Origin of the sequence: Mesorhizobium sp. M6A.T.Ce.TU.016.01.1.1 (assembly GCF_003997065.1) — a bacterium.
Taxonomy (GTDB): domain Bacteria; phylum Pseudomonadota; class Alphaproteobacteria; order Rhizobiales; family Rhizobiaceae; genus Mesorhizobium; species Mesorhizobium mediterraneum.
This window is the reverse complement of record NZ_RZTJ01000009.1, coordinates 167541-225195: the sequence shown is the minus strand read 5'-3', so window position 1 is coordinate 225195 and position 57655 is coordinate 167541. Positions and strand designations below refer to the sequence as shown.

The window sequence follows — 57655 nt, the reverse complement described above, 5'->3', positions numbered from 1 at the left end:
CCACCGGTGTGCCGAAGAACTCCGCGACGATGGCGCCGATCATGGTCATGTGGTTCGGCTTCGACTGGCAGTCGAAGGCCGCCGTCGTCATCATCATGACCTTCTTCCCGATGCTGGTGAATACGGTCGCCGGCCTTGCCGCCTCCGGCCATATGGAGCGCGACCTGATGCGCACCTATGCGTCGAGCTATTGGCAGACGCTGTTCAAGCTGCGGTTGCCGGCGGCGGCCCCCTTCATCTTCAACGCACTGAAGATCAATTCGACGCTGGCGTTGATCGGCGCCATCGTCGCGGAGTTCTTCGGCACACCGGTGGTCGGCATGGGATTCCGGATTTCGACCGAGGTCGGACGGATGAACATCGACATGGTCTGGGCCGAAATCGCAGTTGCAGCACTTGCGGGTTCGGTCTTTTATGGCGTGGTCGCTCTTTTCGAGAGAGCAGTCACGTTTTGGCATCCCTCCGTCCGTGGTGGATAGGGCGGTGGCGGGTTTGGAATCAGGAGCGCATTGAAGGTCCTGATCCTAAAGGGTGAACACTTAACTTCAGAGGGTAAAAACATGAAAAGACTTGTTATTTCGATGCTGGCCGGCGCGATGTCGCTTGCCGCGTTCCAGGCGATGGCTGCAGACAAGGTGACGCTGCAGCTGAAATGGGTCACGCAGGCCCAGTTCGCCGGCTACTACGTCGCCAAGGACAAGGGGTTCTATGAGGCCGAAGGCCTCGACGTCGAGATCAAGCCGGGCGGCCCCGATATCGCGCCCGAGCAGGTGATCGCCGGCGGCGGCGCCGATGTCATCGTCGACTGGATGGGCGGCGCGCTGGCCGCACGCGAAAAGGGCGTGCCGCTGGTCAATATCGCCCAGCCGTTCAAGAAGGCCGGCATGCAGCTGGTCTGCCCGAAGGATGGCCCGATCAAGACCGAAGCCGACTTCAAGGGCCATACGCTCGGCGTCTGGTTCTTCGGCAACGAATACCCGTTCTACGCCTGGATGAACAAGCTCGGCCTGAAGACCGACGGCGGCCCGGACGGCGTCACCGTGCTGAAGCAGAGTTTCGACGTGCAACCGCTGATCCAGAAGCAGGCGGATTGCATTTCGGTCATGACCTACAACGAATACTGGCAGCTCATCGACGCCGGCTACAAGCCGGAAGAGCTGATCGTGTTCAACTACTCGGCGATGGGCAACGACCTGCTTGAGGACGGGCTCTATGCGTCCGAGGACAAGCTCAAGGATCCGGCCTTCGAGGACAAGATGGTGCGTTTCGTGCGCGCCTCGATGAAAGGCTGGAAATACGCCGTCGACAATTCCGACGAGGCGGCCGGCATCGTCATGGACAATGGCGGCCAGGACGAGAACCACCAGAAGCGCATGATGGGCGAAGTCGCCAAGCTGATCGACAATGCCGACGGCAAGCTCGACCCGGCGACCTACGCACGCACCGCCAAGGCGCTGCTTGACCAGAAGATCATCACCAAGGAGCCGACCGGCGCCTACACGACAGCCATCACTGACAAGGCGATCAAGTAGGGCGATCAACTGGGCTTCTGAAGCCTGCATTCGAAAAGGGGGCGGGCGACCGCCCCTTTTTGTTGGGACGTAAAATAGCCGTTACCGGTGGAAACATCTGCTCGCACAACCGTTGTTGCCGGTGCATCCAGCTTCAGCGGATGTCATCGCCACAACGGAGATTTCCATGCGCATGCAATCCTTCTCGCCGATGCTTTCGGCGCTGGCCGTTTCGGCTTCCTTCCTGAGCGCTTCAACAGCTTTGGCCGACATGATGAAGATGAAGGCGACGCTCGATGGCGCTCAGCAGAATCCGCCCATCACCACCGAGGGCAAGGGTACCGCCGCTCTCGTCTTCGACACCGCCACGAAACAGCTCACCTGGAACGTGACGTATTCAGGTCTCAGTGGGCCGGCGACGGCCGGACATATTCACGGTCCGGCAGCAAAGGGTGAAAATGCCGGCGTCGCCGTCCCGTTCAAGGGCGCTCCGAAAAGCCCGTTCAAGGGGGCGGCGATTCTGACCGACGCGCAGGCTGCCGACCTGATGGCCGGCAAATATTACATCAACATCCATACGGCGGCCCACGAGGATGGCGAGATCCGCGGGCAGATCGAGAAGGCGGCAACGATGTAGCCAAGTCTTGCGCCGACGGAAGGGGCACCCCTTCCTGCCGGATCAGGACTTGTCGCGGATCTGGGTCATCGTCCGGGTCGGCGTGATGGCCTCGGGGTCGAGCCTGATCTCGACGATCGACGGCTTGCCGCTGGCGCGGGCGCGTTCGAAGGCCGGCGCGAAGTCGGCCGTCTTCTCGACCGTTTCGCCATGGCCGCCATAGGCGCGGGCCAAAGCCGCGAAGTCGGGATTCCGCAGATCGGTGGCGACGACACGGCCCGGATACTCGCGCTCCTGATGCATGCGGATGGTGCCGTAGATGCCGTTGTTGACGACGATGACGATGATCGGCAGATCGTATTGCACGGCGGTGGCGAATTCTTGCCCGTTCATCAGGAAGCAGCCGTCGCCGGCAAAGGCGATCACGTCGCGATCGGGGAAGAGCTCCTTGGCGGCGACAGCCGCTGGCGTGCCGTAGCCCATCGAGCCGGAGGTCGGTGCTGCCTGCGTGGCAAAGCGGCGGGAACGGTGGAAGCGGTGTACCCAGGTGGCGTAGTTGCCGGCGCCGTTGGTGAGGATCGCATCGTCGGGCAGCACCGTTTCGAGATAGTTCATGATCGGCCCCATCTGGACGGAGCCGGGACCGCTTTCCGGCGGTGTAGACCAGTCGAGATAGGCGGCGTGAAGTTTTGGCGTTTCATCCGCCCAGACCGGCGTGGCGGCCGGCTTGCGCCCGGCGAAGGCTTCGACGAAAGCGGACGGCGAGGCGTTGATCGCCAGCGTCGGCCGATAGACGCGGCCGAGCTCGCTGGCGTCGGCATGGACATGGACCAGCGTCTGGTCGGGGTAGGGGCTCTTCAGGAGCGTGTAGTCGGAGGACGGCATCTCGCCCATGCGGCCGCCGACGAGCAGCACGAGGTCGGCCTGCTTGATGGCGGTGGCCAGCTTCGGGTTGATGCCGATGCCGACATCGCCGGCATAGTTCGGGTGGAGATGGTCGAACAGCATCTGGCGGCGAAAGGAGCAGCCGACCGGCAGCGACCAAGCTTCGGCGATCGTCCGCATCCGCGCGACGGCCTCCGCATCCCAGCGCGTGCCGCCGAGGATAACGAAGGGGCGCCTCGCCTTGTTGAGGAGCTTTTCGAGAGCATCGAGCTCGGCCTCGCCCGGCCGCGTTTCGACCGGCGTGTGGGGCAGGGCTGCTGGCGCCTCGGCAAGGCTGGTCAGCATGTCTTCCGGCAGCGAGACGACGACCGGGCCGGGGCGGCCGGACGTCGCCACCGCGAAGGCGCGAGTGACGAATTCGGGGATGCGCGCGGCATCGTCGATCTCGACCACCCATTTGGCGATGTCACCGAAGAACCTGACATAGTCGACCTCCTGGAAGGCCTCGCGCTCCTTGGCGTGGCTGGCGACCTGGCCGATGAACAGGATGACGGGAACCGAATCCTGCATCGCGATGTGGATGCCGGCGGAGGCGTTGGTGGCGCCGGGGCCGCGGGTGACGAAGCAGATGCCGGGCTTGCCGGTCAGCCGACCATGACAGTCGGCCATCATCGCAGCTCCGCCTTCCTGGCGGCAGACGATGGTGCGGATCGTCGAATCGTGCAGCGCGTCGAGCACCGCAAGATAGGATTCTCCGGGCACGCAATAGATGCGGTCGGTGCCATTGGCTTCGAGCGCATCGACGATCAGTTGTCCGCCGGTCTTCATTTTCCTGACCTCTCCAGTTCGGCTAGGATTTCTTCTGTGTGCTCGCCGAGACGCGGCGAGGGCCGCTCATAGACCAGCGGTGTGCCCGACATGACCATCGGCGCGCGCACCGAGGGCAAGAGATTGCCATGGCCATCGTCGAGGTCGAGCCGCATGCCGCGCGCGATGGTCTGCGGGTCGGCGAACATCTCGCCGATCGTGTTGATCGGGCTGGCAGGCACGTTTGCCGCCTCCAGCTTGGTCAGCAGCGGATCGCGATCGAAGGTTTTTAGCGCATCGATCATGTGTTCGCGCAGTTTCGCCCGGTTGGCGACCCGGGCGGGATTGGTAGCGAAATCGGGGTTCGATGGCAGGTCGACCAATCCGACAGCCGCGCAGAATTTGGCGAACTGGCCGTCATTGCCGATGGCCAGGATGAGGTGGCCGTCCTTCACCGGCACCACTTCGTACGGCGCGATGTTCATATGCGCATTGCCCATCTGCACAGGCGATTTGCCGGAGACCAGATAATTGAGGTTCTGGTTGCCGAGCGCCGAGATCTGGGTGTCGTAGAGCGCCATGTCGATATGCTGGCCTTCGCCGGTCTTCTCGGCGTGACGAAGTGCGGCCTGGATGGCGATCACCGAATAGAGGCCGGTGAAAATATCGGAGATGGCGACGCCGGCCTTTTGCGGCTCACGGCCAGCCTCGCCGGTGATCGACATCATGCCGGCCATGCCCTGGATGATGAAATCATAGCCGGCGCGTGGCGCATAGGGTCCGTCCTGGCCGAAGCCGGTGATCGAGCAATAGATCAGCCGCGGGTTGATCTTGCGCAAGCTGTCATAGTCGAGCCCGTATTTCTTCAGACCACCGAGCTTGAAGTTCTCGATCAGCACGTCTGATGCCGCGACCAGCCGGCGGACTGTCTCGGCGCCTTCGGGCGTCGAGAAATCGATGGCGATAGAGCGCTTGCCGCGATTGCAGGAATGGTAATAGGCGGCCGAAAGGTTTTCGCCGTCATGGCTCATGACGAAGGGCGGGCCCCATTTGCGGGTGTCGTCGCCGCCATCCGGGCTCTCGACCTTGATGACATCGGCGCCGAGATCGGCAAGCAGCTGCCCGGCCCATGGCCCGGCCAGGATGCGGGCGAGTTCGATTACGCGGATGCCTTTCAGCGGAGGCTCAGTCATAGATCACCGTGATTGGTCGGAAGCGCAGCCTTGGATTTCTTTTTTGTGCATGTCGTTGTCCCAAAACTGCTGCGCACTTTTGGGCAACATGCACTATCAATCCCGCGTGCTGCTGTCACGGCTCTTGCAATGGGCCAATCCGATTGTGCCGATGTCGACCATACCTATCTCGATCAGGCTTGTTTCAGCATGCTGTCGGCCCATGCGGCGAAATCATCCATGATGATATCTCGATTCACTTCGTTCAGGCTTTCGTGGCGGGTCTCGGCGTAAACCGTTGAAACGAGATTCGAAAAGCCCATCCTGTGCAGGCGTCCAGCGAGGTGGTTGACCGCCTTGCCGCCGGCGGTGGCGGGGTCCTTTTCGCCGCCGACCAGACAGATCGGCAGGGTCTTGCGGACGCCGGAAAAATTAGCGTCGTCGGCACCGTCAAAGACAAAGCCAAACAGGTCGCGCCACATCGACACCGAGGCATCCCAGCCGCACAGCGGGTCGGCGATGTACTTTTCGACTTCGGCTGGATCGCGCGACAGCCAGTCGAACGGCGTCCGGTGATCGGGCACGGCTTTGCCCCAAGCCTGGAAGGTCAGTCTCGGCAGCATGCGCGACGGCATGTCGGAGCCGAGCCGGAACTTTTCCCAGGCAAGAATGGCTTGCGCGGCACGACCGGCGAGCCCAGCTGAAAAATTCGCGTTCCATATGGCGGCGGCGTGCAGTCGGTTCGAATGATGAAGCATGAAAGTAAGGGCGACGAGGCCGCCCATGGAATGGCCGAAGACGATGACGGGCAGGCCGGGGTGGTCGTCGGCGATCAGATCGTGCACGGCGGCGACATCGGCGATGACCTTGGCGCCGCCATCTGATTGAGCGAACTGGCCGAGCGGCGCGTCTGGCGCCTTGGTTGCGCCATGGCCGCGATGGTCATGGGCGTAGACATGGAAGCCGCGCTCACCCAGAAAGGTAGCGAAGCGGACATAGCGCGCGGCGTGTTCGGCCAGTCCGTGATTAATCTGGACGACCGCGCGCGGGCGGCCCTCGGCGCGTTTCAAATAAAGGTTGAGCTCGGCGCCGGTTGGCGATCGGAGCACGCGCTGTTGGCTGAATGACATTGTCGCTTCGTCTCCAACGCGTTTTTCGCGGCTCCGGCGTTTGTGTGCGCCGACGCCGGCTTTGCGTCAATCCGTGTTTTCGCAGCGCTGTTCTTGCGTCGCAACGCGCGGTATCGCAATTCTGACATGGAGAATTTGATACCGAGAGAGGGCGGCAGTCTGTTGCCGCAGCACTTTTCAAACGGGGGTTCTTTTATGCGCATGCGGACAGGTCTGGTTTTCGGATTGGCGCTTGTCGCCGCGTTGCTGACGGGTGCTGCGCGGGCCGAGGTCAAGATGAGCGACTCTTTCGTGGCCGACGCCAGCTGTCCAGCGACGCAGGCCATCAAGAGCGGCAAGAACCCTGGCAATATCTCGACCGATGCGGGACAGAGCTACGAGCTTCTGGCCGGCAACAAGGATGCCCCCACGCACTATCTGATCCGCGTGCCGGGGGCCGATCCGGAGCGCCGCTGGGTGAAGGTCGATTGCGGCCATGTTTCGGGTGGCAGCGCATCCACGGAAGCGGCAGCACCTGCGCCGGTTGACCGGGAGAAGCCTGCTGCGCCGGCTTCGGGAAAGCCCGAATATGTCCTCGCGCTGAGCTGGCAGCCGGCCTTTTGTGAAACCAGGCCCGGCAAGACTGAATGCAAGGCGCAGACCGCGGCCGGTTTCGACGCCACGCACTTCACTTTGCACGGGCTGTGGCCGCAGCCGAACGGAAATTTCTATTGCCAGGTGGCAGCGGCCGACAAGGCGAACGACAATCCGGCGCACTGGCAGGACCTGCCGCCGGTCGAACTCGACCCGAACACGCGTTCGGAGCTCGATCGGGTGATGCCCGGCACCGCATCCGACTTGGAAAGACATGAGTGGATCAAGCATGGCACCTGTTACGGCAAGGGCCAGCAAGCGTATTTCTCCGATGCGCTGAACCTGATGCGCGCGGTAAATGCTTCGCCGGTGCGTGATCTGTTCGCAAAGAACATCGGCAAGCAACTGACGTCGGATCGGATCCGCAGTACCTTCGATAGCGCGTTTGGCGCCGGGGCAGGTGAGCGGGTCCGGGTATCCTGCCTGGTCGATTCGACGAGTGGTAGGCGGCTGATCGGTGAGCTGACGCTTGGCCTCACCGGCCCAATCGGTCCGAGCAGTCGGCTCGGCGACCTGATGCAGGCTGCCGCGCCGACAAGCAAAGCCGGCTGCCCGAAAGGCGTTGTCGATTCCACAGGATTCCAATGACAGGCAAGCCAGCAGGCAGGCCGGAAATTATGCTTCGGCGCTGCGCCCTGACCTGGTCCACGCGGTGAGGCTCTCGGCCTCGTGGCCGCCCGGTTCGCCGACGACGCGGTCGCGTCCGGTCGATTTGGCCTTGTAGAGGCGCTGGTCGGCCAGCGCAAAAAGATCGGCAAGGCAGCGGGTAGTCTCGCTGACGGTGGAGATGCCGGCGCTGACGGTGATGTCGAACCGGCTGGTGTTTGCGGATGTCTTGACCGCGTGCCTGATGCTTTCGCCAAGCAGCCTGGCGACCGAATGCGGACGTGAGCAGAGGATGGCGAATTCCTCTCCGCCGATCCTGAACACCTGATCCTCGGGACCGACAATCTCGCCGAGCAGGGCGGCGACGGATTTCAGCACCTTGTCGCCCTCGGCGTGGCCGAAGCGGTCGTTGATCGATTTGAAGTGGTCGACGTCGATGATCAGCAGGCTGAGCGGCTTGGCCGTTCGCAGGCCGGCGGCAACGGCCGCTTCGCCGTCGCTGTCGAAGCGTCCTCTGTGCAGCAGGCCGGTGAGGCCGTCGCGGCCGACATGCTCGATCAGCGCCTCATAGCGCTCGCGGTAGGTCAGCGTGTCGAATATGTCGGACAGCCCGCGCGGGGCCGGGATCTGCCGCGCCTCGAACCATCTGATGTAAGCGACAAGCATGATGCTGTAGGCAAGCGCCGCGCCCATCTTGGCGAACCAGCCGCCGAAGAAAACCGCGATCGGTGCGCCGGTGACGAAGTGCAGCGCGGTGAAAAACCCAGCCTGGTCGAATGTCAGCACGCAGGCGACGGAGACCAGGATGCGGGTAAAAAGCGCCTTGCGAAGATAACGCCCAAGCTTTTCGTAGAGCAGGATGATCAGGATGGCGTCAACGAAGAGCAGCATCGTGCCCCACACCATCAGCCAGCCCATCTGGTCGATGAAGCCGATGTCGGGAAGCTTGCCACTGGGAAGCGGTGCGATCTCATGCAGGCGCAGGACGAGCACAAGCCCGATCATCAGGGCATTGCCGAGCAACAGGCCGTAGATCGGCTGCCGGACGGTTGCCGCATCCTCCTTGATGTAAAGCAGCAGGAGCATCACCAGCTTGCCGGAAAACAGCACGGCGGAACCGGGCGAAACCATGCCGAACGGTAGCGCGACGTAAAAGACGCTGGCGAGGTAGGTTTCGAGGAAATGCATGACGCCGAGGGCGCAGACAAACACGCCGAGGCCGATGCGGTGCCTGAACCGGAAAAGCGTGACCATGACACCGAAATAGAGAACCGCTTCGGCAAGGAGCAGGCAACTGTTCAACAACGCCGTCGATCCGATCTCTCTGCAGAAATCGCGGCTTGCCGGCGATTCCCCATCCGACACCTTTTTGACGCGGAATGGTTAACCGGAGCTTGCGCCGGGCTATGCAGCGAACCGAAAGCGGCGACAGTTCGATGAGCGTCTTCGGCCCGAAGATGAGCCACAAATGCCAAAACAGTTTGCCGTTCGGCGCGGCATCGCCTACATAGCGCGCAACTTCCATTCAATCCGACATTCCAGTCGACTTTTCAGGGAAAGCGCGCGTGGCACGCCAGTTCATCTATCACATGGCCGGCCTCAACAAGGCCTATGGCACCAAGAAGGTGCTCGAGAATATCCATCTCTCCTTCTACCCGGACGCCAAGATCGGCATCCTCGGCCCGAACGGCGCCGGCAAGTCGACGATCCTCAAGATCATGGCCGGCATCGACAAGGAGTGGAGCGGTGAGGCGTGGCTGGCCGAAGGCGCGACCGTCGGCTACTTGGCGCAGGAGCCGGCACTCGATGCGAGCAAGACCGTGTTCGAGAACGTCATGGAAGGCGTCGCCGCCAAGACCGCCATCATCGAGCGCTACAACGAATTGATGATGAACTATTCCGACGAGACGGCCGACGAGTCGGCCAAGCTCCAGGACGAGATGGACCGGCTCAACCTGTGGGATCTCGAACAGCAGGTCGAGATGGCGATGGAAGCGCTGGGCTGTCCGCCCAAGGAAGCCGACGTCACCAAGCTGTCGGGTGGCGAGCGCCGCCGCGTTGCGCTTTGCCAGCTGCTGCTGCGCCAGCCTGACCTTCTGCTGCTTGACGAGCCGACCAACCATCTCGATGCCGAGACCACGGCGTGGCTGGAAAAGCATCTGCGTGCCTATCCGGGCGCCGTGATGATCATCACCCACGATCGCTACTTCCTCGACAATGTCACCGGCTGGATCCTCGAGCTCGACCGTGGCCGCGGCATTCCCTATGAGGGCAACTACACCAAATATCTCGAAGCCAAGGCCAAGCGGCTCAAGCAGGAAGGCCGCGAGGACGATGCGCGCCAGCGGGCGATCGGCCGCGAGCGCGAGTGGATCCAGTCCAGCCCGAAGGCCCGGCAGACCAAGTCGAAAGCGCGCATCCAGGCGTTCCAGGACCTGCTGGATGCAGCCGACAAGCGGCGTCCGAGCGACACACAGATCGTCATTCCGCATGGCGAGCGGCTCGGCAATGTGGTGATCGAGGTCGACGATCTGTCGAAGGGCTTTGGCGACACGCTGCTGATCGACGATCTCGAATTCAAGCTGCCGCCGGGCGGCATCGTCGGCGTCATCGGCCCGAACGGCGCCGGCAAGACGACTTTGTTCCGCATGATCACCGGCCAGGAAAAGCCGGATGCCGGCACGATCCGCGTCGGCGAGACGGTCAAGCTCGGTTACGTCGACCAGAGCCGCGACGCACTCGACCCAACCAAGACCGTGTGGGAAGAAATTTCGGGCGGCGCCGAAGTGGTCAAGCTTGGCAAGTTCGAGGCCAACACCCGCGCCTATTGCGCGTCGTTCAATTTCCGTGGCGGCGATCAGCAGCAGAAGGTCGGCAACCTTTCCGGCGGCCAGCGCAACCGCGTGCATCTGGCCAAGATGCTGAAGACCGGCGGCAACGTGCTGCTGCTCGACGAACCGACCAACGATCTCGATACGGAAACGCTGGCAGCACTCGAAGACGCGCTGGAAAACTTCGCCGGCTGCGCCGTCATCATCTCGCACGATCGCATGTTCCTCGACCGTCTGGCGACGCACATTCTTGCCTTTGAGGGCGATAGCCATGTCGAATGGTTCGAGGGCAATTTCGAGGATTACGAGCAGGACAAGATCCGCCGGCTCGGCCCCGATGCCGTCAACCCGCACCGCATGACGTATAAGCGGCTGACGAGGTAGAGTGCGCATCGGGCGGCGAATTCTCGAATGATCTGAGGAGCTGAATTGGCCGACTGGTCCGCTGCCCAATATCTCAAATTCGAGGACGAGCGCACGCGGCCGTCGCGCGATCTTGTCGCGCAGGTGTCGGTGGAGATGCCGCGCCGGGTAGTCGACATTGGCTGCGGGCCGGGCAATTCGACCGAATTGCTGGTCGAGCGCTGGCCGAGCGCGCAGGTCAGCGGCTTCGACACCTCGCCTGATATGATCGAGAAGGCGAAGGCGCGTTTGCCTGACGTAACCTTCGAGTTGGCCGATGCGGCGGCGTGGCAGCCCGAAAAACCTGTCGACGTGATCTTTGCTAATGCTGTTTTCCAGTGGCTGCCGGAGCATCCGGCGATCTTCCAGCGGCTGATGGGATTTCTGGCGCCCGGCGGCGCGCTTGCCGTGCAGATGCCCGACAATATGGGTGAACCGTCGCACCGGCTGATGCGGGAGACGGCGGCCGAAATGCCGTTTGCCGACAAGCTCAAGGGTGCTGCGCGCGGGCAACTGCCGCCGGTGTCGTTCTACTACGATCTTTTGTCGCCGTTCTCCGACCGGCTCGACATCTGGCACACGGCCTACAATCACCCGCTGGCCGATGCCGAAGCCATCGTCGAGTGGCTGAAGTCGACTGGGCTGAAGCCGTTCCTCGATCCGCTCGACGAGGACGAGCGGCGGCTTTTCCTCAACCGCTACACGGCAGCGATCGCGCAAGCCTATCCGAAGACGGCGAACGGCAAGGTGCTGCTGCGCTTTCCCCGCCTCTTCATCGTCGCGCGGCGCGCCGCTTTGCTCAGGCACTTGATTTAAGCCCGCATAAACTTGCTTGATGCGAAAGATGTTGCGCCGAGCTCTCGCGGCGCCCACATCAAGCCGCAACGCCTGCGCATGGGGACGAACTGGAAATGCATCGCGTCATCATCAGCGGCATCGGCGTTGAAATCCCCGAGCCTTCGATCACCAATGAAGAACTGGTCGGCAGCTTCAATGCCTGGGTCGACATGGAGAATGTCCGCCGCCAGGCTTTGGGCGAGACGCTGCTGCAAAAGTCGGACAGCGCCTTCATCGTTCATGCTTCGGGCGTGCAGACCCGCCATGTGATCGAGCGAGAAGGCATTCTCGACCCAACCCGCATGGCGCCGCGCATACCGGCGCGGCCGGACGATGCGCTGTCGCTGGAAGCCGAGTTCGGCATCGCGTCGGCCAGGAAAGCGCTCGACCATGCCGGCCTGGAGCCTGGAGATATCGACCTGGTGATCTGTTCGGCGTCGCATCACCAGCGGCCCTATCCGGCGATCGCCATCGAGATGCAGCAGGCGATGGGCACGAAGGGCGCCGGCTTCGACATGGGGCTTGGCTGCTCGTCGGCGGCGGCGGCATTGCACATTGCGGTCAATCTGGTGCGGGCCGGCGCGCACAGGCGCGTGCTGGTGACGACGCCCGAGATCATCACCGGTCATCTCAATTTCCGCGACCGGCAGACGCATTTCATCTTCGGCGATGCTTCGGTTTCGATGGTCGTCGAGGGACTTGCCCAGGGCGAGAAGCGGCCCGGACGTTTTGAAGTGCTCGACACGCGCACCTGGACGCAGATGTCCAACAATATCCGCACCAATCTCGGCTACCACACGCGCACCGCCCAGGACGATCCATACATGATCAATCTGGAAGGTAATTTGATCAAGCAGGTCGGCAACAAGGTGTTCAAGGAAGTCACCGTCGCCGGGCACAAGTTCATCGTCGAGTTCCTGGCCGAGCACGGGCTGACGCCGCAAGCAATCCGGCGCTTCTGGCTGCATCAGGCCAATGCCCGGATGAACGCCATGATCCTAAAATTGTCGTTCGGTCACGAGGTCGATCATGACCGCGCACCGATGGTGCTGGAGCGCCTCGGCAACACCGCCGGCGCCGGCGCGATCGTCGCCCTGTCGGAGAACCACGCCGACATGAAGGCCGGAGACTACGGCCTGCTCTGCGCCTTCGGTGCCGGCTATTCGATTGGCGGGGCGCTATTGCGCATGCTCTGATCTATTTTGGCGCGAACGGCACCAGTATTAGAGGGCGCCGGTACAATCGCATCAGTCTCCTTGATCGGAGCATCAGCGCTTTAGACTGGACCTGATGAGCTGACTGCGGCTAATTGCGCGGCATCACGCAAGGAGCGAAGCCTATGCTGGATCTCTTCCCCGAGGCCGAAAGTCCGGTCGAAATCATCCCGGCGCGGAAGCTTGCCGCGCAGGTGGCAGCGCTTTACGTCGCGCCATCGGGTCACTTCGAGACCCGCGCGGTGGATGAATTGCGGCTTGGCTTTGATGGCATCGACGGCGATTTCCACGCCGGCGCGACGCGGCGCTCCGGCGGGCGCGAACCCTGGTATCCACGCGGGACCGAAATGCGCAACGAGCGGCAATTGTCTGTTGTGGCAGCGGACGAGCTTGCTGTCGTTGCGGAGCGGATGAGGCTGGCGGAGATCAAGCCGGAGTGGATCGGCGCCAACCTGTTGATCGAAGGCTTGCCGCATCTCTCCATGCTGCCGTCCGGCACGCTGCTGTTCTTCAAAGGCGGCGTCACCATCAAGGTCGACGCGCAGAACGGGCCTTGCCGCATCGCCGGACGCTCGGTCGCCGAAAATGCCGGAATGGCCGATCATGAGGCCGGCGCGCTGATGTTTCCGAAGGCGGCAAAGCGGTTGCGCGGCCTCGTCGCCTGGGTCGAAAAGCCAGGCCGCATCACGGCCGGCGAGGAGATTTCGGTGCGCGTGCCGGAGCAGTGGATTTACCGAGCTTAGGGCAGGTGAGACTGGGGCTACGCCGCCATGGCGGCGTAGCGATTTCCGGATCGCCTCTAGGCGGCCTTGCGGTTCTTGTTCTCGCCCTGCGCCATGACGGACACGTGATCCCATTTTTCCCACAGCGCGATGCGGTTGGCGTATTCTTGGCGGATCATCGGCAGGCCGCCATCGCCGAAGAATGCCCGCAGCGGCGGCTCGGCGGCGTCGACAATCGCCAGCATCGCCGGGCCAGTGGCCTCGGGATCGCCGGCTACTGAGTTGGCTCGGCGCTCGGCCATCTTGGCGCGGGCGGGCGCGTAGGCCTCGATCGCTGTGGAAATCTTGGCGGACGGGCCGGCCCAGTCGGTGGAGAACCCGCCCGGCTCGACAAGCGTCACATGGATGCCGAACTCCGCGACCTCGATACTGAGCGACTGGCTAAACGCTTCCAGCGCCCATTTCGACGCATGATAGAGGCCGAGCGACGCAAAGGCGTTGACGCCGCCGATCGACGAGATCTGGATGATGTGGCCGGAACGCTGCTCTCGCATGATCGGCAGGGCAGCCTGGGTCACCCAAAGGGCGCCGAACACATTGGTCTCGATCTGATCGCGGGCTTCCTGTTCGCTGACTTCCTCGATGGCACCGAAATGGCCATAGCCGGCATTGTTGATGACGACGTCGAGCCGGCCGAAGCGGCTATGCGCTTCGGCAATGGCGGCATCAACGGCCGTCTTGTCGGTGACGTCGAGCTTAATTGCGGCGATACGGTCGCCATATTTGTCGACGAGGTCGGTAAGCGTGCCGACATTGCGGGCCGTTGCCGCGACGCGGTCGCCGCGGGCGAGTGCTGCTTCTGCCCAGACGCGACCGAAACCCTTCGACGACCCGGTAATAAACCAAACCTTGTGTGTCATGATCCACCAGTTCCTGCCCTTGCGGGTCTTTGTTGTCAGGTAAACGGAGGCTTCTCCGTTTCCGGCATATACGAAGCATTCCCGGCCTATCCAAGGTAGAGCACATTTTGTTGATGAGAGCCGATGCACGAGAGCCGGCCAGGCTTGGTCAGGGATAGCGCACCGGGCTCGACCAGGCGGGGTCCTCGTGCTTCTGCCAATAGATCGCCATAAGGCGGCTGGTAATCGCGCCGACCTTGCCGTCCGCAACTGGAACACCGTCGATCATCGTCACCGGCATGATGCCGCCGGCAGTCGAGGTGATGAAGACCTCGTCGGACTGACGCAGCACAGCGACGCTGACATCGGCCGCTGTCACGGCAAGCCCTGCCTCCGCGCAGAGATCGAAGACGGTGCGGCGGGTGATGCCGGGCAGCACGCCGACGGCCGGCGTCGACAGTTTGCCATCGTCCACGCAAAAGACGTTGAAGCCGGGGCCTTCCGCGACATTGCCGTTGAAATCGAGGACCAGTGCCGTCTCCGCGCCGCGGTCATAGGCGTCGTAGAGGCCTCGCACCAGGTCGAGCCAATGATAGTTCTTGATCGCCGGGTCGATCGAGGCCGGTGGGATGCGCACCTTGTCGCTGATCGCCACATGAAGGCCGCGCTGCAATTGCTCGGCATTGGCGACCGAGCCGAAGGGAACGGCGAAAGCCATGAAGCGGTTGACGGCGTCGCGCGGGTCGCGGCTGAAGGTCGGCGAGGCGCCGCGCGTGCACAGCATCTCGACATAAGCGGCGCGATGACCCGACAGCGCCACGCAATTGTGGAGGATTTCGGCCACGCCTTGGCGGTCGAACGGGATCGTCATGCGCAACTTTTCCAGCCCACCGAAGAAGCGATCGAGATGCAGGTCGAGGCGGAAGAAGCGACCATCCCAGACATGCACCGTGTCATAAGTCGCGTCGGAATGCAGGAAGCCCCAATCCAGCACCGAGATCTTGGCTTGCGACATCGGCAGATATTGCCCGTCCAGGAAGGCAACGCCATCCGGATAGGAGTGCGGGTCTGTATGATGGGCGGAGAGCTCAGGCAGTGGTTTGGCATGCGGATCGATCGACTTGCTCATCACGTCCTCCGTCAGGTCGTTTTTCGCCGACCAGATGGCGGGATAGAGCGGCACGGTGGGTGGCACAAGACACAGGCTGGGCTTGCCACTGGACCATTGGCTGCTGGGCCATCGAAGAACCAGCTATTCTTCCTCGTTGTCATCGAGCAGACGCGTGGCGCGCCAGCGGGTCAGCACAATGTTGGTCTGTTCAATGACGAAGAAACGCGCCGCGTCGCGGTCGTAGCCTTCGGCCAGAAGCTTTTCGTAGTCGGTGTGCACATGACGGATATGGGCTGTCGTCGCCAGCCACACGGCGATCGTCGGCGGCAAGGTCTTCATGTGCACCGCGCCGGCGTCAGCGCGGATCTTTTCCATATCGGCATAGGGCGCCAGCGGCAGAAGGGCTGTCAGCGCCTTGGCGATGGCCCGGCGTCGGCCGGTCGGCGCGCTCATTGCCCGTCTCGTCCGGCAAACGTCGCCTCGGCAAAGGCGTCGGTCGAAGCGAAATAAGGCTTGATGTCGATGACCGGCGTGCCGTCGAGCACGTCGATGGCGTCGAGATCGATGCGGCCGGTGTCGATGTCGAGTGCGATGAGCTTGGCGATATGCAGCCCGACCGGGTTCGGCCGGGCAGGGGAGCGCAGCGAAAAAACGCCTTTCGGTTCAGCCGCATGGCGGGGTTTCTGGACAATCAGGACCCGCGGCGCGTGGTGGAGCCAGGACAGGATGATGACGTGGCTGGCACGCTCCAGCCCGAGCAGTCCGTCACGATAGGGCTGGTCGATCATGAGAACCGCCGGCTGTCCCGTCTCCCGCGCGGCTTTCATGTTCTTGGGGCAAGTTTCCCGCGCGGTCCAGGGCGAGGCGATACGGCCGATGAAGACGATATGGCCGTCCGGCGGCATATCAGCCGGATCGGTGTCCAGAAGCTTTTCGCCGTTGCGCGTCTCGAACATAGTTTTCGCCTCGATCATGCTTCCAGCTTTGCGCAATCCACCACGCATGCGTCATTTTCTTGTCCGGAAGCGACATAGCGCTTGCAAGGCCATCAAAATCGACATAAACATATGTTTATATCTTTTTCAAAGAGAATGCTCGCATGCATGTCGCTCTCGACACTATGGTAGATACCTTGAAGGCGGCGGCCGAATCCAGCCGGCTGCGCATCCTGGCGCTGCTGTCGCGCGGCGACCTGACCGTTTCCGATCTCACCGAAATTCTCGGCCAGTCACAGCCGCGCGTCTCGCGCCACCTGAAGCTTTTGCTGGAGGCCGGACTGATCGGCCGCTACCAGGAGGGCTCGTGGGCTTTCTTCCGGCTGTCGGATTCGGATGCGGCGCGCGATTTCGTGCTCAGGCTGGTTTCCGGCATCCGTGGCGCCGACCCGCAGGTCGAGCGTGACCTCGAGCGGCTGGCAGCGGTCAAGCGCAAGCGGCAGGATCGCGCTGCCGAGTATTTCTCCGTAAACGCCGCAAGCTGGGATCATATCCGCTCGCTGCATGTGCCGGACCGCGCCGTGGAGGCAGCGCTGCTCAAGCTCGTCGGCAAGCGGCCGTTCCAGTCGATGCTCGATCTCGGCACCGGCACCGGGCGGCTGCTCGAAATCTTTTCGCCGCTCTACCGGCGCGGCATCGGCATCGACATGTCGCGCGAGATGCTGACCGTGGCGCGCGCCAACCTCGACAAAGCCGGCATTTCGAATGCGCAGGTGCGCCAGGGCGACATTTTCGCGCCGCCGGTCGAGCGCGATGCCTTCGATCTCGTCACCATCCACCAGGTGCTGCACTATCTCGACGATCCCGCCCGCGCCATCCGCGAGGCAGCACGGCTGTTGCGCCCGGCAGGCCGGCTAGTGATCGTCGATTTCGCTCCGCATGCGCTGGAATTCCTGCGCGATGCACACGCGCATGTGCGGCTCGGCTTTTCCGACCGGCAGATCACTGAGTGGTTTTCCGAGGCCGGGCTCGACCTCGAGGACAGCCAGGAATTCGAGCCGCGCGGCGGCAACGAGGCCAGGCTCACCGTAAAGCTGTGGCTCGGCCGTGACCAGCGCATGCTGATCGCCGATCCTTCCAGCCACGCACAACCGGCCAATGCCTATCCGATAGGGGAAACCGCCTGATGAACCAGTTCCGCTTCTCCCGCCGCCCTGACATTGGCGACAAGATCCGGGTTTCATTCGAGTTCTTCCCACCGAAGAGCGACGAGATGGAAGCAAGGCTGTGGGACACAGTCACCCGGCTGGAGCCGCTCAAGCCGAAATTCGTCTCCGTCACCTATGGCGCCGGCGGCTCGACGCGAGAGCGCACGGCGCGCACGGTCAAGCGCATCCTCAACGAAACGGCGCTGACGCCGGCGGCGCACATGACCTGCGTCAACGCGGCGCGTCACGAGGTCGATGAGGTCATTCAGGAATTCGCCGAGATGGGTGTCACCCGCTTCGTCGCCTTGCGCGGCGATCCGGCCGAGGGCGTCGGCGCCGCCTACCGTCCGCATCCGGACGGCTACGCCAACGGTGCCGAACTGGTGGGGGCGCTGAAAGGTGTCGGCGATTTCGACATCTCGGTCTCCGCCTATCCGGAAAAGCATCCGGAGAGCCCGGATTTCGCCACCGACATCGACATGCTGAAGCGCAAGGTCGACAATGGCGCGACGCGGGCGATCACCCAGTTCTTCTTCGACAATGATCTTTATGAGCGCTATGTCGAGCGGGCGCGGCGGGCCGGCATCTACATACCGATCGTGCCGGGCATATTGCCGGTCCACAATTTCACCCAGGTGGCCAATTTCTCGTCGCGCGCCGGCGCGCTGGTGCCGGCATGGCTGGCCGAGCGCTTCGACGGGCTGCAGAAGGACCCGCAGACGCACGCGCTGGTGGCATCGGCCGTCGCGGCCGAGCAGGTGCTCGACCTTGTCGAGCGCGGGGTCGGCGATTTCCACTTCTACACCATGAACCGCGCCGATCTGGTGTTCGCCATCTGCCACATGATCGGCATCCGCTCGCATGAGGCGGAAGCTGCGGGGTCTGCCGCGGCGTAATCTCTATCGCCGTTTTGAAAACCAAAAAGGCCGGGTAAAAACCCGGCCTTTTCAATGAGTTGGACTATTCGGTGCTGGCCTTCCGTCGCTTGGCGGGTCTTACGGAAGAAAGCCCATAATCAGGGCTCCGATAAATGCAAATGCAGCACAAATCATCAATGCGTTGATTGGCCTCGTGAGTCCCATGTCATAGCCTCCTCTTAAAGAGCTATGGCCAGAGTCTAGGGTCATTTGTGCCACAGGCAAGCGGAAAATATGTTGCAATGCGACGACATTGTGGAATTTGCGACCGGCTCTTTGCCGTTAGGCATTGAAACTCTTCGGCAAAAGCCGGCTTCGGACCTGTGAATAAATTGTGGCGACGCCTGGGCAATATCGAGGCTGGCAGCGCTACCGCGTCGGCCCAAAAGCCGGATTCGTCTTTTGCGCGGACTTTCGGTTCTGAAATCAGGATTGCCGACAGTCGGCATATGACGACTGTCCCGATGCGCGGCTTGCTTTATCTTGACCCAGCGTAAAGCAATGTAACACGAGGCGTTTAGCCAACGTCCGGTCTGCAAGGGCGCGTTTGGAACCATGACAGCAACCATTCCAGCTCCGCCGATCGCCGGCCCCGTCCTCGTCGAAAATCCCGCGGGTGCCAACTGATGAGCAGGTTCTACGAAGGGTCGCGGGTGCTACGGATCGACGACGTCTTTCCCGATGACATCATACAGGTGGAGCAGGGGGGCGTGCTCGCTCAAGGCCAGGCTGTGCCGCTCGCCGGCATCATGAACCGACCTATCGGGACGCAGCTTCATCTGAGCCAACCCGTCGTTCCCGAAACCGATGTCGCAGGAATGACGCTACCGTCGGCTGAACACGCGGCCGTCGATGGTGACGAGGCCGAGCGCGATCAGCGCCATGCCGCCAAGCTCGAACAGTTCGAGCCGTTCGCCCAGGAACAGGAAACCGAGCAGGATGGCGCTGGCCGGCACGATGAGCGTGACCAGCGAGGCGTTGGTGGCGCCGGCCGAAGCGACGAGGTTGAAATAGAGAATGTAGGCGAAGGCAGTGGACAGCAACGCCAGCGCTAACACCGCCGCCCAGACCGGCGGCGAGGCCGAAAACAGGTTGGCAGGGCCATAGCCGAGCAGCACGACCGGGATCATGATGATGGTCGAGGCGGTCAATTGTCCGGTGGCGATGATCGGTGACGGCACGCCTTTGAAGCGGCGGGCCACCATCAGGGCGACGGCATAGGACAGCGACGCGCCGATCAGCGCGAATTTTGCCCAGACCGGTCCGCCGAGCCCGGCAAGCAGGCCGGGACCGATCATCACCGCTGTGCCGAGGATGCCGAGCGCGATGCCGGCAAGCTTGTTCCAGGAGAGTTTTTCGTCTGATGTCAGCGCGTTGGCGAGGATCAACGTCCAGAACGGCGTCGTCGAATTGAGCACCGAGGCGACACCGGCGCCAAGCTCGGTCTGCCCGGCGAAGATCAGCGAGAAGGGAATGACGTTGTTGACGAGCGCCAGCAGGAAGAACAGGCCGGCATGCGGCAAGGCGAGGCGGAAGGACGGGCCGCGCAGGCCAAGATAGAGGTGCAGCGCCAGCGCTGCGATGGCGACGCGAAACAGCACCAGCACCAGCGGGGGGAACTCAGCAACGGCAATGCGGGCAAAGAAGAACGAGCCGCCCCAGATCGCACCGAGCAGCAGAAGCTGCCCCCAGTCTTTCAGGGCCATTGGGCCGCGCATTACAGTCGTGGTTGTGATCGCCATGGATCGTCCTCCCAGATGGCCCTGAATGCCACGCCAATCAGGCGTCTGTTCAGGCCATATCCTGTTCGATGGCAAGGGCCACCCGAAACCAGATCGGTGGGCTAGCTTTCCTGTCATCCGGCGTAGCGCCGCAGCGTCAGCGGCGCGAGACACAGAATTGTTTTCATTAACGCATAGGTTGGATTAATTGTGCGCAGTCTAGGTCAAGGGATTCGTCCATGCAGCGATTCGAAAATGCCCGCGAGGCGGCGCTGGCGCTTCGCCCGGACGATCCGATCTATTGCTTCCGCCCGCAGGTGCTGAAGGCTGACGCCAGGCAGTTCATGGGCATGTTTCCCGGCAAGACCGCCTATGCGGTCAAGACCAATGGCGAGCAGATCGTGCTGAAGGCGCTGGTCGAGGCCGGCGTCAATGCCTTCGACGTGGCCTCGCCCGGTGAGTTCGCCGCCGTGCGCGCGGTCTCGCCCGACGCCGAGATGCTCTACATGCATCCGGTCAAGGCGCAGTCGGACATCAAGCTGGCGCTGGAGAAATATGGCATCCGCGTTATCTCGCTCGACCATGAGGACGAGATCACCAAGCTGACCCGCGTGGTTCGGGCGCTCGATATCGATCCGGGTGCGATCACGGTGTTCGTGCGCATCCAGACGAAAGGATCGGCGGCTTACGAGTTGTCGAAGAAATTCGGCGCCGGGCCGGCCAATGCGGTCGATCTGGCCGAAAGGCTGAACCGGACGGGCTACAAGGTCGGGCTGTGCTTTCATGTCGGCAGCCAGATCGAGGATCCCGACACTTATGAGCGGGCGCTGGCCTCGGCCGACTGGGTGCGCAACCGCGTCAGCTTCGACATTGCCGGGCTCGACGTCGGTGGCGGTTTTCCCGCCGAGTACGGCCATGATCCCAACCGCAAGCTGATCGAGATGCCGTCGCTCGGCCAGATCATGTCGCGGCTGTCGGGCGATTTGAAGGAATACCAGTTCGACCAGATGCCGCTGGTGGCGGAGCCGGGCAGGGTGATCGTGGCGCGCTGCCTGTCGCTGATCGTGCGCGTGCTGCTGCGCAAGGGCAAGCGGCTCTACATCAATGACGGCATCTGGGCGTCGCTGTCGGATTCATGGACCGGCAAGATCACGCTGCCGGCGCGCTTCATTCCAGACCCGGCGATCCGCTCGCGCAATGGCGTGGAGAAGACCATCGTGCCGTTCAAGGTGTGCGGTGCGACCTGCGATTCCGTCGACATCCTGTCGCGGCCGTTCTGGCTGCCGGAAACGGTCGATACCGGTGACTGGATCGAGATCGGCCATATCGGCGCCTATTCGTTGTCGCTCAGGACACGGTTCAACGGCTTCTATCCCGACACATTCGTCGAGGTGACAACGCCGTTCGACGAAGGCGACGCGCCGCAGGGGTTTGCCAGCCTGGAGACGATGGCGGATTAGGCCATACGCAGGTCAGGCTACGCCGCCGCCGGCCTGGATGTTCTCGCCGGTCAGCCAGCGCGCCTCGTCGGAGGCGAGGAAAACCGCGACATCGGCAACATCCCGCGGCGCTCCGATCCTGCCGAAAGGCGACATGTCGGCGGCCACGGCCCGGTCCCGCTCCGGAAGCAGGTCGGTGTCGGTAAAGCCTGGCGAAAGCGTATTCACGGTGACGCCGCGCGGTCCGAGCTCGCGCGAGAGGACGCGGACGAACTGCTCGACGGCCCCTTTGCTGCCGAGATAAAGGGCCGTCTGCGTGAAGAACATTTTGGTTCCACCGGTGGAGACGGCGATGATGCGGCCACCGTCGCGCACGCGGCGCGCTGCTTCCTGAAGCGTGAAGAAGGTGCCTTTGGCATTGGCGCCGAAGACATGGTCGAAATCGGCTTCGGTGGCCTCGACGAACGGCTTTATGACGGCGACGCCGACATTGGCGACAACGATGTCGATTGGCCCCATCTGCTTTTCGGTCTCATCGAAAAGCCGGCTTATGTAGGAAATATTGGAGATATCGGCCCGAATGGCGACGGCCTTTCCGCCATTCTCGCGGATGGCAGCAACGGCTTCCTGAGCGGCTTTTTCGTTACCGACATAGTTGACGACCACGGCCGCGCCGTTTGCCGCGAGCCCCTCGGCGATGGCGCGTCCGATGCCGCGCGAACTGCCCGTCACGAGCGCGGTTTTGCCTTCAAGCGAACGATACATAGCTGTCCCTTTGTTCGTCTGGGTGTGCGGCCGCACCAAATCGGGCGGCAGTGCCATGTCGAAGTTAGGGGCATGCTATTGCTCAGATAATAGCCTATTATCGAATAGGCTTGTTAAGTTTGGGGTACATAATGCGAGGAACCGAGTTCTCCGAGCTGAACGCGTTTGCGGCGATCGTCGAGGAAGGCAGCTTCGTCCGCGCCGCGGCCAGGCTCAGGGTTTCCCCATCCGCACTTAGCCAGACGATACGCGGGCTGGAGGGGCGTGTCGGTGTCCGGCTGCTCAACCGCACGACCCGCAGCGTGTCGCCGACCGCAACAGGCGAAACGCTGTTTGCCCGCCTCGCTCCGGCATTCAGCGAGCTCGAAGGGGCTGTCGCCGACGCGCATGCTTCACGCGATCGACCGGCAGGCTCGCTGCGCATCAATGTTCCACGCATTGCCGCGATGCGTTTCATCGCGCCCATCCTCGGCGATTTCCGCCGCACCTATCCCGATATTGCCCTCACCATAATCATCGATGACATGCTGACCGACATTGTGGAGGGACGATTCGATGCCGGTATCAGGCTTGGTGAGCGGCTGCATAAGGACATGGTGGCGGTGAAGCTCAGCGAGGAGCTGGAGATGGCCGCGGTAGCGGCGCCCAGCTATCTGGAGCATCACCCCATACCCCGCCATCCCGCTGACCTGCATCATCACGAATGTATCAATTTCCAATGGCCCGGTGGCGGCAACATCTATCGATGGGAGTTTGCGCGAGGCCAGCGCGCTTTGGAAATAGCCGTGAACGGCGGTCTGACGGTCAACGACACGGAACTGATGATCGGGGCGGCCCTGGACGGGGTCGGCGTGGCTTACATGCTGGAATACCAGGTTCGGCCGTGGATCGAGGCCGGCAAGCTTATCCGTTTTCTCGAAGCCTGGTCGCCCCGATTTCCCGGCTTCTACCTATATCATACGAGCTCCCGGCAGGTTCCGCCGGCCTTGCGCGTCTTCATCGACTTCCTGCTTGCCAGGCGATGATGCCGTTCGATGAAGGTGACGCGCCGCAGGGATTTGCCAGCCTTGGAGACAATGGCAGGGTGAGTTCTTCCCTTCTCCCCTTGTGGGAGAAGGTGGCCGAGCGCAGCTCGGTCGGATGAGGGGTGCTGGACGGATCGCGGCGCTGGCGTTTCTTCCAACACCCCTCATCCGTCTCGGCGCTGCGCGCCGATCCACCTTCTCCCACAGGGGAGAAGGAAGAGGAGCTACAGCTTCCCCAAAAGCTCCGGTGTCGGCCAGCCGTCGACCGGTAAGCCTAGCCGCTTCTGCTCCTTGCGGATCGCCTCGCGGGTGTTGGTGCCCAGGATGCCGTCGACCGTGCCCACGTCATAGCCTTTGGCCTCGAGCTTCGTCTGCAAGGCCCTCATCTGGTCGCCGTTGAGGCCGGGTTCGGGATTGCGCGGATCGAATTGCGGCGCGCCCGCCAGCCGCGTGGCGAGATTTGCCGCGGTCAGCGCATAGGTGAAGGATTGGTTCCATTCGAGATAGACGTCGAAATTGTCGTAGACGAGGAAGGCCGGTCCCTTGCGACCCATGGGCAGCGCGAGACCTGCCTTTAGGCCGTTGTCGACAAGCGGCGTGCCATTCGGGTTGGTGACACCCCACTGAGCCCACTGCGTCAGCGGCAGCTTGTTGGTGCGGCCGGTCTGGTCCCATGGCATGTCGTCTGGCACGCGGACTTCCTCGATCCAGGGCTGGTCGCGTTTCCAGCCGCGCGACATGATCTTGTTGGCCGTGGTCATGATCACGTCCGGCGCGCTGCTGCGCAGGTCGACCAGACCGTCGCCGTCGCCATCGACGCCGCGGCCGAGATAGTCGGACGGCAGCATCTGCGTCTGGCCGATTTCGCCCGCCCAAGCGCCGGTGACATCGGCCGGCACGACGCCGCGATCGATGAGGGTCAGCAGCGGCGTGATCTGCGGCCGGAAGAGTTGCGGGCGGCGGCAGTCATGCGAGAGCGTGACCAGTGCGTTCAGCGTGTGGAAATCGCCCTGCACAGCGCCGAAATCGGTTTCTAGCGCCCAGAAAGCGGCGATGATCGGTGGCTGGACGCCAAATTCCCGGTCGGCGCGGGCAAAAACATCCGCGTATTTCTTCAGATTGGCCGCGCCCTGCTTCAGCCTATGGGACGAGATCATACGGTTCGAGAACTCAACGAAGGTCTGGGTAAAGACGCCTTGGGAGCGGTCGCGTGCTAGCACCTTTTCATCGGCGGTGGCGTTTTCCAGCGCCTCAAGGCCGGCAGTGCCGACGCCGGCGCTCTTGGCCTCAGCCGCCACGCCCTGCTTCCACGCCTCGAAATCGCCGCCGCATTGCTGTGCCACCGCTGGCGCCGTGGCGGCCAGAAGCAGCGCCGCGAGAATTTCCAAGCGCAATCGCATCGCCATCCTTCCAAGAAGATTACCGGCGGTTGCAGGCGTCTTCACTGGCTGTGTCGAAAAGCAGGCGGCAGGCCCGGTGTCAACGGGTGTTCTGCCGCAGCCACTTGTTCCAGGCTGCTTCCGAGCCGTTGAAGACATTGATGTCGGCATTGCCCCTCATGCCCGGCACAACGCCGGTTCCGGTGTACTGCCAGAAAGTGAAGGGGTGGCTACCGTATTTCTCGCGCGGGTGCCCGGCCACCGAGCGCAGCCAATAGGGGTAGCCGCGGAAAGCCGACAGGCCGTTGTCGTCGAAGAAATCGATCGAGGTGTAGATGATCGGCTTCTTGCCATAGTGTCTTTCGACGATTTCGAGGAATATGCTCATCTCGCTACGCACCGTGGCCGCATCGGGCCGCAGCCTGCAGGTCGGCGACTTGGCGTTCCATTCCATGTCGAGAACCGGCGGCATCGCCGAGCGGTCTTTGGGCACGTTCTTGATGAACCAGCGCGCCTGCGTGGCGGCCGGCGTGCAAAAATAGTAGAAATGATAGGCCGCGCGCGGAATTCCCGAAGCTTTCGTGCGGCTCCAATGCTCGTCGAAATATTCGTCGAAGCGATCGCCGCCTTCAGTCGCCTTGATGAAAACGAAGGAAATGCCGCTGGCCCTGGCCGCCGGCCAATCGACCGAGGTCTGGTATTTGGAGACGTCGGTGCCGTGAACGGCATAGCTCCACGGCGCGCCGCTTTCCCACTCATGCGGGTCGGAGTCGTCAAAACGGGGTGCACGCACCGCAACGGTCGGGGCGCTCGGCAGCGACGGGGCAAGATCGTCGACCGTCGAGCAGGCACCCAGCAACGTCAGCATGATGAAAGCCGCGAAACGGCGCATCGCTACTCCTGAACCGGTTTCAGCCGGCCGCTGATGGGTTGTTGCTGCAGGTGGCCCCCTCGACCGTACCCCCAAAGCGATCACCCCACAGGACCGCTCCTATCCCTGGTCATCGCCGATCATGGTTGATATTCCGTTCACGGCGCTCGACAGGAGCCGCGATTTTGCCGAAGCAATGGCGGCAAATCAATGACATAGATGAGCGTCCGGGGGAGTCGGAAAATGCGGACTGTTCTAAGGCTGGTGAAATGGCTGGTCGGGCTGGTCGTGCTGGCGGTCGCAGCACTCGCCGCCTGGCTGTATTTGGCGCCGCCGGAACTGATCCGCGTCGGCTCGGGTTATTCGGCCAAGATCGTCTGCTCGAATGTCTTTATCGCCGGACGCGATGCCAATGAGGTGCTCGCCGTCGACGTGCAGGCGCCAGGCCATCCATTGCTGAGGCTGATGAGGATCTCTGTCGACAAGAAGCAGGGCACGGTTTCGGCGGGGCTGTTCGGCGTGTTCGGCAAGAGCGTCGCGGTCGTTCGTGACGGGCTCGGCTGCACGTCGGTTCCGGACGGCAATGTCACCGCTGCCAAGGCGGTCATCGGGGCGGCGCTGACGCTGGCACCGCCGCTCGACGCGCTCTGGCCGGACGGCGGCAAGGTCGACGCCTCGCAGAACCCCGAAATCGCGCAAATCCTTGATGATCCCGCAATGACTGGCGCCGGTATGCGAGCGGTGGTGGTGGTCAAGAACGGCCGCATCATCGCCGAGCGTTATGGCGCCGGCTTTTCCGAGAAGACACCGCTGCTCGGCTGGTCGATGACCAAGACGGTAAACGCCGCGATCGTCGGCACCGTGGTGAAAGACGGCAAGATGGCGATGACGAACCAGGGGCTGTTCGGACCCTGGAAAACGGACGGCCGCGCTGCCATCAGCCTCGCCGATATGATGGCAATGTCGAGCGGGCTGGAGTTCAACGAGGAGTATGGCGACGTCGCCGACGTGACGCGGATGCTTTATCTCGAGCCTGATATGGCCGGCTTTGCCGGATCCAAGCCGCTGACCGGCGAGGTCGGCAAGGTGTTTTCCTATTCGAGCGGCACGGCAGTGATGCTGTCCAGGCTTTGGCAGGATGCCATCGGCGACAAGGACAAGGCGCTGGCGTGGCCGAGGGTTGCGCTGTTCGACCCGCTGGGCATGCAGAGCGCGGTGCTGGAGGCCGACGCGCAGGGCACCTTCGTCGGCTCGTCTCATCTTTACGCCACCGCGCGCGACTGGGCGCGCTTTGGCCAGTTCCTGCTGCAGGACGGTGTCTGGAACGGCAAGGAGATCCTGCCTGCGGGTTTCGTCAACTGGATGCGGGAAGCTGCACCGGCCTCGAAAGTCTACGGCAGGGGCCAATTGTGGATCGAGGGGCCGGGCGATGAGGAGAGCCCCGGCGCCGGCACCGCTGCGGGCCTGCCTGGGGACACCTACTGGATGGAGGGCCATGACGGGCAGACCATCGCCATCGTCCCCTCGGAGCAGCTAGTGGTGGTGCGGCTTGGGCTGACACCGGCCAAGCTCGGCTACCGGCCGCAGATGATGCTGGCAGCGCTGGTGAAGGCGCTGCAATAGAAAAGCTATTTGTGCGATCCGACCACGGCGAGCCACGCATAGCCGCGATACAGTGTTCTGAACCGAAGGCTTGCGCCGATCCGCTCGGATTCCGTTTCCAGGACATCGCGCAGGGATTCACGCGGCTCGACATGGAATTTTCTCAGCCAGCCGCGCAGCAGTGTGCGGAACCAGCCGGGCAGGGCCTCCTGCTGGCCGAAATCGACGACGTGCAGCGAGCCGCCAGCCGACAGGGCTGCAAGTGCCGCGGAAATTGTCTTCTCCCAACCGGGGATCATCGATAGCGAATATGAGACAAAAATGCGGTCGAAACTTTCGACAGAAAACAGTGCTTTCGCGTCGAAATCCGTTGCGTCGCCGCGCGCCAGCTTGACGCGGCCGGACAGGCCTTCGCGGGCAATGGCAGCCATGGCCGTTTCCAACATTTCGGCCGAAATATCGAGACCGAAGAAGCGGGCGTCGGGATAGCGGCGGGCGGCAAGCACGATGTTGCGGCCGGTGCCGCAGCCGAGTTCTAGCACCGTGCCACCGGCGGGCACATCCAGCCCTGATATCAGCCGGTCGCGGCCGAGCAGGTAATATTTGCGGGTCAGGTCGTAGATATGGCGCTGCCAGCGGTAGACGCCGTCCATCAGTTCGGCATGCCTGGCCGGCGGTTCGGCGTGCCTGGCCGGCAGTTCGGTCGTGCTCATGCGGACAGCTTCACATAAAGGTGGAAACCGCCATAGATGGCCGAACGGTCGCGGGCCGAGAATTCGCGCGAGGCTTCGTCCGCATAGCTCCATTGGTCGAGCAGCGAATTCGAGACACGGCCGGGCAGCAGGCTGGGTTCGGCCGCGGTGCGGAAGATGACGCGGGCATCAGTCGACGCGGTGCGGGTGATCTCGGCCCATAGCGCGTTGAGCTGGTCGTCGGTCATCCAGTCCTGCGCGTCGAGCAGGACGAAGCGGTCGACGGAACCGGCATCTTTGCCGGCGAGGAATTCGATCAGATTGGCATGGTGGATGGCGACGCGGTCGACATTGTTGCGGATCGTCTTGTAGTTGCGCTTTTCGAGATAGGCAGGCAGCGCCGCCTCGCCGGGATTGGGGTAGCGGCGGGCAAAAGCCTGCCAGGCGAAATAGTTGTTCTCTAGCGGAAAATCGCAAGCGAGCTTTTCGAGCCGGGCCTTCAGCACGCTGGCCATGGTGCCGTCGCCCGAGGTGATCAGCGAATCGTACTGCGCCGGCGGAATGCCGAGCCCGAACAGCGAGGCCTTTCGCGAGGTGGCCCATTTCAGCAGCGGCTTTTCGAAGACCGGCGCCAGCTCCTCATTGAAGAAGCGGCGCTGATCGGCGAGGCTTTTGGCTTGCATGATGCCGGCCGGGTCGACCCCGAAGAACTTGGCGGTGCGGTGACCCATGGCGATGAACAGGCCGAGCAGACCGGTCTGGTAGAAATTGCGGTCGAAGACGGCGATGCGGCGACGCCGGCGCCAGTTGCGATGTTCCCAATAGTGGCGGCTGACCGGATCGAGATGCGGCGCGATGAAGCGGTCGTAGGCTTGCGAATTGTGACGGGTCTCGGCAGCGCCGAAGAAACGGAACAGGTCGCCCTGCGAGGGCAGATGACGCACCGCCTCGAGCTTCATGCGGTTCAGCGCGATGTGGGCGGTGTTGAGATCGACGGCGTCGATCCTCTCCGGCGACCGGGTGAGATAGGCAAGGATGTTACAGCCGCCCGAGGCGATGGTGACGACGCGGTGGCCCTGGCCAAGCTGCATCGCGTCCATGTCGACGTCGGGGTCTTCCCAGATCTGCGGATAGACGAGGCCGGAAAACAAAAAGGCGAAGAGCCGTTCGGAGAGGCCGGCCTTCGACAGCGGGCGATTCTGATAGACGGCCTTGCCAACTTCCTTGCCGCGGCGAAAAACCAGTTCTCCGGAAAGATCCGTCATGACAAGGCGATTCCCCATTTGCTCTGGCGCAAGCGGGTAGCGCAGCGTTATGACAGGCCGGTGACAACCTGTTGAAGCTAACTCAGGCCTCGCCAAACCCACCTGGCGTCGGTGTCGTGAGGATGACGGCGTCGCCGGCCTCCAGCACCGTCTGGTCGCAAGCCTTTAGGACTTCGACGCGGCCATCCTTGCGGCGGACCTTGGTCGAGCCGGCCTCGCCATCGCCGCCGCCGTCCAGGCCTTGCGGCGGGCGGTTGCGGTGCGAGGACAGGATGGCGCACTCCATCTTTTCAAGGAAGCGGATGGTGCGCTTGGTGCCGTCGCCGGCACTCCATTTGCCTTTGCCGCCGGAGCCTTCGCGGATGTGGAAATCCTCGAGCAAGACGGGAAAACGCAATTCCAGCACTTCCGGGTCGGTCAAGCGCGAATTGGTCATGTGGGTGTGGACGCCGGAGGTGCCGGCAAAGCCGCGGCCGTTGTTCATCCGGCCTGCCGGCGAGCCGGAGCAGATCGTCTCGTAATACTGGTACTGCTTGTTGCCGAAGGTGAGGTTGTTCATCGTGCCTTGCGCGTTGGCCATCGCGCCCATGGCGCCGAGCAGCGCATTGGTGACATGTTGGGAGGTCTCGACATTGCCGGCGACGACGGCAGCCGGATAGGCGGGCTTCAGCATCGAGCCATCGGGGATAACGATGTTGATGGGTCGCAGACACCCGGCATTCATCGGGATCATGTCCTCGACCATGACGCGGAAGACATAGAGCACGGCTGCGCGGGCGACCGGCTCGGGAGCGTTGAAATTGTTCTTCATGACCGGCGACGTGCCGGTGAAGTCGACGGTCGCCTCGCGCTTTTTCCGGTCGACCGAGATCTTCACCTTGATCACCTGGCCGGTGTCGGTCGGATACTCGTATACGGAACTGTCGGGCAGCCGCTCCAGCACGCGGCGCACGCTTTCGGCTGCGTTGTCCTGGACATGACCCATATAGGCCTCGACGACATCGAGACCGAAATGCGCGACCATCTTGCGCAGCTCGGCAACGCCCTTTTCGTTGGCGGCAATCTGCGCCTTGAGGTCGGCGATGTTCTGGTGCGGATTGCGCGCGGGGTAGGGGTGGTCGGTGAGCAGCGTCTCCAGTTCCTTCTCGCGGAACCGGCCGCGGTCGACGATGCGGAAATTGTCGAACAGCACGCCTTCCTCGTCGACGGTGGTGGCAAGCGGCGTCATCGAGCCGGGCGCCGTGCCGCCGATGTCGGCATGATGGCCGCGCGAGGCGACGTAGAAGAGGATCTTTGGCGATTGGCCGATCTCCCCCCTTGAGGGGGAGATGCCCGGCAGGGCAGAGGGGGGCGTGACAGAATGAGAGGTTGGCGGGACAGCGCCCCCCTCTGTCGGCTTCGCCGACATCTCCCCCTCAAGGGGGGAGATTGGGCGCGCTTCCTCGAACACCGGCGTCACCACCGTAATGTCAGGCAGATGCGTGCCGCCATTGTAGGGCGCGTTGAGGGCAAAGACGTCGCCGGGGTGAATGTCGCCGGAGTTGAGCCGGATGATGGTTTCCACCGAACGGTCCATGGAGCCGAGATGCACCGGCATGTGCGGCGCGTTGGCGACCAGCGCGCCATGACGGTCGAAGACGGCGCAGGAAAAATCCAGCCGTTCCTTGATGTTGACGGAATACGCGGTGTTTTGCAGCGTCACGCCCATTTGTTCGGCGATCGACATGAACAGGTTGTTGAACACCTCCAGCATGACCGGATCGGCCTCAGTGCCGAGCGCCGCCTGCCGGCGCTTTTTCTCGATGCGGCGCAAGAGCACATGGTTCTTGGCGGTGATCTCGGCCTGCCAGCCCGGCTCGACGACGATGGTCTGGTTCGGCTCGATGATCAAAGCAGGGCCGGCAACCTTGTTGCCCGGTTTCAATGTCTCGCGAGGAAAGATACTGGCGTCGCGCCAGGCGCTGTCGGCGAAGATCTTCCTATTCTCCGCAGGGTTTGCGGCGATGTCCTCAAGGGCTGAATCACTTTCCTCGCGGCCGGTGCCGCCGGTGTCGATGCCTTCGACGCCGACCGATTCCACGATCATCGGCTTGTCGTCATAGACGAAACCGAACTGCGCCTTGTGGACCGTTTCGAAATCGCCCTTGGCCCGTTCAATCGAGCCGTGCTCGAAATTCACCGGCAACGCGGTGTCGGTGCCGTCGTAGCGGATCTGCAGCACCGGTTTCGAGGCGACAGCGTCCTCGGCTATGCCTTGTGTGGCAAGCTCGTCGATGACGGCTTTTTGTAATGTCGCGATGAGGTCGTCGATCGCCGGCCGGGAGTCTTCCGCCAGCGGTTTCAGCAGCGCCTGCTGGCGCGACGAAAAAATCGAGGACAATCCAATGCCGTATGCCGAAAGCAGGCCGGAGAAAGGATGGATCAGCACCGCTTCCATGCCGAGTGCGTCGGCAACGAGGCAGGCGTGTTGGCCGCCGGCGCCACCGAAACAGTTCAGGAGATATTCGGTGACATCATAGCCGCGCTGCACGGAAATCTTCTTGATTGCGTTGGCCATGTTTTCGACGGCGATGGTGACGAACCCTTCGGCGACCGCCTCCGGCGTCCGGCCGTCGCCGATTTCGGCGGCGAGCGCTGCGAATTTCTCGCGCACGGTCTGCACGTCGAGCGGCTCGTTCTGGCCGGGTCCGAAAATGGCCGGAAAGAAGTCGGGTTGCAGCTTGCCCAACATGACATTGGCGTCGGTGACGGCCAGCGGGCCGCCGCGCCGATACGCGGCCGGGCCGGGATTGGCGCCGGCCGAATCCGGCCCGGCGCGGAAGCGGCCGGCCTCGTAATGCAGGATCGAGCCGCCGCCGGCGGCCACAGTGTGGATGCGCATCATCGGCGCGCGGATGCGCACGCCGGCAACCTCGGTGTCGAAGGCGCGCTCATAGTCGCCGTCATAATGGGCGACGTCGGTCGAGGTGCCGCCCATGTCGAAGCCGATGACCCTGTCGAAACCGGCGAGTTTTGCCGTCTCGACCATGCCGACGACGCCGCCGGCCGGGCCGGACAACAGCGCGTCCTTTCCCTGGAACATATCGGCAGCCGTGAGACCACCGGAGGACATCATGAACATGAGGCGGGGGGAATGGCCGATCTCCCCCCTCGTGGGGGAGATGCCCGGCAGGGCAGAGGGGGGCGCCGTAGGGTGCTTTGTGTCATGATTGACGTCACTGGGATGCTGAGATGCTGGCGGGACAGCGCCCCCCTCTGTCGGCTTCGCCGACATCTCCCCCACAAGGGGGGAGATTGGCGCCGCGCCCAGCTCTCCCGCCACCCTTTGCACATAGCGCGACAGAATCGGCGACAAATAGGCGTCGACCACCGTGGTGTCGCCGCGGCCGACCAGCTTGATGAGTGGCGAGACCTCATGGCTGACGGAGATCTGCGAAAACCCCAGTTTTCTGCAGACTTTTGCAACCGCCTTTTCGTGGTCGGGATATTTCCAGGCATGCATGAAGACGATCGCCACGGCATCAATGCCGTCCGCCCTGGCTTGCTCGATGGCCGGCCGGCAGGCGGCCATGTCGAGCAGCCGTTCGACATTCCCGTCGGCGCGCACGCGTTCTTCGACCTCGATGACGCGCTCGTAGAGCTGTTCGGGAAGAATGATCTCCTTGGCGAAGATGTCGGGCCGCGCCTGATAGGCGATCCTCAGCGCGTCGCGAAATCCCCTGGTGATGAGCAGCAGCACACGGTCGCCCTTGCGCTCCAGAAGCGCGTTGGTGGCAACGGTGGTGCCCATCTTGATGTCGCCGATCAGGCTTGATGGGATCGGAGCGCCGGATTTTAATCCAAGCAGCTCGCGAATGCCCTGGATGGCGGCGTCGGCATAGGCTTCAGGATTCTCGGACAGCAGCTTGCGTGGGTGCAGCCCGCCTTTCGGGTCACGGCCGATGACATCGGTGAAGGTGCCGCCGCGGTCGATCCAGAAATCCCATTTGGCGGTCACGGCAGCTCTCCCAGGCATTTTATTGATTCAATGTGTTAATTCGCAGTAGCCCGACCGGCAACGGCAAAAGCAGATGATGTTACATACGGAAATGCAACGTTACGAAACTCATAGGCGCCTGATGCATTCTGTCCTCGATCGTCACCGTTAGCGGGGGCGTGATTAGAGGAGAGATACCATGAAGAAACTCATTCTTGCGTCGTTTTCGGCGCTTGCCCTGCTTGGCGTTGCGGCTTGCAGCGACAGCGGCACGGGCGGGGACGCCACAACCACGCAGAGCACCAATCCGCCGGCGGCCGAACAGCCGATGCAGCCGGCTCCTGACGCCACGAAGCCGGCTGAGCCGGCTCCGGCAGAGCCTGCTCCTGCGCCGGCGCAATAGTTTATCTGACTGAGGACCGGGAAGGCCGGTAAGATGCCGGCCTTCCCCGCATCTGTTTCAAGACACGCGCGCCTTGCGGCGATGGCCATCACCGCAAGCGTGATGGTTTTGTCTGTCACTTTTTCGCCCCAGCAGACGACCCTATCAGCCGGCATTTCCCGCGCCCGTTTCCCCGAGACGACATAGCCGAAGCTCGCCGCCATGGCGGTAACGAACAGCAAGATGTCGCAAAGGCCTGCGGTTTTGCGCGCTATGCCGGTGCATTCCATGATCGACGGTTAGCGCCAGCTGCTTCAGGCATCCCGCGAAATCGGTTAGCCGGCCCTGCGGCATTGTCTTCGCTTGATAGCGGTGCCCGGTTAGCCCTAATAGGTGCTCATGTCGATTTGGGATCGCCTCGGCGACTTCATCACGCGCGTTTCGTCCTCAACCTCGTCGGGTGTCGCCGACGTGGTCGAAGCCGTGCGCACGGTTTTCTCCGGCGATCCGGATCTGCGCCGGCGCGTCGCCTTCTCGGTGGCGATGATCGCGCTGTCGGCCAAGATGGCCAAGGCCGACGGCATCGTAACGCAGGACGAGGTGCGCGCCTTCCAGCAAATATTCGAGGTGCCGAAGGAGCAGACGCGCAATGTGGCGCGGCTCTACGATCTGGCCAAGCGCGACATCGCCGGCTTCGAGACCTATGCCGCGCGCATGGCGCAGCTTTGCGGCTCCGGCCATTCGAACTGCGCGATGCTGGAGGACATTCTCGACGGGCTGTTCCACATCGCCAAGGCTGACGGGCTGGTTCATGAGCGCGAAGGCCAGTTCCTGCATCGTATCGCCGAAATCTTCCGGATCGAGGAGGCGCATTACCAGAGCATTCTGGCTCGGCACGTCGACCTGGGTGCGGCCGATCCCTATGTCGTGCTTGGCATCGAGAGGGGAAAACCGTTCGAGGAGGTCCGAAAACGTTATCGCAAGCTGGTTTCGGACAACCATCCCGACCGGCTGATCGCACGCGGCCTGCCGCAGGAGTTCATCAAGATCGCAACGAGCAGGATAGCGGCGATCAACGCGGCCTATGAGATGATCGAACGAGGCCTGCGGCACGCATGAGCGGCTTCCTGCCCGACGAGCCGAGCGCCGAGGTAAGGGTATCGCCGAATTTCGGTCCACGACGCGAGACGGCCAAGCCCGATATGGTCGTGCTGCACTACACCGGTATGAAGACCGGCGCCGGCGCCGAAGCCTGGCTGTGCGATCCGGCGAGCGAGGTTTCATCGCACTATCTCGTCCATGAGGATGGCCGCATCGTCCAGATGGTCAGGGAAAGCGACCGTGCCTGGCATGCCGGTAAGAGTTCGTGGTTCGGACGCAGCGACATCAACTCCTGTTCGGTCGGCATCGAGATCGTCAATCCCGGGCATTCGCTGGGCTATCGGAATTTTCCGAAACGGCAGATCGATGCCGTCATCGGTTTGTGCAAGGGAATTGTTCAGCGCCATTCGATTCCAGCTCAACGGGTGCTCGCCCATTCCGACGTCGCGCCGGGACGCAAGATCGATCCGGGCGAGAAATTCCCCTGGAAGGCCCTGTCCGAAGCCGGTGTCGGCCACCTCGTCGAAGCGGCACCCGTCAGGCATGGCGCGGTGCTGAAAGTTGGCGACACGGATGCTGAAGTCGAGGCGTTGCAGTCGATGCTGGCGCTCTATGGTTATGGCGTGGAGATATCAGGTGCTTTCGACCGGCAGACCGAAATCGTCGTCGAGGCTTTCCAGCGGCATTTCCGGCAACGCAAAGTGGATGGCGTGGCCGACGGATCGACAATCCGCACGCTGGAAAGACTGCTTGCTTCCGTAAGGGCAGCTCCGACCAGGTAGTCTTTATCTTAGTCGTTAAATTACAATCTGTCACTTAAAGTGACTTGCCCCGCCTTCTTTGCCGCTAATTCGACCGTCAAAGGCGGTCCGTGCAAGTTGTCGGACCTACAGCCCCCCATATGTTCCGATGTTGATTTAGCGTACCTGCGTGAAGTTCTTCGCGCGGTTCAGACAGAACAGGATCCCATGCAGAAATTGACCGTTTTAACGGCAGCTGTTGCTGCCGGCGTAATGACTTTTGCCATCGGTGCGGCCAATGGCGCGCCACTGAGCCAGCGAGCCGACCAGGGTTTCATTACCGCGTCCGACAAAATCGCCACGCCGAAAGCCGGCCAAGCTGCGAAGGAAAAAAGGACGGTCTCCGCAAAGGCGGTAAAAGCTGCTGCGGTAAAGGTGAAAAAACCAGCATCCGCAAAGGCGGAAAAAGCTGGGGTAAAAGTGAAAAAGCCAACCTCTGCAAAAAAGGCAGTCTCCAAGCGGCATGTGAAGCGCAACAGGACCCGCATCGACCAGGCGACGACGGCGTCGATCGGCCGGAAAAGTCGGGCGACGGCGCCGAAGGCGGCGGCCGCTGGCGGCAATGACCAGTATTCTACGATCATCGAGCGTCATGCCGCCAGCAACGGTGTGCCGGTCTCGCTCGCCAAGGCCGTCATCATGATCGAGAGCAGCTTTCAGCCGAACCAGGTCGGCAGCGCCGGTGAGATCGGCCTGATGCAGATCAAGCCGTCGACGGCGCGGATGATGGGTTACAGCGGCTCGATCAAGGGTCTCTACGATCCCGAGACCAACATCAAATACGGCATGAAATATCTCGCCATGGCGCGGAACCTCGGCGGCGGCACGACCTGCGGCACGATCCTGAAGTATAATGCCGGGCATGGCGCCAAGCGGATGAACCCGATATCCGCGGCCTATTGCGGCAAGGTCAAGGTGCAGTTGGCCGCGCTTGGGGCGCCGGCGTAATAAGTCACAACCTGCTTTTTTGTTTGCGTTTTCGGACGTGAACCCCTTTATACGCCTTGCCAGCTGGCCGGGCGGCCGCACCCGCGAAGCCGAAAGGCTGCGGGTGAGGAAAGTCCGGGCTCCATGGAGACACGGTGCCGGTTAATGGCCGGCGGGGGCGACCCTAGGGAAAGTGCCACAGAAAGCAAACCGCCACGATCCGTCGTGGTAAGGGTGAAAGGGTGGGGTAAGAGCCCACCGCGCGACTGGCAACAGGAGCGGCACGGTAAACCCCACCGGGAGCAAGACCGAATAGGGGCGGTGCGAGGGGAAACCCTCGAGGGCTGTTTCCGGCTCACCGTCCGGGTAGGTTGCGTGAGGCGCATGGCAACATGCGCCCAAGATGAATGGCCGCCACGTTCTCGTCCCGCAAGGGGCGAGGGCCATACAGAACCCGGCTTACAGGCCAGCTGGCAATTTCTTCTAGATTCTACAAGGAAATTCCCTGATATCAGCAGGTTGCGCCTTCGGGCGCGCCTGCTGGTTCAGGCGCTTCATTGACTGAATCAGCTTGCGGGGCCTGTGCCAGGAAACAAGCGTTTCTTGAAGTTGGTGCGATTAAATCGTACCATATATACGGACAATATCAGGAGCGCATCATGGGTCAGGTCGATAAACGCAGCATCACGCTTTCGCCGGAACTGGCGGCGGCGGTCGACGACGTGGTCGCCGCCGGCGAGTACGCTTCGGCGAGCGAGGTGATCCGCGACGCGCTCAGGCAATGGAAGGACCGGCGCGATCTGCACGGCTATACGGTCGAGGAGTTGCGCAAGCTGGTACAGGAGGGGATCGACAGCGGACCGGCGCTGGACGGGCCGCCAATCATGGAACGATTGCGCGCCAAATATCTGAAAATAGCCGAGGCCAAGGGCCTTGAGGAGTGAAATACCGCCTGCTTCCTCAGGCATTGATCGACCTCGAACTTATCGGCGACTACATTGCCGAACACAATCCTAATGCGGCGGTCCGCCTCGTGGACACCTTGGAGAGGCGTTGGGATTTGCTGACCCTGCATCCTTTCTCAGGCGCGCCGCGCGAAGACATTGCGCCCGGCATTCGCCATCTAGTCGTCGGCGAATATCTCACCTTGTACCGTGTCGGCGAGGATTCAGTCGAAATCCTGCGCGTGCTGCATGGCCGGCGCAATATCGAGGCCGACGACGTCGGCTCGTGATCTTCAGCCGCTGATGCCGTCCAACGACGCCTCGATCGCCTGCCAAAGCTCTTCCACCGGTTCGCAGCCGACCGACAGGCGAACGAAGCCGGGCGGAACAGCGTCTCCTCTTTTCGCTCGCCGTTCCGCCGAAGTGTGCACGCCTCCGAACGACGTCGCCGCCTGCATCAATGCGCAGTTGTTGATGAAATCCTCGGCCTTGTCCTCCGAGGCGAGCACGAATGAGATGAGAAAGCCGAAGCGCTCCATCTGGGCGTGGCCAAGATTGTGCGACGGATCGCTTTTAAGCCCCGGGAAGCGCAAGCCGCTGATCGCAGGATGGTCCTTCAGCCGCCGCGCCAGCACTTCCGCGGAAGAGCACATGCGGTCGAAACGCACGTCGAGCGTTTCCAGGCCGCGATGCACCAGCCATGCCTCGAACGGCCCGGGAATGGCGCCTGATGTTTCGCGCCAGTCAGTGACGGCAGCAATGATATCCGCATTGCGGCTGGCGACATGGCCGAACAGCACGTCGGAATGGCCATTGGGTGCCTTGGTGTCGGCGGCAACAACGATGCCGGCGCCGAGATCGAGCGGTCGTTGGCCGAAGGGCGTCATCGTCGTGTTGTCGACCACCAGGATCGCGCCCGCTTTGTGCGCCGCTTCGGCGACAGCCGTAATGTCGCAGATATCCAGTCCCGGGTTGGCGGGAGTTTCGACGAAGGCCAGTCGATATCCATCGAAGCCGCCGTCGAGGAAGGTCGATGTCGGCCGGACATCGTAGGCGACGCCGAAAGATTTCAGGAAGCGCTCCGCCAGCGCTCTGGTGGTGTGATAGCCGTCCGACGGCAGCAGGATACGGTCGCCGGATTTGAGCAACCCAAAAAACACCGCCGAGATTGCAGCCATTCCCGAGGGGAAGGCAACACACGGCGCGTCTTCCAGATGCGCCAGCATGTGTTCGACCGCGTCCCAGGTCGGATTGCTGAAGCGGCCATATTGATCGAAGCCGGTGGCGTCGCCGGGCGCGTGGAAAATGGCCGCCATAGTCAGGGGCAAAGGGATTGGGGCGCCCTTGGCAAGCCTGCCGCGACGCAGATGGGGAAGTGCGGCCGCGCGGAACTTGGCTGTTTCGGACATGGATTTCAACCTTGTTTCTGACCGGGAAAGGACGGGCCGACGCTATGCGTGGCAGCGACCCGCGGCAAGCCGACTCCGGTTAGGCCAAGCGGCTCTAAACGCTTCGTTAGGCTTAATGGAGCATAAAGACGGGAGTGCCGTCAAAGCTGCTCTCATCGGTTGTGGCGCGCGCGTTTGTGAAGCCTATTCCCGTTGACGCCCATAACGCCCCATGATATCCCATTTCGATATTCAAGCCTTCGTTCCGCGTCAGGGTGAAGCGTACGCCAATCGGGCAGCCGCGGCGGCTGCGCGTTTGCCTGCTTTCGCCTTTCAGAACGAAGTGAGTTTTGGGCAGGGACCGCGCCGGGGCGGCGCGGACGGCAAGATGCAGAGGGGTGCGGCGGCGCAAGCGGCCGTAACGCGTAATGGACCGGTTTCTGTCAAGCGCGGTGAACAGGATCGATGCGAAGGGGCGGGTGTCCGTTCCAGCGCATTTCCGTGCGGTTGTGCAGAAGCGCGGCTATTCGGAACTCTACGCGTTGCGCTGCCTGGATCGTCCGGCGATGGATGTCGGCGGCCTCGACCTGCTCGACCGTTACGAGCAGCGCATCGCGCAGGAAGACCCCTTCCTGCAGACGGCGGACGACATGTCGTTCTTCTGCCATGGCGATGGAACCTTTCTCAAGCTGGATCAGGACGGCCGCATCTCGATGACCGATTTCATCCGCGAGCACACGGGCATTTCCGCGGAAGCGGCGTTTGTCGGTCGCGGCAATTTCTTTCAGATCTGGGAGCCTGGACGGCTCACCGCCTATGGGACGGAAGCACGCGCCCGGCTTTTGCAGCTTCGGCAGGGGACGAAGCCTGGGGAGCGACCGGAATGATGGCGGGCTACGGCGACGACCCTCACGCCGCTGGCGGACCGGCTCGTCACATTCCGGTCCTCCTTGCCGAGGTGCTGAAGGCGCTTTCGCCTGCAGCGGGCGAGGTGATCGTAGACGGCACATTCGGCGCCGGCGGCTACACCAAAGCAATTCTTGCGAGCGGCGCCTCGGTCGTCGCCATAGACCGCGATCCGGATGCGATCGCTGCGGGTCGTGTCCTCGAACAACAATCGGGCGGCAAGCTCAGGCTGGTTCAGGCGCCGTTCTCGACATTGGACGAGCATCTGGAAAGCGCTGACGGCGTCGTGCTCGACATCGGCATCTCCTCGATGCAGATCGACCAGGCGGAGCGCGGTTTTTCGTTCCGCGCCGACGGACCGCTCGACATGCGCATGGCGCAGGCTGGCCTGAGCGCCGCCGATGTCGTCAACAGCTTCAAGGTGGGCGACCTTGCCCGCATCTTCGGGTTTCTTGGCGAAGAGCGCCATGCCGGCCGCATCGCCCGGATGATCGAAAACCGTCGCGAAAAACATCCGTTCGAGCGCACGCTCGACCTTGCCGACGCCATCGAGACGCATATCGGCCGCGCGCCGAAGGACAAGATCCATCCAGCAACCCGCGTCTTCCAGGCGCTACGCATTTTCGTCAATGACGAACTCGGCGAACTGGCCAAGGCGCTGTTTGCGGCTGAACGCGTGCTGAAACCGGGCGGACGGCTGGCCGTGGTGACGTTCCACTCCCTGGAAGACCGCATCGTCAAGCGTTTCATCGCCGATCGCGCTGATGCGGCGACCGGATCGCGGCACCTGCCCGAGGCGCAAGCGCGCACCGCCACCTTCAAAAAGGTGGGTAGCGGCGTGACGCCGGATGAGGCCGAGATATCAGCCAATCCGCGCGCGCGCTCGGCTAGGCTGCGCGCTGCTGCCCGCACCGACGCACCGGCGCGCGCCGGCGACGTTTCGATTTTCGGGCTTCCAAAACTTCCTGACCCAAAACTTCCCGGTGCCGACCGGCCGGGAGAGAGGTGAGCACGTGTTTCGTACCAGCGACATAGTCCTGATCGCCGTCATGGTTTCGGCTGCGGCCCTGACCTACAAGACCAAGCGCGAAGCCGAGGAACAATTGGCGGCGGTGCACAAGATCCAAGCGCAGATCCGCTACGAGGAGGATACGATCGACCTGCTCAAGGCGGACTGGAGCCTGCTTACCCAGCCGTCGCGCCTGCAAAAGCTGGCCGACATCTATAAATCGCAACTCGAGCTCGAGCCGGTCAGCGCCCGCCAGATCATCGGGCTGGACGATCTGCCGGCAAAACCCGTCACAATCGAGGACCTTTCGTCCCAGCGGTTGGGCGGCATGGCCGATAGTGGCGGCAAGGACCCTGTGGTCACCGGAGGCATCGTCCAATGATTCCGAGGGTTCCATTGATCGCCAGGGTTGCCAGACTGCTGAAGAGCGGCGCCAAGTTGGAGGACGGATCGATTGTGGTCGAAGGCGCCCGCAAGGCGACCGGCGGCAAGGGCAGGACCCGCATTGTGATGACGATGGCGGTGTTCTTCGGCATCTATTCGACCATCACCGGTCGTCTGGTCTATCTGGGTTTTCAGAATCCCGATCTGTCCGGCGGCCCGCAGAGCCGGGTGACGGCGTCTCGGCCCGACATTGTCGACCGCAACGGCGAAGTGCTGGCGACGGACATCAAGACGGCGTCGCTGTTTGCCGAGCCACGCCGCATCGTCGACGCCGACGAGGCGATCGAAAAGCTGGCGACGGTGCTTCCCGAAATCGACTACGAGCAGACCTACCACAAGCTGAAGAGCGGCGCCGGCTTCGTCTGGTTGCAGCGGCAACTGACGCCCAAGCAACAATCGGATATCATGCAGCTCGGTATTCCCGGCTTCGGCTTCCGCACCGAAAAGCGCCGTTTCTATCCGGCTGGCGAAACCTCTTCCTACATTGTCGGCCTCACCAACATCGACAACCAGGGCATCTCCGGCATGGAGAAATACATCGACGAACAGGGACTGAGCGACCTTCAAGCGTCGGGACTTGCGGTGGCCAAGGATCTGAAGCCGGTGCGGCTCTCGATCGACCTGCGCGTCCAGCATGTGGTGCGTGACGAGGTCGCCAGCGGCATGGAGAAATACCGTGCAATCGCGGCGGGCGCCGTCGTTCTCAACATCAAGACCGGCGAAGTGATGGCGATGGCCTCGGTTCCGGATTTCGATCCGAACAACCCCTACAATGCGCAGGAAAAGGACCGCTTGAACCGCATGTCGGCCGGCCTCTACGAAATGGGCTCGACCTTGAAGAGCTTTACCACCGCCATGGCGCTCGATTCCGGCAAAGTGACGCTGGAAAGCCGTTTCGACGCTTCGCGTCCGATCAGGATCGGCCGTCAGACCATCCATGATTTTCACGGCAAGGCCCGGGTCCTGTCGGTGCCTGAAGTGTTCATCTACTCGTCCAACATCGGTTCGGCCAAGGAAGCCGAAGCGGTTGGCATCGAGGGGCACCGCGAATTCCTGCATCGCCTGGGGATCCTCGAGAAGATGCAGACGGAACTGCCGGAGGTCGCGCGCCCGACCGAACCCAAAGTCTGGAAGCAGGTCCATTCGATCACCATCGCCTTCGGTCACGGCGTGTCGACGACGCCGCTGCAGACGGCGGTCGGCTGCGCCGCGCTGATGAATGGCGGCTATCTGATCGAGCCGACCTTCCTGACGCGCACCCAGGAACAGGCGATGTCGGTGGCCAAGAAAGTGGTCAGCGACAAGACATCCGAGAGCATGCGCTATCTCTACGCACTGAACGCCGAGAAAGGGTCAGGCAGGAACGCCAGGGTTCCAGGTTATCGCGTCGGCGGCAAGACGGGAACGGCCGAGAAGGTTGTCAACGGCCGCTACTCAAAGGACAAGAATTTCAACGCCTTCGTTGCGGCTTTCCCGATGGACGATCCGCAATACATCGTGCTTACGATCGCCGACGAACCGAAGCCGGAAAAGCCCGGCATGGGTGCGACGGCCGCCTCGAATGCGGGCGCCATGGCTGCAAACATCATCCGACGTTCGGCTTCCATGCTTGGCGTGAAGCCAGATTTCAGCCATGAAAATGGCGCAACGCTGGTTTCCTATCAGTGATTCTTAGGGCGCGCCGGCAACTGCGCGCTATTTTGTTGCGATGAACGGGGTTCGATGAAGCTGAAAGATCTAGCCGGTATCCTGCCTGTCGAGGGGACAGCTTCCTTCGATACGGAGGTTACCGGGATTTCGTCGGATTCCCGCCAGGTAAGACCGGGCGTGGTCTTCTTCGCGCTCACCGGTACCAAGGCCGATGGCGCGGCCTATGCCGCCGATGCCGCCAGCCGCGGCGCATCAGCGATCGTGGCAGGCAAGGGCAGCGCCATCGCCGGACTGCCGGTGCCCGTTCTCGCCGTCGACGATCCGCGCCTTGCGCTGGCGCTGAGTGCCGCCCGCTACTTCGGCAGGCAGCCGCAAACCATGGTCGCGGTGACCGGCACCAGCGGCAAGACATCGGTCGCGGCTTTCACCAGGCAGATCTGGGAGCAGTCAGGCCTCGCTGCCGCTTCAATCGGCACGACCGGCGTGGTGGCGCCGGGCCGCAACGAATATGGCTCGCTGACCACCCCCGACCCGGTAGATCTGCACAGGCTGCTGGCGGAACTGGCGGATGCCGGCGTCACCCACGCATCGATGGAAGCCTCCAGCCACGGCCTCGACCAGCGCCGGCTCGACGGCGTGAAGCTTGCAGCCGGCGGTTTCACCAATCTCGGTCGCGACCACATGGACTACCATCCGACGGTCGAGGACTATCATCGCGCCAAGCTGCGCCTGTTCGACACGCTGCTGCCGAAGGGCGCGCCGGCCGTCATCTTTGCCGACGATCCATGGTCAGAGCCGACGATCCAGGCGGCGAGAGCGGCGGGATTGAATGTGCTGACGGTTGGCCGTCATGGCGAGTTCCTGAGACTGAAGCGGGTCGAGCACGAGCGCCACCGCCAGCGTGCCGAGGTCGAGGTCGATGGCATTCTCCACGAGGTCGACCTTCCGCTGGCCGGGGATTTCCAGATAGCCAATGCGCTGGTTTCGGCGGGCCTCGCCATTTCTACTGGAACGCCTGCCGCCAAAGCCCTGATGGCGTTGGAGAAATTGAAGGGCGCGCCGGGTCGGCTGGACCTTGTCGGCACCACTGTCAACGGTGCGCCAGTCTATGTCGATTACGCGCACAAGCCGGACGCGCTGGAAAACGTGTTGGCTTCGGTACGGCCGTTCACCACCGGTCGCGTCATCGTCGTGTTCGGCTGTGGCGGCGACCGCGACCGGGGCAAGCGTCCGATCATGGGCGAGATCGCCTCGCGACTCGCCGATGTCGTCATCGTCACCGACGACAATCCGCGCTCGGAAGTGCCCGAAACGATCCGCGCTGCGATCCTTGCCGCCGCACCCGGGGCCGTAGAGATCGGCGATCGGCGCAAGGCGATCCACGAGGCAGTCGCCATGCTCCATGCCGGCGACACGCTGATCGTGGCTGGAAAGGGACATGAGGAAGGCCAGACCGTCGGCGCCGAGACGCTGCATTTTTCCGACCATGAGGAAGTCCGCTCCGCGCTCCAGGAGCGCGTCGCATGAGCTTCCTGTGGACCTCCGAGGATCTCGTCGCCGCCATGGGCGGACGACCGCTCGGGCCGATGCCGGAAGGTATTAGCGGCATCTCGATCGACAGCCGCAGCCTTGAGCCGGGCGATGCTTTCTTCGCCATCAAGGGCGAGGCGATGGACGGCCATGATTTCGCGACCGCCGCCATCAAGGCCGGCGCCGGCGTGCTGGTCGTCGCCGAGGGCAAGCTGCCGTCGCTCGGACGGCTGACGGCGCCGATGATCGTCGTGCAGGACGTGCTGGCCGCACTGGAAAAGCTAGGACTGGCCGCACGCGCGCGGTCCAGCGCCAAGATCATCGCGGTAACCGGTTCGGCGGGCAAGACCACCACCAAGGAAGCGCTGCGCCATGTGTTGTCCGCGGTCGGCAAGGTGCACGCATCGCCCCAGTCTTTCAACAACCACTGGGGTGTGCCGCTGACGCTGGCGCGGATGCCGGCAGATTGCGACTTTGCGGTGTTCGAGATCGGCATGAACCATCCCGACGAGATCCGGCCGCTGGTCAAGATGGTCCGGCCGCATGTCGCCATCATCACGCTGATCGCCGCGGCTCATCTCGGCTTCTTCCGCAATCTGGACGAGATCGCCAAGGCCAAGGCCGAGATTTTCGAGGGGCTGGAACCGGACGGCGCCGTTCTTCTCAATCGCGACGACCCGCGTTGGAAGCTTCTGGACAAGATGGCGAGAGCCGCCGGCGTCGAGCACATTTACGGGTTTGGCGAGAATGCCCGCGCGACCTTCAAACTGCTCAAATGCGCGCTGCATGCCGATCATTCGGTCATCGCCGCCAAGATCGGCGGACAGGAAATCACCGCCAGGGTAGGCGCGCCGGGCCGCCACATGGTGCAAAATGTGCTGGCAGTGCTGGGCGCCGCGCATCTGGTCGGCGCCGACATCGCCAGGGTGGCGCTGGCGCTGGCCGATCTTTCGGCCGAACGTGGACGCGGCAAGCGCCATGTGTTGCGCCACCCCAGGGGTTCGATCACGTTGATCGACGAGAGCTACAACGCCAATCCGGCGTCGATGAGCGCTGCAATGGCGCTGCTCAACGCGACGCCGGTGTCCGGCGAAGGCAGGCGCATCGCGGTGCTCGGCGACATGCTCGAGCTCGGCGACCACTCGGCGAAGCTTCACGCAGCCCTTGCCGATCTCATCGTCGGCACCGAAACGCGCACGGTCTTTCTCGCCGGCCAGGAAATGCGGGCGCTGGCCGATATCCTGCCCGGTGAGATCAAGACGGAGTATCGCGCCGGCGCCGAGGATCTGAAACTGGTGCTTCTGTCGGCCCTGAAGCCTGGCGACGTGGTGATGATCAAATCGTCGAAAGGCATCGGGTTTTCCAAGCTGGTCGACGCATTGCTCGGCAAATTTCCGGCTGTAGCCGCAACCACCAAACAGACCTAGAGCCAGGTCCGGGGGCCGAATCGCATGTTCACACTGCTCGTCGAATTCGCGGACAAGATCTCGGTCTTCAACGTCTTCCGCTACATAACTTTCCGCACCGGTGGCGCGCTGATCACAGCGGCGCTGATCGTCTTCATCTTCGGGCCAGCTATCATCAATTCGCTGAGGCTGCGGCAGGGCAAGGGCCAGCCGATCCGCGCCGACGGGCCGCAGACGCATTTCAAGAAAGCCGGCACGCCGACCATGGGCGGGCTGATGATCCTGTGCGGCATCATCGGCTCGTCGCTTTTGTGGGCGAACCTGTCCAGCATCTATGTCTGGGTGGTGCTGCTGGTGACCCTGGGGTTCGGCTCGATCGGCTTCTACGATGATTATCTCAAGGTGACGAAGCAATCGCATCTCGGCTTTTCCGGCAAGGCGCGGCTGGCGCTTGAATTCGTCATCGCCGGCATCGCCGCCTGGGTGATCATGCACAACGGCCAGGCGCCGTTCTCGTCGTCGCTGACTTTTCCTTTCGCCAAGGAGTTTCTCGTCAATCTCGGCTGGTTCTTCATCCCGTTCTCGTGCTTCGTCATCGTCGGCGCCGGCAATGCGGTGAACCTGACCGATGGCCTCGACGGGCTGGCGATCGTGCCGATCATGATCGCGGCGGCGTCCTTCGGCGTCATCGCCTACCTGTCCGGCAACGCGGTGTTCGCCGAATATCTGCAGATCCATTTCGTGCCCGGCACCGGCGAATTGGCGGTGGTCCTCGGCGCGGTGATCGGCGCCGGCCTCGGCTTCCTGTGGTTTAACGCACCGCCCGCCGCGATCTTCATGGGCGATACCGGCTCGCTGGCCTTGGGTGGCCTGATTGGCACGGTCGCGGTCGCCACCAAGCACGAGATCGTGCTGGTCATCGTCGGCGGCCTGTTCGTCGTCGAGATACTGTCTGTCATCATCCAGGTCGGCTACTTCAAGATGACTGGCAAGCGCGTGTTCCTGATGGCACCGATCCATCATCATTTCGAAAAGCTCGGCTGGACCGAAAGCCAGGTGGTGATCCGCTTCTGGATCATCGCCGTCATCCTGGCATTGGTCGGCCTGTCGACCCTGAAGCTTAGATAGGAGGCCGCGTGATCCCCGCCGCATCCTTTGCAGGCAAGCGCGTTTCGCTCTTCGGGCTCGGTGGCTCGGGGATCGCGACGGCGCGCGCGCTGATCGAGGGCGGAACGGACGTGCTGGCCTGGGACGACAATCCCGGCAGCGTCGCCAATGCCGCGGCCGTCGGTATTGCGACCGGCGACCTGCGCGGCGCCGACTGGGCGAAGTTCTCAGCCTTCGTGCTGTCGCCCGGCGTGCCGCTGACGCATCCGAAGCCGCACTGGACAGTAGAGCTCGCGCGCGCTTCGGGCGTCGAGATCATTGGCGACATCGAGCTGTTCTGCCGCGAGCGGACGTTGCTTGCGCCGGCAGCGCCGTTCATCGCCATCACCGGCACCAACGGCAAATCGACGACCACGGCGCTGACGGCGCATATCCTGAAATCGGCCGGACGCGACACGCAGATGGGCGGCAATATCGGCCGTGCGGTGATGACGCTCGATCCGCCGGAGCCCGGGCGGCACTATGTCGTGGAATGCTCGTCCTACCAGATAGACCTGGCGCCCTCGATCAATCCGACCGCGGGCGTCCTGCTCAACCTGACGCCCGATCATCTCGACCGTCATGGCACGATGCAGCACTACGCCGCGATCAAGGAACGGCTGGCGGCCGGCAGCGAAACCGCGATTGTCGGTGTCGATGATTCCTGGTGCGCCCAGTTCGCCGACCGGCTGGAGCGCGCAGGCCGGCACGTCATCCGCATTTCCAAGCGCCTGCCACTGACCGACGGCTATTTCGCCGACGGCACCGATCTGATGGAAGCGGTGCATGGCCGGTATAGCCGCGTTGCCTTTCTCGAAGGCATCGGCTCGTTGCGCGGCCAGCACAATGCGCAGAATGCGCTGGCCGCCATCGCCGCCTGCCTCAAGGTCGGGCTCGATCTGGGCGAGATCCAGTCGGGGCTGGAAAGCTTTCCCGGGCTAGCGCACCGCATGGAGCAGGTCGGCCGCAAGGGCCATGTGCTGTTCATCAATGATTCCAAGGCGACCAATGCCGACGCGGCAGCGCCCGCGCTGTCGAGCTTTCCGCGCATCTACTGGATCGCCGGCGGGTTGCCGAAAGAGGGCGGCATCGAGCCGTTGCGCGGCCTCTTTCCGCGCATCGCCAAGGCTTATCTGATCGGCGAGGCCGCACCAGCCTTTTCGGCGACGCTCGGCGAGGCGGTGCCCTACGAGATATCAGGCACGCTGGCCGCGGCAGTCGAGCATGCCGCAAGCGATGCGGCCAGGGATGATAACAACGGCGAGGTGGTGGTGCTACTTTCGCCGGCCTGCGCCAGTTTCGACCAGTTCAAGAATTTCGAAGTGCGCGGCGAAGCCTTCAGGCAAGCTGCGAGCACTATTGATGGCGTGAAGCTCATCGGAGGGACACGGTAATGCAAAGTCGTCTCGACAAAAGCCCGGTTGCCACCTGGTGGTGGACGATCGATCGCTGGTTCCTGGCTGCGTTCCTGTCGCTGATGGGGCTCGGCATCGTGCTGTCCTTCGCGGCAAGCCCGGCAGTGGCCCAACGCATCGGCCTCGACAGTTTCCACTTCGCCACACGTCAGATCATCTTCACCATTCCCGCACTTGGCGTGATGCTGGCCGTCTCCTTCCTGGAATCGCGGCAGATCAGACGCATGGCGCTGGTGATGCTGTGCGCCACGCTGTTCCTGATGGTGGCGGTGCTCTACATCGGCGTCGAGGTGAAGGGGGCGCGGCGCTGGGTATCGCTTGCCGGCCTGTCGATCCAGCCGTCGGAATTCCTGAAGCCGGCGTTCGTCGTCATCTGCGCCTGGCTGTTTGCAGAACATAAGCGCCAGCCCGACATTCCCGGCAATCTGTTCGCCATGCTGCTGCTTGCCCTCGTCATCTCGCTGCTGGTGGCGCAGCCTGATTTCGGCCAGACCATGCTGGTGCTCGGCACCTGGGGGGTGATGTTCTTCATGGCCGGACTGCCTTGGCTGTGGATCATCGCGCTGGGCGCTGCCGGCATTGGCGGCGTGTTTGCCGCCTATACGGTGTTCCCGCATGTCGCCGGCCGCATCGACCGCTTCCTGACCGGCGAAGGCGATACGTTCCAGGTCGACATGGGCCGCGATGCGCTGATCAATGGCGGCTGGTTCGGCGTCGGGCCGGGTGAGGGCACCGTCAAGCGGGTCATACCCGACAGCCATGCCGATTTCGTCTTCTCGGTGGCCGGCGAGGAGTTCGGACTGATCATGTGCTTCTTCATCATGACCATCTTCGCCTTCATCGTGCTGCGCGGGCTCAGCACCGCGCTCAAGGAGCAGGACGATTTCACACGCTATGCGGTTGGCGGCCTGGTCACGGTTTTCGGCCTGCAGTCGGTTATCAACATGGCCGTCAATTTGCAGCTGATGCCTGCCAAGGGCATGACCTTGCCGTTTATCTCCTATGGCGGCTCCTCGCAGATCGCCATCGCAATCTCGATGGGCATGGTGCTGGCGCTGACCCGCAAGCGGCCGGAAAAGCGCAAGCAGTTGGGCTTCGCACCGTCGCAGCGCGCCATGCCGGCGGAGTGAAATGTCGAGGGGCGTTATCCTACTGGCGGCCGGCGGCACGGGCGGGCATCTCTTCCCGGCCGAGGCGCTGGCGCACGAGCTGATCAGGCGCGGCTGGACGGTGCATCTCGCGACCGATGACCGCGCCGAGCGTTTTGCCGGCCAGTTTCCGGCCGCAGGCATCCATCCGATCCAGTCGGCAACCATCGGCTCGAAAAATCCTTTTGCCGTGCTCGCCGCCTTCGGGAAAATCTGGGGTGGCGTGCGGCAGGCATCCGCCGTGATCGGCCGGATCAAGCCCGCCGTCGTAGTCGGTTTCGGCGGCTATCCGACGCTGCCGCCGCTCTATGCGGCGACGCGGCGCAAGGTGCCGACGTTGATCCACGAGCAGAACGCGGTGATGGGGCGCGCCAACCGGGCGCTGGCCGGCCGCGTCGATGCCATCGCCGGCGGGTTTTTGCCGGAAGATTCAAGCGCTGCAGGCGCCAAGACGGTGACGACGGGCAATCCGATCAGGCCGCAAGTGCTGGAGGCGGCAAAGACGCCTTACACGATCTCGACCGGAAACCAGCGCTTCCGGTTTCTGGTGTTCGGCGGCAGCCAGGGCGCACAGTTCTTTTCCGATGCAATGCCGGCGGCGGTCGGACTGCTTTCCGATGCACAACGCAAGCGGCTTGATATCACGCAGCAGGCCCGCGCCGACGATGTCGAGCGGGTGAAGGCGGCCTATGCCGCCCTTGGCGTCGAGGCTGAGGTGTCGCCCTTCTTCGCCGACATGGCGGCGCGCATCGCTGCGGCGCATCTGGTGATGTCGCGGTCCGGTGCATCGACCGTATCAGAAATCGCGGTGATCGGCCGTCCGGCGCTGCTGGTGCCTTATCCGCACGCGCTCGACCACGACCAGGCGGCCAATGCCGCGGCATTGGCCGCGGCAGGCGGCGCCGAAGTGCATCCGCAATCCACGCTTTCGTCCGAGCGCATTGCCGCGCTGATTGGTACCCTGATGGACAATCCGGATCGGCTGACCACAATGGCCGCGGCGGCGAAATCGGCCGGAAAACCGGACGCGGCACGGTTGCTCGCCGATCTGACAGAGGCTATTGCGTCGAAGAAAAGCGTATCGGAATTCAGGAAGGAGACGCACGCATGAAGATGCCGCAGACGATCGGCCTTGTGCATTTCATCGGCATTGGCGGTATCGGCATGAGCGGCATCGCCGAGGTGCTGCACAATCTCGGCTACAAGGTGCAAGGGTCCGACCAGGCCGACAGCGCCAATGTGCAGCGGCTGCGCGACAAGGGCATCGAGTGCTTTGTCGGCCATCACGCCGATAATGTCGGCGATGCCGAAGTGGTTGTCGTCTCGACGGCGATCAAGAAATCCAATCCGGAGCTGAAGGCCGCGCGGGAGAAACTGCTTCCCGTCGTCCGTCGCGCCGAGATGCTTGCCGAACTGATGCGCTTTCGGCAGGCGGTGGCCATCGGCGGCACGCATGGCAAGACGACGACGACCTCTATGGTGGCGACGCTGCTCGAAGCCGGCGGGCTCGATCCGACCGTGATCAATGGCGGCATCATCAATGCCTATGGCACCAACGCCCGCATGGGCGACGGCGAATGGATGGTGGTCGAGGCCGACGAGAGCGACGGCACGTTCCTGAAGCTGCCGGCCGAGATTGCCGTCGTCACCAACATCGATCCCGAACATCTCGACCATTACGGCTCCTTCGACAAGGTGCGCGAAGCCTTTCGCCAGTTCGTCGAGAACGTGCCGTTTTACGGCTTCGGCGTCATGTGCACCGACCATCCGGAGGTGCAGGCGCTGGTCAGCCGCATCGAGGACCGGCGCGTCATCACCTATGGCGAGAATGCGCAGGCCGATGTGCGTTTCACCAATCACCGGATGGACGGCCCGACCTCGGAATTCGACGTGGTGATCCGCGACCGCAAGACCCGCGGCCAGTCGACGATATCGGGCCTGCGCCTGCCGATGCCCGGCCGTCACAATGTCTCTAATGCGACCGCGGCGATCGCTGTCGCGCATGAGCTCGGGCTTTCGGCCGAGGCAATCAGGAAGGGCCTGTCGTCCTTCGCCGGCGTCAAGCGGCGCTTCACCCGTACCGGTTCGTGGAACGGCGTCGAAATATTCGACGATTACGGTCACCATCCGGTCGAGATCACGGCGGTTCTGAAGGCGGCGCGTGATGCCACCAAGGGCCGCGTCATCGCCATTGCGCAGCCGCACCGCTTTACCCGGCTGCATGATCTGTTCGACGAGTTCTCCGTCTGCTTCAACGATGCCGATACGGTGATGGTGGCGCCGGTCTACGCGGCAGGCGAAGAGCCGATCGACGGGGTGACGTCCGACGCATTGGTGTCGCGCATCCGCGCCGGCGGCCATCGCGACGCGCGCTACATCGAAGGGCCGACGGCGATTGCGCCTGTTGTCCGCGACCTGGCGAAACCGGGCGATTTCATCGTCTTCCTCGGCGCCGGCAACATCACGCAGTGGGCTTACGCGCTGCCCAAGGAACTCGGCGGGACGGCCTCATGATGCGCGGCCAGGCATTGATCGACAAGCTTGGCGGCCGGCTTGCCGGCCTGCGCGGCCGCATCACGCCCAATGCCGAGATGGACAAGATCACCTGGTTTCGCGCCGGCGGACTTGCCGACGCACTGTTCCAGCCGGCCGACGAGGACGATCTCGCCGCGTTCCTTAGAGCGGTGCCCGAAGAGATACCGCTGACCATCGTCGGCGTCGGCTCGAACCTGCTTGTCCGCGACGGCGGCATTGCGGGCTTCGTCATCCGGCTTTCGGCCAAGGGCTTTGGCGAAGCCGAAGTGATTGCGCCGACCACGATCAAGGCGGGGGCTGCCACGCCCGACAAGCGCGTTGCGGCCGTTGCCTACCAGGCCGGTATCGGCGGCTTTGATTTTTACCACGGCATTCCGGGCGCCATTGGCGGCGCGCTGAGGATGAACGCCGGCGCCAATGGCGCCGAGACGCGCGAGCGCGTCGTCGAGGTGCGGGCGCTCGACCGCAAGGGTAATGTGCATACGCTGAGCAACGCCGATATGGGCTACGCCTATCGCCATTCGGCAGCACCCGCCGGGCTGATCTTCATATCGGCCGTGCTCGAAGGCGTTTTGGAAGACAAGGCCGCGATCAAGGCGGCGATGGATGCTGTCCAGCACCATCGCGAGACCGTGCAGCCGATCCGCGAAAAGACCGGCGGCTCGACCTTCAAGAATCCGGAGGGCACCTCGGCTTGGAAGGAGATCGACAGGGCGGGGTGTCGGGGACTGATGATCGGCGGCGCGCAGATGTCGCCGATGCATTGCAACTTCATGATTAACACGGGAACCGCGACCGGCTACGACCTCGAATATCTTGGCGAGACGGTGCGCACGCGTGTGCTCGAAAACTCGGGCATCCGGCTGCATTGGGAAATCAAGCGCATCGGCAATTTCCGGCCGGGGCACGAGGTCCAGGAGTTCCTGGGACAGTTGCTGTAAAGACTCACAACACAGTTTTCGCTGCCGTTTTTGCGGAAAGTGAATCTCTCGGAATCGTAAGGACTTGCCAGCGAATCAACTCTCTGATTCTCTGCCCTGAAGCGTTTCCTGATTTGAGTCGTTTCGACGCGTTACCAGCGTTTTCCGTCCGGGGGCAACCTACGGGAGACTCTGGAAGCGATGTTGCGAAAATCATGGGAGCAGAGACTGCTCCGAGCGTTTGAGTGTGTGGCCCTTTCCGGGTCGTGTGAGATGCAGACCCGCCGTGAGAGGGCCCGCCGTGAGAGGGAATGACGGGAAATGAAAAGCAAGCACGTGGCCGTCCTTCTGGGTGGATTCTCGTCCGAGCGGCCCGTGTCTCTGTCTTCGGGGAATGCCTGTGCCGATGCGCTCGAGAAGGAAGGCTACCAGGTCACTCGCGTCGACGTCTCGCGCGATGTCGGATCGGTGCTGGCCGAGCTCAAGCCTGATGTTGCCTTCAATGCGCTGCACGGCCCTTTCGGCGAGGACGGCACCATCCAGGGCATCCTCGAATATCTTGCCATTCCCTACACCCATTCCGGCGTGCTCGCTTCGGCGCTGGCGATGAACAAGGAGCAGGCCAAGAAGATCGCCAAGTCTGTCGGCATCCCGGTTGCCGAATCGAAGGTGGTCAATCGCTTCGACATCCAGAACAAGCACCCGATGAAGGCACCCTATGTCGTCAAGCCGGTCAATGAAGGGTCGAGTTTCGGTGTCGTCATCGTGCACGAAGGCCAGTCGCATCCGCCGCAGGTCATCGGTTCGTCCGACTGGAAGTATGGCGATACCGTCATGGTGGAGCGCTATGTGCACGGGCGGGAGTTGACCTGCGCGGTGATGGGCGACGTGGCGCTCGGTGTCTGCGAGATCATTCCGACCGGCCATTCCTTCTACGACTATGATTCAAAATACGTCGCGGGCGGATCAAAACACGAATGCCCTGCAAAAATTTCACCGAATATTTACCAAAAAATACAGACACTGACGCTCAAGGCTCACCAAGCTATTGGCTGCCGGGGCGTTTCCCGGTCGGACTTCCGTTATGATGATCGACACTCCGAGAACGGCGAAATTGTCTGGCTCGAAGTCAACACTCAGCCGGGCATGACGCCGACATCCTTGGTGCCTGAAATCGCTGCGCAGGCGGGACACTCGTTCGGCGATTTGTTGAGTTGGATGGTGGAGGACGCTTCGTGTCTGCGTTGAGGTGGGGACAGGGCAAGGGGAAGGGCGCGGCCGGGCCGACGCTGTTCGGTGTGTCGTTGTCGTTCGACCATTTCGTGCTGCCGCGTCTGCTTCGCCGGCCGGCGCGCGTGCTGGCGCGTCTGGGCGAGGACGACTTCGAGGTGCCGCCGTTTTCCGCGGCCATCCTGTCGGCGGCGCTGCTCGTATCGGGCAGTGCCTATGGCGCCTATCTCGGCGGACATGTCGACGGCATCGTCCAGGGCATCACCGCCCGCACCGGGTTTGCCGTCGACCAGATCAAGGTCGTTGGCAACCGCGCAACCTCCGAGATCGATATTCTCGATAGGATGCAGCTCGATGGCTGGACGTCGCTGATCGGCTTCGATGTCGAAGCCGCGCGAGAACGCATAGCCACGCTGCCCTGGGTCGAGGTTGCGGCGGTGCGCAAGGTTTATCCGCACACGCTGGAGGTGCGCATCGAGGAGCGAGAGCCTTTCGCGCTCTGGCAGCAGGGCAGCGAGCTTTCCGTGATCGAGCGGTCCGGCGCCGTGATCGCGCCATTCTCCGGCGGCAAGCAGGCGCTGCTGCCGCTGATCGTCGGCACTGGCGCGCCGGCCAAGGCGCCGGATTTCCTGGCCAGGGTCAAGAAATATCCAGAGCTTGCTGCGCGGGTCAAAGGCTATATTCGCATCGGCGAACGGCGTTGGGACCTGAAGCTGGAGAACGGCATCACGGTCAAGCTTCCCGAGGATGGCGAGGACCAGGCGATCGCCGATCTGGTCAGGATGGACCACGAGAACGGGCTGCTGACGCGCGACATCGCCGCCGTCGACATGCGCCTTTCCGATCGCCTCGTCGTCCAGCTGACGCCGGAGGCGGCGACGCAGCGCCAGGCCGCGCTCAACGAAAAGCCGAAAATGCCGAAGCGCAAGGCGGAGACGAAAATATGAGCTGGCTTGGCGGCAACAGCGATGCCTCGTCGCGCCGATCCGGCATCATGACGGTGCTGGATGTCGGCTCGAGCAAGGTCTGCTGCGTGGTGGCCAAGCTCAAGCCACGCGAGGACGGCAATCTGCTGCGCGGGCGCTCGCATCGCATCCAGGTGATCGGCATCGGCCACCAGAAATCGCAAGGTGTGAAGTCGGGCGTCGTCATCGATCTCGACAGGGCCGAGCACGCCATCCGCCTCGCCGTCGACGCCGCCGAGCGCATGGCCGGCCTGACCGTCGATTCACTGATCGTCAACATGACGGCCGGCCGGCTGAAGAGCGAGAGCTTCTCGGCAACCATCAACCTCGGTGGCCATGAGGCCGACGAGGCCGACATCAAGCGCGTGCTTGCCGCCGGCGCCAAGCAGGCGCTCCGGGCCGAGCGCGAGGTGATCCATTCGCTTCCCGTCGGCTTTTCGCTGGATGCCGAGCGCGGCGTGCGTGATCCGCGCGGCATGGTTGGCGACCAGCTCGGCGTCGACATGCATGTGCTGACGGGTGACGCGGCGCCCTTGCGCAATCTGGAGCTTTGCATCAACCGTTCGCACCTGTCGGTCGAGCGCATGGTGGCGACGCCCTATGCCAGCGGGCTTGCCGCGCTGGTCGACGACGAACTCGAAATGGGCGCAGCCTGCATCGACATGGGTGGCGGCACCACGACGATCTCGGTCTTTTCGGAAGGCAAGTTCGTCCATGGCGACGCCATCGCCATCGGCGGCAACCACGTCACACTGGACATGGCCAAGGGCCTGTCGACCTCGCTCGACGCCGCCGAGAGGCTGAAAGTGATGCATGGCTCGGCGCTGCCCGGCAGTGCCGACGACCGCGATTTGGTCTCGATACAGCCGATCGGCGAGGATGGCGAGATGCCGCTGCAGATACCGCGCTCGGTGATGACACGCATCATCCGGGCGCGCATCGACGAGACGCTCGAACTGTTGCGTGATCGGCTGAACAGATCCGGCTACGGCAATGCCGTCGGCAAGCGCGTCGTGCTGACCGGCGGTGCCAGCCAGCTTTCCGGCCTGCCCGAGGCGGCGCGCCGCATTCTCGGACGCAATGTGCGCATTGGCCGTCCGCTCGGCGTGGCGGGGCTGCCCGAGGCGGCCAAGGGACCGGCTTTCTCGACGCCGGTCGGGCTTCTGATCTATCCGCAGATGGCGAATTTCGAGAGCCATCCGGCGAAAGGAATTTCTGGTCTCAGGATGACCGGAACGGGCGGAAAACTGCATCGAATGAGTCAGTGGTTGAGAGACAGTTTTTAAATTGACGGGGACAGCCCCATAGGCGGCCGCGGCGGCGAAGCGGCGGGAAAGGCAAAGGACGGAGACAATGACCATCAATCTGCAGAAGCCGGACATCACCGAGCTCAAGCCGCGTATCACCGTGTTCGGTGTCGGCGGCGGCGGCGGCAATGCCGTCAACAACATGATCACCGCCGGCTTGCGCGGCGTCGAGTTCGTGGTGGCCAATACCGACGCACAGGCGCTGACCATGTCCAAGGCGGATCGCCTGATCCAGCTCGGCGCGCATGTCACCGAGGGCCTGGGTGCGGGATCGCAACCGGAAGTCGGCCGCGCGGCGGCGGAGGAATGCATCGACGAGATCATCGATCATCTCTCCAACACCCATATGTGCTTCGTCACGGCCGGCATGGGCGGTGGCACCGGCACGGGGGCCGCGCCGGTCGTTGCACGCGCTGCCCGTGAGAAGGGGATTCTCACCGTCGGCGTCGTCACCAAGCCGTTCCATTTCGAAGGGCAGCGCCGCATGAAGACGGCGGATCTGGGCATCGAGGAATTGCAGAAATGCGTCGACACCCTGATCGTCATCCCCAACCAGAACCTGTTCCGGCTGGCCAATGACAAGACGACCTTCGCCGACGCTTTCGCCATGGCCGACCAGGTGCTCTATTCCGGCGTCGCCTGCATCACCGACCTGATGGTCAAGGAAGGGCTGATCAATCTCGACTTCGCCGACGTCCGCTCGGTCATGCGCGAGATGGGCAAGGCGATGATGGGGACGGGCGAAGCTTCCGGCGAGGGCCGCGCCATGGCCGCCGCCGAAGCCGCGATCGCCAACCCGCTGCTCGACGAGACTTCGATGAAGGGCGCCAAGGGCCTGTTGATCTCGATCACCGGCGGCCGCGACCTGACACTGTTCGAAGTCGACGAGGCGGCGACCCGCATTCGCGAGGAGGTCGACCAGGAAGCCAACATCATCCTGGGTGCGACGTTCGACGAGGATCTCGAAGGCGTTATCCGCGTCTCGGTGGTTGCTACCGGCATCGACAAATCGGCGGCTGACATCGCCGCCGCGCCGATCGCCATCCGCACGGCTCCGCCAAAGCCGGTCAGCCGCCCGGCCGCTCCGGTCACGGAAAGCCGTCCGGCGCCTGTCCAGCAAGGAGGCTACGAGCCACGCGCCGCCGATCCTGTAGCTGAGGCGATCCAGCTTGCCGAGGCGAATGCCGCGGCGATGGCGCGTCCCGCGCCGGCTGCCCAGGCGGAAGATTTCCGCCCGCAGAGCAAGATCTTCCAGGCGCCGCCGGCTCAGCCGCAGCCGATGGTGCAGCCAATGGTTCAGCAAGTGATGCAGCCTGCGCCACAGCGCGAGA

At 63.0% G+C, this 57655-nt stretch carries 51 protein-coding genes and 1 other RNA gene (1 of these 52 running past the window's edge); 36 read left to right on the top strand and 16 right to left on the bottom strand.

What is annotated here, in order from left to right; all coding sequences use genetic code 11:
• The 3 genes from EOC94_RS18835 to EOC94_RS18825 all read left to right on the top strand — a co-directional run.
• Positions 1–479: ABC transporter permease (locus EOC94_RS18835; protein ID WP_148128431.1), on the top strand; the 479-nt coding region annotated here is incomplete at its 5' end.
• Between the two features lie 81 nt (positions 480–560).
• A complete protein-coding gene (locus EOC94_RS18830) occupies positions 561–1532 on the top strand; it encodes an ABC transporter substrate-binding protein (protein WP_095482887.1) in 972 nt (323 codons plus the stop codon).
• A 166-nt stretch (positions 1533–1698) separates the two neighbouring features.
• The gene (locus EOC94_RS18825; protein WP_127292517.1) at positions 1699–2148 is read left to right on the top strand and encodes a CHRD domain-containing protein; all 450 of its coding nucleotides are present in this window, start codon (positions 1699–1701) and stop codon (positions 2146–2148) included.
• A 42-nt stretch (positions 2149–2190) separates the two neighbouring features.
• On the opposite strand, the gene EOC94_RS18820 is transcribed toward EOC94_RS18825, so the two are convergent.
• The 3 genes from EOC94_RS18820 to EOC94_RS18810 all read right to left on the bottom strand — a co-directional run bounded on the left by EOC94_RS18820 (position 2191) and on the right by EOC94_RS18810 (position 6121).
• Positions 2191–3840 carry a thiamine pyrophosphate-binding protein gene (locus EOC94_RS18820; RefSeq protein WP_127292515.1) on the bottom strand — a complete coding sequence of 550 codons (1650 nt, stop codon included), beginning with the start codon at positions 3838–3840 and terminating at the stop codon, positions 2191–2193.
• Positions 3837–5012 (bottom strand): CaiB/BaiF CoA-transferase family protein, encoded by a 1176-nt coding sequence (locus EOC94_RS18815; protein ID WP_127292512.1) that lies wholly within the window; start codon positions 5010–5012, stop codon positions 3837–3839. Before EOC94_RS18815 ends, EOC94_RS18820 begins: the two co-directional genes overlap by 4 nt.
• 173 nt (positions 5013–5185) lie before the next feature.
• A complete protein-coding gene (locus EOC94_RS18810) occupies positions 5186–6121 on the bottom strand; it encodes an alpha/beta hydrolase (protein WP_127292510.1) in 936 nt (311 codons plus the stop codon).
• A 201-nt stretch (positions 6122–6322) separates the two neighbouring features.
• Between EOC94_RS18810 and EOC94_RS18805 the strand changes: the two genes are divergently transcribed.
• Entirely contained in the window at positions 6323–7342 is a 1020-nt protein-coding gene (locus EOC94_RS18805; RefSeq protein ID WP_127292553.1) for a ribonuclease, read from the top strand.
• 27 nt (positions 7343–7369) lie between these two features.
• On the opposite strand, the gene EOC94_RS18800 is transcribed toward EOC94_RS18805, so the two are convergent.
• Positions 7370–8665 carry a GGDEF domain-containing protein gene (locus EOC94_RS18800; RefSeq protein WP_127292507.1) on the bottom strand — a complete coding sequence of 432 codons (1296 nt, stop codon included), beginning with the start codon at positions 8663–8665 and terminating at the stop codon, positions 7370–7372.
• Between the two features lie 260 nt (positions 8666–8925).
• On the opposite strand from EOC94_RS18800, the gene ettA reads away from it, so the two are divergent.
• The 4 genes from ettA to EOC94_RS18780 all read left to right on the top strand — a co-directional run bounded on the left by ettA (position 8926) and on the right by EOC94_RS18780 (position 13387).
• Positions 8926–10575 carry an energy-dependent translational throttle protein EttA gene (ettA, locus tag EOC94_RS18795; RefSeq protein WP_126105864.1) on the top strand — a complete coding sequence of 550 codons (1650 nt, stop codon included), beginning with the start codon at positions 8926–8928 and terminating at the stop codon, positions 10573–10575.
• Between the two features lie 45 nt (positions 10576–10620).
• Positions 10621–11409, top strand: coding sequence for a trans-aconitate 2-methyltransferase (gene tam, locus EOC94_RS18790; protein ID WP_127292504.1), 789 nt, complete (start codon positions 10621–10623; stop codon positions 11407–11409).
• Between the two features lie 95 nt (positions 11410–11504).
• Positions 11505–12626, top strand: a complete 1122-nt coding sequence (locus EOC94_RS18785; RefSeq protein ID WP_127292501.1) for a beta-ketoacyl-ACP synthase III — start codon at positions 11505–11507, stop codon at positions 12624–12626.
• Positions 12627–12769: 143 nt separating this feature from the next.
• Positions 12770–13387: an MOSC domain-containing protein gene (locus EOC94_RS18780; RefSeq protein ID WP_127292498.1), complete on the top strand. Its 618-nt coding sequence runs from the start codon at positions 12770–12772 to the stop codon at positions 13385–13387.
• A gap of 56 nt (positions 13388–13443) precedes the next feature.
• On the opposite strand, the gene EOC94_RS18775 is transcribed toward EOC94_RS18780, so the two are convergent.
• From EOC94_RS18775 to tsaA, 4 genes are all read right to left on the bottom strand, one after another.
• Positions 13444–14286 carry an SDR family oxidoreductase gene (locus EOC94_RS18775; protein WP_127292496.1) on the bottom strand — a complete coding sequence of 281 codons (843 nt, stop codon included), beginning with the start codon at positions 14284–14286 and terminating at the stop codon, positions 13444–13446.
• A gap of 148 nt (positions 14287–14434) precedes the next feature.
• Positions 14435–15394, bottom strand: a complete 960-nt coding sequence (locus EOC94_RS18770; RefSeq protein ID WP_127292493.1) for a D-amino acid aminotransferase — start codon at positions 15392–15394, stop codon at positions 14435–14437.
• A gap of 123 nt (positions 15395–15517) precedes the next feature.
• Entirely contained in the window at positions 15518–15829 is a 312-nt protein-coding gene (locus tag EOC94_RS18765; protein ID WP_126105870.1) for a DUF2293 domain-containing protein, read from the bottom strand.
• Entirely contained in the window at positions 15826–16332 is a 507-nt protein-coding gene (tsaA, locus tag EOC94_RS18760; RefSeq protein ID WP_185928277.1) for a tRNA (N6-threonylcarbamoyladenosine(37)-N6)-methyltransferase TrmO, read from the bottom strand. The genes EOC94_RS18765 and tsaA overlap by 4 nt, the downstream gene beginning before the upstream one ends.
• Before the next feature lie 143 nt (positions 16333–16475).
• Between tsaA and EOC94_RS18755 the strand changes: the two genes are divergently transcribed.
• A complete protein-coding gene (locus tag EOC94_RS18755) occupies positions 16476–17498 on the top strand; it encodes a metalloregulator ArsR/SmtB family transcription factor (protein WP_126105871.1) in 1023 nt (340 codons plus the stop codon).
• Entirely contained in the window at positions 17498–18415 is a 918-nt protein-coding gene (gene metF / locus EOC94_RS18750; RefSeq protein ID WP_095482871.1) for a methylenetetrahydrofolate reductase [NAD(P)H], read from the top strand. The genes EOC94_RS18755 and metF overlap by 1 nt, the downstream gene beginning before the upstream one ends.
• 845 nt (positions 18416–19260) lie before the next feature.
• Here metF and EOC94_RS18745 read toward each other — a convergent pair.
• Positions 19261–20178, bottom strand: a complete 918-nt coding sequence (locus EOC94_RS18745; protein WP_127292489.1) for a DMT family transporter — start codon at positions 20176–20178, stop codon at positions 19261–19263.
• A 218-nt stretch (positions 20179–20396) separates the two neighbouring features.
• Between EOC94_RS18745 and EOC94_RS18740 the strand changes: the two genes are divergently transcribed.
• The gene (locus tag EOC94_RS18740) at positions 20397–21617 is read left to right on the top strand and encodes an alanine racemase (protein WP_095482869.1); all 1221 of its coding nucleotides are present in this window, start codon (positions 20397–20399) and stop codon (positions 21615–21617) included.
• Positions 21618–21629: 12 nt separating this feature from the next.
• Here the strand turns inward: EOC94_RS18740 and EOC94_RS18735 are convergent, their stop codons facing one another.
• The gene (locus EOC94_RS18735; RefSeq protein WP_095482943.1) at positions 21630–22361 is read right to left on the bottom strand and encodes an SDR family oxidoreductase; all 732 of its coding nucleotides are present in this window, start codon (positions 22359–22361) and stop codon (positions 21630–21632) included.
• A 131-nt stretch (positions 22362–22492) separates the two neighbouring features.
• Here EOC94_RS18735 and EOC94_RS18730 point away from each other — a divergent pair, with 131 nt between their 5' ends.
• Positions 22493–23386, top strand: a complete 894-nt coding sequence (locus tag EOC94_RS18730) for a LysR family transcriptional regulator (protein WP_127292486.1) — start codon at positions 22493–22495, stop codon at positions 23384–23386.
• A 224-nt stretch (positions 23387–23610) separates the two neighbouring features.
• On the opposite strand, the gene EOC94_RS18725 is transcribed toward EOC94_RS18730, so the two are convergent.
• A complete protein-coding gene (locus EOC94_RS18725) occupies positions 23611–24786 on the bottom strand; it encodes a lytic murein transglycosylase (protein ID WP_095483473.1) in 1176 nt (391 codons plus the stop codon).
• 79 nt (positions 24787–24865) lie between these two features.
• Positions 24866–25657: a GH25 family lysozyme gene (locus tag EOC94_RS18720; protein WP_095483313.1), complete on the bottom strand. Its 792-nt coding sequence runs from the start codon at positions 25655–25657 to the stop codon at positions 24866–24868.
• 222 nt (positions 25658–25879) lie between these two features.
• On the opposite strand from EOC94_RS18720, the gene EOC94_RS18715 reads away from it, so the two are divergent.
• A complete protein-coding gene (locus EOC94_RS18715; RefSeq protein ID WP_127292484.1) occupies positions 25880–27259 on the top strand; it encodes a serine hydrolase in 1380 nt (459 codons plus the stop codon).
• A 5-nt stretch (positions 27260–27264) separates the two neighbouring features.
• Here the strand turns inward: EOC94_RS18715 and EOC94_RS18710 are convergent, their stop codons facing one another.
• The 3 genes from EOC94_RS18710 to EOC94_RS18700 form a co-directional block, all read right to left on the bottom strand.
• Positions 27265–27951, bottom strand: a complete 687-nt coding sequence (locus tag EOC94_RS18710; protein WP_127292481.1) for a class I SAM-dependent methyltransferase — start codon at positions 27949–27951, stop codon at positions 27265–27267.
• Entirely contained in the window at positions 27948–29195 is a 1248-nt protein-coding gene (locus tag EOC94_RS18705; RefSeq protein ID WP_245465599.1) for a DUF3419 family protein, read from the bottom strand. The genes EOC94_RS18710 and EOC94_RS18705 overlap by 4 nt, the downstream gene beginning before the upstream one ends.
• An 82-nt stretch (positions 29196–29277) precedes the next feature.
• Complete coding sequence (locus EOC94_RS18700) at positions 29278–33192, bottom strand: hydantoinase B/oxoprolinase family protein (protein WP_127292479.1); 3915 nt, start codon at positions 33190–33192, stop codon at positions 29278–29280.
• A gap of 178 nt (positions 33193–33370) precedes the next feature.
• Here EOC94_RS18700 and EOC94_RS18695 point away from each other — a divergent pair, with 178 nt between their 5' ends.
• The 7 genes from EOC94_RS18695 (at position 33371) to EOC94_RS18665 (ending at position 37615) form a co-directional block, all read left to right on the top strand.
• Entirely contained in the window at positions 33371–33574 is a 204-nt protein-coding gene (locus EOC94_RS18695; protein WP_095483317.1) for a hypothetical protein, read from the top strand.
• A gap of 378 nt (positions 33575–33952) precedes the next feature.
• Complete coding sequence (locus EOC94_RS18690) at positions 33953–34672, top strand: DnaJ family molecular chaperone (protein WP_095483319.1); 720 nt, start codon at positions 33953–33955, stop codon at positions 34670–34672.
• On the top strand, positions 34669–35436 hold the full coding sequence (locus EOC94_RS18685) for an N-acetylmuramoyl-L-alanine amidase (RefSeq protein ID WP_095483320.1): 768 nt from the start codon (positions 34669–34671) through the stop codon (positions 35434–35436). Before EOC94_RS18690 ends, EOC94_RS18685 begins: the two co-directional genes overlap by 4 nt.
• Positions 35437–35622: 186 nt before the next feature.
• The gene (locus EOC94_RS18680; protein WP_127292476.1) at positions 35623–36402 is read left to right on the top strand and encodes a transglycosylase SLT domain-containing protein; all 780 of its coding nucleotides are present in this window, start codon (positions 35623–35625) and stop codon (positions 36400–36402) included.
• Between the two features lie 59 nt (positions 36403–36461).
• Positions 36462–36859, top strand: an RNA gene (gene rnpB, locus EOC94_RS18675) — RNase P RNA component class A.
• A gap of 181 nt (positions 36860–37040) precedes the next feature.
• Complete coding sequence (locus tag EOC94_RS18670) at positions 37041–37325, top strand: type II toxin-antitoxin system ParD family antitoxin (RefSeq protein WP_095483322.1); 285 nt, start codon at positions 37041–37043, stop codon at positions 37323–37325.
• Positions 37322–37615: a type II toxin-antitoxin system RelE/ParE family toxin gene (locus EOC94_RS18665; protein WP_095483323.1), complete on the top strand. Its 294-nt coding sequence runs from the start codon at positions 37322–37324 to the stop codon at positions 37613–37615. Before EOC94_RS18670 ends, EOC94_RS18665 begins: the two co-directional genes overlap by 4 nt.
• Before the next feature lie 3 nt (positions 37616–37618).
• On the opposite strand, the gene EOC94_RS18660 is transcribed toward EOC94_RS18665, so the two are convergent.
• Positions 37619–38734, bottom strand: a complete 1116-nt coding sequence (locus EOC94_RS18660) for a cystathionine gamma-lyase (RefSeq protein WP_127292473.1) — start codon at positions 38732–38734, stop codon at positions 37619–37621.
• A gap of 407 nt (positions 38735–39141) precedes the next feature.
• Between EOC94_RS18660 and mraZ the strand changes: the two genes are divergently transcribed.
• The 16 genes from mraZ to ftsZ all read left to right on the top strand — a co-directional run.
• Positions 39142–39600 carry a division/cell wall cluster transcriptional repressor MraZ gene (mraZ, locus tag EOC94_RS18655; RefSeq protein WP_095483325.1) on the top strand — a complete coding sequence of 153 codons (459 nt, stop codon included), beginning with the start codon at positions 39142–39144 and terminating at the stop codon, positions 39598–39600.
• Positions 39597–40628 carry a 16S rRNA (cytosine(1402)-N(4))-methyltransferase RsmH gene (gene rsmH / locus EOC94_RS18650; RefSeq protein ID WP_095483326.1) on the top strand — a complete coding sequence of 344 codons (1032 nt, stop codon included), beginning with the start codon at positions 39597–39599 and terminating at the stop codon, positions 40626–40628. The genes mraZ and rsmH overlap by 4 nt, the downstream gene beginning before the upstream one ends.
• 4 nt (positions 40629–40632) lie before the next feature.
• Positions 40633–41010, top strand: coding sequence for a hypothetical protein (locus tag EOC94_RS18645; protein ID WP_127292471.1), 378 nt, complete (start codon positions 40633–40635; stop codon positions 41008–41010).
• Positions 41007–42740 (top strand): penicillin-binding protein 2, encoded by a 1734-nt coding sequence (locus EOC94_RS18640; RefSeq protein ID WP_095483328.1) that lies wholly within the window; start codon positions 41007–41009, stop codon positions 42738–42740. The genes EOC94_RS18645 and EOC94_RS18640 overlap by 4 nt, the downstream gene beginning before the upstream one ends.
• 54 nt (positions 42741–42794) lie before the next feature.
• Positions 42795–44249 (top strand): UDP-N-acetylmuramoyl-L-alanyl-D-glutamate--2,6-diaminopimelate ligase, encoded by a 1455-nt coding sequence (locus EOC94_RS18635; RefSeq protein WP_095483329.1) that lies wholly within the window; start codon positions 42795–42797, stop codon positions 44247–44249.
• Complete coding sequence (locus EOC94_RS18630) at positions 44246–45679, top strand: UDP-N-acetylmuramoylalanyl-D-glutamyl-2,6-diaminopimelate--D-alanyl-D-alanine ligase (protein WP_095483330.1); 1434 nt, start codon at positions 44246–44248, stop codon at positions 45677–45679. Before EOC94_RS18635 ends, EOC94_RS18630 begins: the two co-directional genes overlap by 4 nt.
• Positions 45680–45703: 24 nt before the next feature.
• Positions 45704–46786, top strand: coding sequence for a phospho-N-acetylmuramoyl-pentapeptide-transferase (mraY, locus tag EOC94_RS18625; protein ID WP_095483331.1), 1083 nt, complete (start codon positions 45704–45706; stop codon positions 46784–46786).
• Between the two features lie 8 nt (positions 46787–46794).
• Positions 46795–48198: a UDP-N-acetylmuramoyl-L-alanine--D-glutamate ligase gene (murD, locus tag EOC94_RS18620; RefSeq protein WP_127292468.1), complete on the top strand. Its 1404-nt coding sequence runs from the start codon at positions 46795–46797 to the stop codon at positions 48196–48198.
• Positions 48198–49349 (top strand): putative lipid II flippase FtsW, encoded by a 1152-nt coding sequence (gene ftsW, locus EOC94_RS18615; RefSeq protein WP_095483333.1) that lies wholly within the window; start codon positions 48198–48200, stop codon positions 49347–49349. The genes murD and ftsW overlap by 1 nt, the downstream gene beginning before the upstream one ends.
• A 1-nt stretch (position 49350) precedes the next feature.
• Positions 49351–50478: an undecaprenyldiphospho-muramoylpentapeptide beta-N-acetylglucosaminyltransferase gene (murG, locus tag EOC94_RS18610; protein WP_127292465.1), complete on the top strand. Its 1128-nt coding sequence runs from the start codon at positions 49351–49353 to the stop codon at positions 50476–50478.
• Positions 50475–51881, top strand: a complete 1407-nt coding sequence (murC, locus tag EOC94_RS18605) for a UDP-N-acetylmuramate--L-alanine ligase (protein ID WP_127292462.1) — start codon at positions 50475–50477, stop codon at positions 51879–51881. The genes murG and murC overlap by 4 nt, the downstream gene beginning before the upstream one ends.
• Positions 51878–52843: a UDP-N-acetylmuramate dehydrogenase gene (gene murB, locus EOC94_RS18600; RefSeq protein WP_127292459.1), complete on the top strand. Its 966-nt coding sequence runs from the start codon at positions 51878–51880 to the stop codon at positions 52841–52843. Before murC ends, murB begins: the two co-directional genes overlap by 4 nt.
• Before the next feature lie 300 nt (positions 52844–53143).
• Complete coding sequence (locus EOC94_RS18595) at positions 53144–54070, top strand: D-alanine--D-alanine ligase (RefSeq protein WP_127205062.1); 927 nt, start codon at positions 53144–53146, stop codon at positions 54068–54070.
• Positions 54058–54999 (top strand): cell division protein FtsQ/DivIB, encoded by a 942-nt coding sequence (locus EOC94_RS18590; RefSeq protein WP_127205063.1) that lies wholly within the window; start codon positions 54058–54060, stop codon positions 54997–54999. The genes EOC94_RS18595 and EOC94_RS18590 overlap by 13 nt, the downstream gene beginning before the upstream one ends.
• Positions 54996–56303, top strand: a complete 1308-nt coding sequence (gene ftsA / locus EOC94_RS18585) for a cell division protein FtsA (RefSeq protein ID WP_095483339.1) — start codon at positions 54996–54998, stop codon at positions 56301–56303. Before EOC94_RS18590 ends, ftsA begins: the two co-directional genes overlap by 4 nt.
• A gap of 67 nt (positions 56304–56370) precedes the next feature.
• Positions 56371–57655, top strand: partial view of a cell division protein FtsZ gene (gene ftsZ, locus EOC94_RS18580; protein WP_127292455.1) — the 5' portion only. 380 nt of this gene lie beyond the right edge of the window; only the first 1285 of its 1665 coding nucleotides appear in the window; its start codon is at positions 56371–56373; the stop codon falls past the right edge of the window.

Excerpts from the sequence above, each read along its gene's own strand:
- EOC94_RS18830 (WP_095482887.1), top strand. The coding sequence starts at position 561 with ATGAAAAGACTTGTTATTTCGATGCTGGCCGGCGCGATGTCGCTTGCC.
- EOC94_RS18825 (WP_127292517.1), top strand. The coding sequence starts at position 1,699 with ATGCGCATGCAATCCTTCTCGCCGATGCTTTCGGCGCTGGCCGTTTCG.
- EOC94_RS18820 (WP_127292515.1), bottom strand. The coding sequence starts at position 3,840 with ATGAAGACCGGCGGACAACTGATCGTCGATGCGCTCGAAGCCAATGGC.
- EOC94_RS18815 (WP_127292512.1), bottom strand. The coding sequence starts at position 5,012 with ATGACTGAGCCTCCGCTGAAAGGCATCCGCGTAATCGAACTCGCCCGC.
- EOC94_RS18810 (WP_127292510.1), bottom strand. The coding sequence starts at position 6,121 with ATGTCATTCAGCCAACAGCGCGTGCTCCGATCGCCAACCGGCGCCGAG.
- EOC94_RS18805 (WP_127292553.1), top strand. The coding sequence starts at position 6,323 with ATGCGGACAGGTCTGGTTTTCGGATTGGCGCTTGTCGCCGCGTTGCTG.
- EOC94_RS18785 (WP_127292501.1), top strand. The coding sequence starts at position 11,505 with ATGCATCGCGTCATCATCAGCGGCATCGGCGTTGAAATCCCCGAGCCT.
- EOC94_RS18780 (WP_127292498.1), top strand. The coding sequence starts at position 12,770 with ATGCTGGATCTCTTCCCCGAGGCCGAAAGTCCGGTCGAAATCATCCCG.
- EOC94_RS18775 (WP_127292496.1), bottom strand. The coding sequence starts at position 14,286 with ATGACACACAAGGTTTGGTTTATTACCGGGTCGTCGAAGGGTTTCGGT.
- EOC94_RS18770 (WP_127292493.1), bottom strand. The coding sequence starts at position 15,394 with ATGAGCAAGTCGATCGATCCGCATGCCAAACCACTGCCTGAGCTCTCC.
- EOC94_RS18765 (WP_126105870.1), bottom strand. The coding sequence starts at position 15,829 with ATGAGCGCGCCGACCGGCCGACGCCGGGCCATCGCCAAGGCGCTGACA.
- tsaA (WP_185928277.1), bottom strand. The coding sequence starts at position 16,332 with ATGTTCGAGACGCGCAACGGCGAAAAGCTTCTGGACACCGATCCGGCT.
- EOC94_RS18755 (WP_126105871.1), top strand. The coding sequence starts at position 16,476 with ATGCATGTCGCTCTCGACACTATGGTAGATACCTTGAAGGCGGCGGCC.
- metF (WP_095482871.1), top strand. The coding sequence starts at position 17,498 with ATGAACCAGTTCCGCTTCTCCCGCCGCCCTGACATTGGCGACAAGATC.
- EOC94_RS18745 (WP_127292489.1), bottom strand. The coding sequence starts at position 20,178 with ATGGCGATCACAACCACGACTGTAATGCGCGGCCCAATGGCCCTGAAA.
- EOC94_RS18740 (WP_095482869.1), top strand. The coding sequence starts at position 20,397 with ATGCAGCGATTCGAAAATGCCCGCGAGGCGGCGCTGGCGCTTCGCCCG.
- EOC94_RS18735 (WP_095482943.1), bottom strand. The coding sequence starts at position 22,361 with ATGTATCGTTCGCTTGAAGGCAAAACCGCGCTCGTGACGGGCAGTTCG.
- EOC94_RS18730 (WP_127292486.1), top strand. The coding sequence starts at position 22,493 with ATGCGAGGAACCGAGTTCTCCGAGCTGAACGCGTTTGCGGCGATCGTC.
- EOC94_RS18725 (WP_095483473.1), bottom strand. The coding sequence starts at position 24,786 with ATGCGATTGCGCTTGGAAATTCTCGCGGCGCTGCTTCTGGCCGCCACG.
- EOC94_RS18720 (WP_095483313.1), bottom strand. The coding sequence starts at position 25,657 with ATGCGCCGTTTCGCGGCTTTCATCATGCTGACGTTGCTGGGTGCCTGC.
- EOC94_RS18715 (WP_127292484.1), top strand. The coding sequence starts at position 25,880 with ATGCGGACTGTTCTAAGGCTGGTGAAATGGCTGGTCGGGCTGGTCGTG.
- EOC94_RS18710 (WP_127292481.1), bottom strand. The coding sequence starts at position 27,951 with ATGAGCACGACCGAACTGCCGGCCAGGCACGCCGAACCGCCGGCCAGG.
- EOC94_RS18705 (WP_245465599.1), bottom strand. The coding sequence starts at position 29,195 with ATGACGGATCTTTCCGGAGAACTGGTTTTTCGCCGCGGCAAGGAAGTT.
- EOC94_RS18695 (WP_095483317.1), top strand. The coding sequence starts at position 33,371 with ATGAAGAAACTCATTCTTGCGTCGTTTTCGGCGCTTGCCCTGCTTGGC.
- EOC94_RS18690 (WP_095483319.1), top strand. The coding sequence starts at position 33,953 with ATGTCGATTTGGGATCGCCTCGGCGACTTCATCACGCGCGTTTCGTCC.
- EOC94_RS18685 (WP_095483320.1), top strand. The coding sequence starts at position 34,669 with ATGAGCGGCTTCCTGCCCGACGAGCCGAGCGCCGAGGTAAGGGTATCG.
- EOC94_RS18680 (WP_127292476.1), top strand. The coding sequence starts at position 35,623 with ATGCAGAAATTGACCGTTTTAACGGCAGCTGTTGCTGCCGGCGTAATG.
- EOC94_RS18670 (WP_095483322.1), top strand. The coding sequence starts at position 37,041 with ATGGGTCAGGTCGATAAACGCAGCATCACGCTTTCGCCGGAACTGGCG.
- EOC94_RS18660 (WP_127292473.1), bottom strand. The coding sequence starts at position 38,734 with ATGTCCGAAACAGCCAAGTTCCGCGCGGCCGCACTTCCCCATCTGCGT.
- mraZ (WP_095483325.1), top strand. The coding sequence starts at position 39,142 with ATGGACCGGTTTCTGTCAAGCGCGGTGAACAGGATCGATGCGAAGGGG.
- rsmH (WP_095483326.1), top strand. The coding sequence starts at position 39,597 with ATGATGGCGGGCTACGGCGACGACCCTCACGCCGCTGGCGGACCGGCT.
- EOC94_RS18640 (WP_095483328.1), top strand. The coding sequence starts at position 41,007 with ATGATTCCGAGGGTTCCATTGATCGCCAGGGTTGCCAGACTGCTGAAG.
- EOC94_RS18635 (WP_095483329.1), top strand. The coding sequence starts at position 42,795 with ATGAAGCTGAAAGATCTAGCCGGTATCCTGCCTGTCGAGGGGACAGCT.
- EOC94_RS18630 (WP_095483330.1), top strand. The coding sequence starts at position 44,246 with ATGAGCTTCCTGTGGACCTCCGAGGATCTCGTCGCCGCCATGGGCGGA.
- mraY (WP_095483331.1), top strand. The coding sequence starts at position 45,704 with ATGTTCACACTGCTCGTCGAATTCGCGGACAAGATCTCGGTCTTCAAC.
- ftsW (WP_095483333.1), top strand. The coding sequence starts at position 48,198 with ATGCAAAGTCGTCTCGACAAAAGCCCGGTTGCCACCTGGTGGTGGACG.
- murG (WP_127292465.1), top strand. The coding sequence starts at position 49,351 with ATGTCGAGGGGCGTTATCCTACTGGCGGCCGGCGGCACGGGCGGGCAT.
- murC (WP_127292462.1), top strand. The coding sequence starts at position 50,475 with ATGAAGATGCCGCAGACGATCGGCCTTGTGCATTTCATCGGCATTGGC.
- murB (WP_127292459.1), top strand. The coding sequence starts at position 51,878 with ATGATGCGCGGCCAGGCATTGATCGACAAGCTTGGCGGCCGGCTTGCC.
- EOC94_RS18595 (WP_127205062.1), top strand. The coding sequence starts at position 53,144 with ATGAAAAGCAAGCACGTGGCCGTCCTTCTGGGTGGATTCTCGTCCGAG.
- ftsA (WP_095483339.1), top strand. The coding sequence starts at position 54,996 with ATGAGCTGGCTTGGCGGCAACAGCGATGCCTCGTCGCGCCGATCCGGC.